Source organism: Microseira sp. BLCC-F43 (assembly GCF_041929235.1).
GTDB lineage: Bacteria > Cyanobacteriota > Cyanobacteriia > Cyanobacteriales > Aerosakkonemataceae > Microseira.
This window is the reverse complement of the sequence record NZ_JBHFNP010000225.1, coordinates 1-57671: the sequence shown is the minus strand read 5'-3', so window position 1 is coordinate 57671 and position 57671 is coordinate 1. Positions and strand designations below refer to the sequence as shown.

Sequence of the window (57671 nt, the reverse complement as noted above, 5' to 3'; positions counted from 1 at the left end):
AATCGTAGTGGGAAGCCACGTTTCAAGAATGCGGCACGTTACCGCACCATGAGGATTGAAGGTCAAGCCATTACCGTTGAGCGTATTGAAAAAGATTGGTTATTCTTGTCAATTTCAAAGCTAAAAGGTTGGATAAAAGTACGTTGACATCGACCTTTACCTAATGGTTTTGTACTAAAAAATGCTTTGTTAACCTTGAAAGCTGATGGCTGGTACATCACAATTTGTCTCGAAGATCCAAACGTACCAGTTTTCACGCCAGATGAGATAACGCCCACTTGGGATAACACTCTGGGATTGGATGCGGTGTTACATGAAGACGATTATTTGGCAACTTCAGAAAATACCAAACTACCAGCGCTAAAGTCTTTCAGAAAGTCTGAAAAGCGGCGAGCCTTAGTTTCTAATCGTAAATCAGCCAAGAAAAAAGGCAGTAAGGCAAGACGTAAGCTAGCCTTGAGGGAAGCGCGAGAACATCAACGTATTGCCAGAGCGAGGAAAGACCTAGTTCGGACAAATAAAAAAGTTTTTGTACGTGAAGATTTAAACTTAAAAGCTCTGTCAAAGAGAAACAAAGCTGGGCGGGACGAAAACGGGACTTATCTTCCAAACGGGCAAAGTGCCAAATCAGGCTTGAACAAGTCTTGGAATGATGCCGCCTTTGGACAGTTTTTCACAATCCTAGAATACATAGCTTCAAAAGCTGGAGCTAGGGCAATAGCAGCCAAACCTGCATACACATCTCAATTACTCGCGTATCGTGATGAATTTATGTTCACTGATTGCGATATCCGCGAGTATTGGCATGAAAAAGAGCGTCTTTGGGTGAATCGCGACATTAATGCCGCTATCAACTTAAAGCGTGTGGGGCTGGGACATCCCCCCAACCCCCCTGATTAAGGGGGGCAGGGGGGATGCCTTTGAGGGAATCCTGTATTAACTGACTCTACTACCAATAGTACCAAGGGAGGAAGTTCTAGTAGTTCTCAGGAATGCTAGAAGCCTACACTCACAGCTTGCTGGAGCGTAGGTAGTTCACGGTCGCACCATTACTTTAATCGCTTCTCGGCTATCCATCGCGGCATACCCCCCTGGCACACCATCGAGTTCGACGGTCATATCGAGAACGGGTGAGGGGTCAATTTTACCAGCCACTACATCAGCCAGCAGTTCGGGAATATACGCACGGGCAGGTGCAACGCCTCCCCGTAAGGCAATATTAGACATAAACAAACGGGGGAGATTAATCGTTTCGCTACCGTGAGGTACTGCTATCTAAAACCCGGACAATGCCCGACATTAGTTGACACTTCAACAGGGAGCGACGGCGCAATTAACCCTCTGTGTCCAGGCTCGGCTTAGCCCTCCGAGCATATTGTTCTAAATTCACAGCAGCATTGAAATCTCTCTCGGCTACAAATCCACAAGCCGAACACTCATAAATCCTATCGCTAAGAGACATCGGCTGCTGTCCTTTGCAGTTAGAACATAACTGAGTTGATGGATACCACCGATCTACTAAAACGACACAGGAACCGTAGCGCTGTGCTTTGTACTCAATTTGTCGCCTGAATTCGTAAAAATTGGCATCCGCAACAGCACCCGCTAGTTTATGGTTAGCCATCATTCCCGATACATTTAAGTCCTCAATTGCTACAACAACGGCGTGGTTTTTGCATATATAAGTCGTAGCTTTATGAGTAGCATCGAGTCTGATGTTTTTTACTCGTTGATGAGCTGCTGCTAACCTTAACTTTTGTCGGTGATATCTTTTGCTACCTTTTTGTTTGCGCTGCAACTGGCGCTGCAATCTCGCTAAAAGCGACCGTGCTTTCTTCAAAGCCTGGGGGTTGGCAATTACCATGCCGCTCGACAGGGTAGCTAGCTGTTTTACTCCCAAATCTACACCTATAAAGTCACGGGATTTAGACGTAAATTCAGGCTCTATTTCATAGGTAAAACTGATATACCAGTTGCCAGATGCTTGTGAAATGGTAAATTTTTTGGTGGTGACGTGGGGCAAACCTTCATAAGTTGATACCCAGCCAATTGTGGGTAACTTCAATCTCGTACCGCCCACGGCGAGCGGTCTGCCACTAGCATCGATGGTAAAACTATCGTGCTGACCCTTTTTCTTGAACTTTGGATAACTTGCTTTCCCCGAAAAAAAGTTACCGAATGCCCTACCCAGATGCTCGAAGGCATATTGGGTCACTTTTTGACAAATGCCTGGTTCTTTCATCCAAGGATAGACAGGCTTCACGTGATTGTTAAAAAACTTTTTCAACACCAAAGTATTGGGCTTCAACCCCTCAGAATAGAGCGCGATCCATGTTAAGAGTCCCCAGTTAAAAGTAAACCGAGCAATCCCCGCGTGTTTTGCCATTAACACCGCTTGGGCAGGGGTGAGTTTTAACTTGGTCTTGAGGGCAGTGTACACGACAGTCGCGGGTAATTCGAGTGATGCCGATGATAACATATGTCGCGATCGATGTACTACTTATTCGGGGAATGTCCTTGTTTTTGTGGTTCTAGTAATTACTCCCTATATTAAGCCGTGAGTGGACATAGATTGTATTTCTGAAACCTTTATGCTCACAGCGCTTCACCTGGTTACTCTCGGATGGTCGATGCAGCGTTCATTGGCTGGGAGAAGTTGTGGAATACGCTGGGCAAGACGCACTACGTTGAAAGCGGCTCTTTAGATCTGTGCTACACTCGAAGAGATTTGGTAGATATATCCCGTGCTGCACTTGACCAAGTTATAGCAATGAGCGCTGGTGTGTTTACACATTAGAAATAGAAGCTTTATCAGCAGGCTACTAGAACATTCGTACGTAAATACGCGAGAGCGCACTGCTATAGCATTCCCTACCAACTGCTCTCGCCGCAGGAGATGGCGCGGTTACCAGATGACACGCTACAGATAGAGACTTGGCGTAAGTAATGTTTAATTTAGAGAGGAAGATATAAAATGGTTCAAAACTCTGCTATGTCTGGATTTGGTCGTAGTTTTTTGGTTCAAAAAATCCTAGATACCTAAACTGAGCGTTGGACCCAAGCGGTCAAAACCCTTAACCAGCAGGCTCAACTTGACTCTAACTGGGTACCGATAATTCAAAATGTGGAAGCTACAGCAGGTCAATACCGTGTTCAGTTCATTAACAAGAACAATCTAGATGAGACTCGCTGGATTGAAACCAATGATCCAACTTTTGAGAATTTCCGCACCTTTTTCAACGAACAAGCCCAAAATCTGGGAGAAATGTTTCAAGTTGATTCCCTCACAGGTCAGGTAACCTCTAAAACTGCCAGTAGTAGTGTATCTGCTGGGGTTGGGGTCGGCGCTAATAAAGCGGACTTAGTTAAAACCGTTATCAATTGGGTTGCAGAGGGAGAGTTGTATGAGAAATCTGATAACCCAGATTTAGATCTAGCAGTGGGAGTACAAAGCTATTGGAACTTAACCCAATACGGCCATGGTGTGGTCACAGAAGTATCTCAAGTAATCACTGAGATCATACCGGCTTTAAGAAATAGCGGCGCTGTAGCCAAGGAAGTTTCCGAAAGCTTAGTCACCACTGTGGTGAAAACCTCTCTCACAGAAGGCTTGGGCGTTCTTTTGAGTATAGGAAATGTCATCTTAGATGGCATTGTCCTTTCTAAGACTTCATCCACTCCTGAACGAGCTTCGATTACTACAACTTTGGTCTTTGATGTTACAGCAACTGCCACTTCTTTGCTTTCCCTGGGGTTAGGAATTATCGGCGCTTCTACCGCAGCTTCCATCTTGGGAGCGATCGCAGTCCCCCTTGCTGGGTTAGCGGCAGGAATTCCCACCTTAGTAGCACTATATGCCCAAAGAACTGAGAATGCAGAAAAGGTAGCTGAACCCTTTGGTACAATTGCTCAGGGCTACGCTGCTAACTCTGATGGTAGCAGGGGTATGACTTACCAAGCAGCCGATCAATATCAGGGCATTCAATCAGCCTTGAAACCTAAAGGAGGGGCAGTTATCACCGAAATTGACCTCCTAGGACGACGGCTGACCTTTGGTAGTCAATATCTCTATCAAGTTAATCCAGATCACCCCGGAGCGGCTCACACTAAAGTCAACAATACTGATAGTTTCTCGGCCGGTCCCGATGTGGGTTGGGTAGGTAATAGTAGAGCGAAAACTCTACCACTTCTTAGTGTTCGGGAAGGACTTGGTTGCCCTCAAACGGTACAATTACAGAATACCAATGTAGATGTGATTGTCTTGCCCAGAGATATCGAGATGGTTTTCGATTATAAGCACGGCACAGTATCACCACTTTGGCAAGAGAATTTTAGCAGCCCTGGTATAAATGCACTCCGCACAATTGAATCTCATTTTTATGAGAAGTTTTACTATGATTACTGGGCAACCTCAGACTTTGCCATCGATCAATTCCGATGTCAATATAGACCTACTACTGTCACGGTAAAGTTAGACAAAGCCAGACGAACTGTTGTAATTCCTCAGCTTGCAGATATTGAAAAGTCCAATTTAACTTACAGATTGGAAGGTAATGGTGGAACTTACGCTGTAGTCTTAAGCGAGCAGGATATCAATATTAAAATCAAAGCTTCCAACGATCCTGATGAAAGGTGGATTTTTAACATCGACAGAATAGGAATTGGGGAGCGTTCTACTGAGTTGCGTCCTTCAGGGTGTTGGCATATAGTTTTCAATGATGATGGTTTCACAATTGGACAAACCAGAGCCGCGAGAGCCTTTTTTCCTGCTGCTGAACCGCAACGGGTACGATTTGAAGGAGCGATGCCTAATCGCATAGTCTTATGTGACAATATAGGCCATATCTTTATGGTTAATCTTCAGGATAAAAATATGTCCCTGCTGCTAGATATTACCAGAAAAGAATTAAGCAGCCTAGAGGAGGAACGACATGACCTAATACAAGCTGAGCTACCCATGGATATGCGTTACCCAAGTCTTTTGTATCGCGCCTATGTTAGTTATAAATATCTGAAAAATTCGACAGATGGAGGCCAAGGAATAGGAATTTTAGAATCAGTTCCTTTGACCAATGAAGATAATATTGGCATTCTCTATAAAGAATCCGAGTATCAGTATACGGGAACTTGGGACCCCCGTCATTTTGCTCTTTGAGTATTTCTATACTGATTCCAACGGACATCAGGAAGAAAATCCACGCTTTCTAAAGAAAGCTGAACAGTCTATTAAACATGCTCAGCGTCGCATCTACAAGAAAGAAAAGGGTAAAAATGGGCGATCTCATGCAAGAAAGCGATTTGCTAAGAAACACTTAAGAGTAAGTAGGCAGCGTAATGAACACGCCAAAAGATTGGCGCGTTGCGTAGTCAAGTCTAACGACTTAGTAGCTTATGAAGATTTAAGTGTTCGCAATATGGTCAAAAACCATCCCCCCTTCGCCCCCCTTAATAAGGGGGGTTGGGGGGATAGCGATGCTGGATGGACGCAATTTAGACAATGGGTTGAGTATAATGCTTGCAAGTTTAACCGAGAAGCTGTTGCGGTTAACCCACGATATACCAGTCAAAACTGTAGTAATTGTGGGGCAATTGTGAAAAAGTCTCTATCAACTCGTACCCACATCTGTAAGTGTGGATGCAGGTTAAATAGAGATGAAAACGCGGCAATAAACATTTTAAATCTTGCATTGCAAGCTAGGGGAGGGCATCCCCAAAGTAACGCGCTCCGGAGTTGGAGTCACTACGCTAGTTGGAGCAACCCTGAAGCGAGCAAACTCTGACGTTGAGTACAGAATCCCCCGTCTTTTAAGCGGGGGAGTGTCAATACTCTTTCAACAGATACATAAATAGATATTTTTGTCAACTTCATTTAGAAGTGTTTACCCTAAATGAAACACTTAACCGAAGAAAAACTCTTCAAATTGGAGAGGACATCAATAGACAACTAGAAGGATGCTCAATAGAACTAAAAATGTTTTTCCCCTTGAACTTGTATGACTTGTATTCAATGGCAAACTCTTCAGTAAACCCAAGGTTGCGAAATATGTGCTGAGAAGCAACTCCGGTAGCCTCAGCAATAGCAATTTCAAAGTTATGGTGTTTAGCTAAGTTCAAGTTTTCTTTCACTAAGGTTGTGGCAATATGTCTCTTAGTGTATTTCTCTTGGACTCCCAGCATAAAAATATGCAGTACCTGTCCAGCTTTAATCGGATTACGGCTTCGGTATTTTTCTTCCAGTTCTGACAGCCAAGAAAAAAGTGCTTCAAACTTATTATCAATACCCAGATGGTCTGGATGAATTGTCATAAAATTTTCGGAAATAATGAAACCCACTACCTCTTTTGTGTTTCGAGCTTTAGCAATTATCGAAATTGCTTCATCTGCCGTTTTCTCACAAACAGGTAAAGCCAAGCGATACATCTCATTCAAGGAAATTTTTAGGGCTTTGGCGAGGGGTTCAAAACTTGAAAAAACCTGGGAAATACAAATAGCAGTCTCTTCAATATCGCTATGGTTCATCGTTTGGAATATAATTTCGTTGTTTTTATCGAGAAATTGCATAGATTTGGTTATGAGGTGTTCTGGTCTGCTTGCCAGTTGGATGAAGCGAACTTGGTGCGATCGCAAAACCGTCCGCAACTTGCGGATCGCATCTTGTGCCACCCGACGATTCAAGCAAGATTTGTCAGTATTTTTTTACCACCTCCCGGTTTAGTGCGATCGCTCATCGGACGGGGAGAGTCTTCGTGCCCTTAAAAAGGATAGCGTGCAGTTTCAGAGCACCAATTTAAATGACCCCGTATCCAGGAACGCAGTCCGTCAATGTAGCGTTTCAGACTTATATCTTCCGTCTCACCAAACGAGGGCAGACGCGATTCTAAGTTAAGAAATGCTTTGACCTCAGCATTGCACATTTCCACCGCTCGTTTGACAGCATCTTGCAGCGAGAGGTTATATTCTTGCTGTAGTACAAGGACTATGTTATGAGGATTTTCCTCCCGCAACTCTCTATTGATTCCCAATACGTCATTTGTCCAACCGATATGATTGCATACCATCACGGTCATCTGTTGGACATAAATGTGTCTCAAGAATTTAGCATTCGCTGGAATATCCTGGGAAACCCAAGTTAAATCCAAGTTGGGAAATATGGTTAGCGAGTAGGGACGTAATTTTACATAGCTAGACAAATCTGGCGTAATCCCCGCTAAACGATTGGTAGATTCCCATACAAATCCTTGGAGTTGCTGTTCTACATCCCTGGCAAAACGCTCAACCCATTCACAACTTGTTCTTTGGATTAACCGTTGGCAAATGTCTTGTAATGCTTGAGTCAAGTTATCATCTTGACCGCTGACATCAGCACCGTTTAATACATCCACCAAGCGTTGATGCAAAATAGATAATTTATCCGGATGTTTCCCTAAATTTGCAGCGTCAGACAGATCGTCATAAATGCATATCCAAGTCATGAAGTCACTTATCAAATAAAGGTCATCTGCCGCAGCATCGGGATTAGTGTAACCGACCAACCAAGCTGCTTTCTCTGCTTGCAAAGCTCGATACTCGACCCCTCCCTCTGGAACAAGGCCAAATTTACGCACCCATTCCCAGCTGTTTTTCTCAGCCTTATCAGTATGCTCGTTCAATCTTACTTCTATCGGGCAATAAAATTCGGGAATGTCTGAGCGTCGAATTCGAGCCATTGAAAATCCCTCCCCTAGTTAACTTAATTGACGAAACCCAACCTACAAGTTTTGGATGTTACTTAATCCATGCTCCTAAGTAGCTATTGACACAGCCTCTCTCATTACCTTTGTTGTTACTAAGTCAAGCGTCTGCCAAATACTGTCTATCCAATCCAGATGTTCGGGTTTCATCAGACAAGACCGCAGACAGGTAATAGAGTCAATATCCCAATTAATTCCTGCCCCAGTCTCTAAAAATAGTTCTTTTGATACATTCGCCGTAGCTAGATGGAGATTTTCCTGTCCTGCCACTTGAAAAATATCCTTTGCCAGTCGTGAAGATTCGCTTGCACTCTGAGATTTTACAGCCCAAACAACAATGTCCAATTGCGGCGTAAAAGGCACTATAAATCGCGAATCATTTTGCAGTTTCTCAAAAAAAGTAAGTGCTGCTGTTCGCGACTTACTCAAATAAGCAGCAAACTCACCGCCTGGAATTGTAGGTAGTAAACGTTGAGTTGCCCAGAGTGCTACCGCAGATGAACCCGGTCTGGAACATTCGAGGCTAATTTCACCTAAATGCAATTCCTCAGAGCTAAAGTAAGTGTAGGGCGAATTATGTTGATAAAGCTTCCCAAGAGAGGGATCTTTGAAAAGAATGCAGCCACAGCCATAAGGTTGGAGTCCATGTTTGTGCGGATCGACAACAATGGAATCAACTTGTTTGAGACAATCAAAAGCGGCTCTTGTTTCGGCATCAAGATTATCTGCCAAAGTAAAGTAACCGCCGTAGGCGGTATCGGCATGGATGCGGAACTCATATTCAGCCTGAAGTGCGAGAATTTCTGGTAGGGGATCGACAGCACCCATTCCCGTCGTCCCCATCGTCACAACAACCGTGCCAATATCACCTTCTTGTAGCAGTTTTTTCAGCGCTGATACATCCATCCGGGCGCGACTGTCGCAAGGAACGGATTGGAAAGGAAGGCGAAGCACGCCGCAAATTCTTTCATGGGTGTAGTGTGCTTGATTAGAGGCGACTATTTTTTTGTTTGGTTGTAAATTTCCTGCCACCCATAATCCCTCTAAATTCGCCATTGTGCCGCCACTGGTCAGATGTCCTAAATGAGTTTCCCAACCGAACATTTTGGCAATTTCTGCAACTGCTTCTTTCTCCATTGCCGAACTTGCCCGTCCACCATCTTGGGCGTGATTGTTGGGATTGATCCAAAGGGATAAAGTATAAGCAAGACGGGCAATTTCTGTGGGAGGTTTGAGCATTTGCCCAGCGTAGAGGGGATGGTGGTAGGGATAATTATCCTGCATCCGTTCTGCGACTTCCAACAGCACGGTTCTCATAGCATCTAGGTTAGGAGAGCGCGAGCATTTTGGTAGGTTGTGAAAACCTTCTTCTAGTCGTGCTAGTGCTTCTTGAAGTAATCCCAAGCTTTCTTTTTCTAATGTCATTGGTTTGCCGTGGTGAATTTATACACAGATTATCAGCCTTTGAGTCCCAGAGTCATTTTATACTTGTAAACTCTAAAGAAGATTCAGGATTCGGGATGGTGATGGTGTTGAGTTTTTTTTCTTTTCTTCCAAGATTGAATCATTTCCAGAGAAGCCTTTGCTCTTAGAGTCATATTTACCGGACAGCCACCCTTTATTCGACCCGTAGGGTCGAGTAGTTTGACTCTGCTATTTTCAAATTTTTCCAAAGTTTTGATAGCTGCACTACTTTCGGAAGCGGCTATCAAAGACCCTATTTCACCCCCTCCAAATTCCGCACAAATACTCTTGTGTCCATCAGATATGCCGCATTGATAAGATCGGACAAATTTTTCGTGTTCGGCTGCGAGGATGCTGGGTAAAGTTTTCATGATTCGCAGTAGCTTCTGCTTGCAAATGACATTGATGAGATAATCGTGATCCCACATCATTAACCCACTTAAATTCTCTGACTCTACCAACGACTGGGGATTACCTGCAATCATAGTAGGGCGAATTTCACTTTCATATTTCTCTCTAGTGAAGTTCCCAGTTAATTTCATTGCTGCTCCCGATGCGTACATCAGTTCAGCAGCAGTTTCTAACTCAAGTTTTGCTTGGTCGAGTTGGTCGTTACCAATGGCATCAACCAAGCGATTTAAACTCAAAATTAACCCTTGGCTAAATACTAAAAATACCCAATGTCCTTTCTTCCATATCTGAAGCGGAGAAAGAGTGAGGTTTGGTTTGCTATTATAATTATGGCTATCGTTGATATTATCATCGCAATTATATTCCTGTAGTCCGAACGCTCTTCTTAAGAGAACAGCATAAGTTGTAAATCCAGATTTTACCAAGGCTTTGTTAGGATTAAAACTCAGACTTGTACTGAGTTCTAAAAAACCTAAATAAGCTCTCAACAGGCTCGCAACTATTAACTTAGCAGGTTCTTTAGTTTTAACATGTTGGAGTTCCATATAGCGGTCAAACTCGTGAACTTGCTGGCACTTGAGGTTAGTGCCAGTGGAGAATTCTTCCGCCAGGGGAATGACTTCCACTGGGGTGAGTTGCTGCAAGGCGGCATTGATAGTATTCCCATGCAAAGATTCCTCGCCAGATAAAGCCTGTTGAAATTGCGTTAGTGCCTGATTTACCCCAATGGCGACGGGCTGACTCAATTGGTAACTGCTAAGTAAATCCTGGGGTGGTAGCAAACAAAGATTTGCTAAATTAAGCGCCATAGAAGTAACTTATGGATAAGTTGCTAGTTATGACGATAGCCTTGGCTGATAACCAAATCCTCAGAACTACTGCTGAATGTTTGATTGGCTTAACAAAATTCGTTCCGTAAAAACACCGAAGACGAAGCCTTTTATAACTTCTAAATTTATAACTAGCAACTGGGGTGACTACTTGAAAAAATCAGATTTTTAGTAGTGACCTGCTGGCAGACATGGTTTATTAGGTGGTGATGCGTACGCATCTTGTGGTTGCGTAAGTCCTGTCAAAGAAACCGGGATTCTAGAATCTATAGTTATTCATTTCTAGTTATAATTTCTAATTCTTGATAGCCAGTTTGCTCGTCTAACTCTCTCAAAAAAGTTAGAGTTTCGTTTTCTCCGATTACAATCTCAGCTGTTGTATAAATAAGACAACCATCATCTAAATGCCCTCCCCTGGTTATCCCCTCAGAATCCGAGATGGAAATATGTAAGTGAATTCCGTTTATTGAAACAGTGCCAACGAGAGAAACTATCTCGAATTTACCTGACAATACTTGACTTTCATTCTGGTTAGCAAATCTAATTGTTGCTTGTGCGAGGCTGCCGACAGCGGTTAAGATAAATCCTGCCTGAATCTTGTTAGTAGCAACAAAGTTTTTCAGGTTCTTTTTCAAATCTTGTTCGGGCTTGAGTCTGAGAGCAAAAATTTTCATAATCATCAATCAATTAGATCGTGTCCTAAACATAACACCCAGATACCCGACTTCTCTAATAAGTCGGGTATCTAACTACGCCTGAGGTCTTAGGGGCGGGTTTTACTAAGGTTAAATATGAGAAACAATCTCTTTATATTCAGCGGTTAACTCGTGGTTGGGATGCTGCAAGGAAAACAATCCCTGACTGCCTAAGCGGATCATTTCAGTGGAAAGCGGCATGATTCCTGCAACGGGTTTGTTGTAGGTTTCTTCTACTTTCTGCCGCAGCGCTTTGAGGTCAAAGTCTGGCAATACTTTATTCACCACTAACAACATTTGGGGAACTTCTAGATTTTCTGCAACTTCAATTACTACTGCCGTTCCTAAATAGTCTTGTTGGTCGGGACGGAGGATAATAATTAAGGTATCGGAAATGCCGACTGAGAGTAGGGTTTCTTCGTTAATTCCGGGGTGCGTATCGATGAAGAGATAGTCTAAATTTAGCAGGTCATTGAGTTGGTATAACCCTTCTTGGAGTAACTCTACATCGTAGCCTTCACTCAGAACTTTGGCAATGTCGTCGCTTTTCATGCTGGAGGGAATCAGATGAATGCTACCGCCTTCTTTTCCCGCTGCACCTTGAAGCACGTGGCTGACATCATAGGCGGCGTCTTTGATTTCGCAGCGTCCCCACAAATAATCGTTGAGGGTACGCTTAATTTGGTCGTCTTTTAAGCCAAAAAGGACGTTGATACCCGGAGATTGAATGTCGGTATCGACTAAGGCGACTCGCTTGCCTAATAAGGCAGCAGTGGCGGCTAAATTAGCAGTGGTGTTAGATTTGCCCGTACCACCTCGATAGGAGTGAATTGAAATAATTTTGGTCATGGTTTTTCCTTCTAAATTAAGCGTTTTACATTTGTAGGGTATAGTGGGATTGACCAATTGGATGACTCAGCCGACGGCAAACTCTGTGTGCTTCCGGGCATAGGGAGCATGATACCCCAGCATGATATCTTGTTTTGGAACTCCCAGCTCAACTAACTGATTCGCCACACCCGTTTCTGTCCCATCATGTTGCATCTTTGATTTTGTCGCCTTTAATGTCTACAGGACTTACGCAAGGGCGTTCCTATCACCAAAGTTTCGACCTAGATCTCTAGTTTCCTTTCCCGACGATTTTTCAGAGAAACTTTGGTGTTTGCGTCAGTCCTGGTCTATATGAATCAAGCAGCCATAAACCCGACGGCGATTTGACCAGCCAACGCTGACCACCTGATAATAACTCAAGTTGCTAGTTATCTCTCTGGGAGCGGCTAATGGCGTGACCAGGCGACCGCCTGGGTCACGAGGCTAATGGCGAGATTGCTAAAAATCCAAGATTAGCAATTAGCAATTAGCAACGCCAAAGTTTATAACTAGCAACTTGAGTTAATAGTCTCGTTGTGTGTCGAACAGGGGAAAGGTTTGAATCTCACCGCAGGATGACTAACCCAAGCAATCTGGTTAGTTCAGATTTTTCCGGTTGAGCAGTTTTTAGGTTCTGATGGACAACCGATAATCAAAATTAAGCGTCAAGGGACAAAAAGCGGTAAACCAACCCTAGCTCATATCTCGTGTCGTAAGTTTCATTCTGCAATGGGGATGGCTCCAAATCAAAGGAGTGAGGGAGAGAAAAAGGGAGAATTTATTAGCGGTTCGGGTGCTTGCAGGATAGCGCTTTGGCGACTCGTCCACATGAAAGTAGAAACCAACTCGCCCCAGAGTTTGAGAAATAAATTCGGCAAGATATTGCGGCAGTTTCTGGAGCTTGACAAGAATCACCGGGATGAGTTGATGCACGGGTTGCTAACGATTCTGGCAGATAAAACTACAGGTGCGGAAACTTTGGCGGCGGTGAAACGCGCGTTGATTGCATCGGGTAACTCAATGGGTATCACGATAGCTTCTGGTCTCGAGCAAAAAACTCAAGCTGCTAGGTCTGGTTCCATCCGCCAGCAGGTTAAATTCGCGCTGATTCGCTTGGCGCGATCGCGATGCGCTGCTGGCGCTGGTGAAACTGCTGTTTAAACAGTTGGTGCTGGAATTCTGCCAAGGCGGCGCACCCTCTGCCCAGGAACAAGCGCTTGACTCTAACGACGTACCTTTGTGGCTTACAGGCAGAGGGCACAGCATCCAGGGTGGGAAAATCAACCGTTTGGTTGAGCGGACTTAAGAAGAAATTGGGTGATGCTTTCCCCGATGCGTACGCGCAACTTGACCCGGATGGCTACCGCTGGAAATGGCACGAGCGGAAGTTCTCCGCCTGCTTAAGCACCGGGTAAAGATAATGACTAGGCTCAAAAGCTCTCGCTGTCTACGATTGAGGCGATTAGGGCCTAAGAAGCTGCCTCAAAACCTGGCAGTAAATCATTAGACTGAAATAGGAATTGAATTATCTACCGGGTAAAGCCAGAAAAAAAGCAGCTCGAAGCAATCTATGGAAGAAAATGTTTGGTTTAAACCGCTAGTTTGGATGGATTATAGGCTGGCGTTGTTGTTCACAGTTTTTATCCCCCTAACTCTGCTAATCTGGGCACTGTATAAAAGATCGGAAGCGGTGCAACGCCTGTTAACGATCTACTGGCGAGTGGCGAGCCTGCTTTTGATTACGGTATACCTGTTGATCGCGTCATTGCAGATTGGCTTTATCACGGCGGCGATCGCGCGACTCCTGATTCCCGCCTCCCTGTGGTTTTGGGCGGATATCAACGAAGAAATCAACGATCTGCCCCAGCGATCGCTTAAACTGGCTCTCACATCCTGGCGTTGGGCGGTTACAGTTTACAATCTGATTGGCTTTGTGGCTCAAATCTTCTTCCTCGGTTGTGCCTTCGGTGGAGGCGCGATCGAACAACCATCTTGTCGCGTTTGGCTAGAACCACCTTGGCGCTACAAGGAAATTTTCCATGCCGGTTACAGCACCGGGTTTTTAGGCTTTCTCGGCATCGTTGGCTTAATAATTTACGTCCTTTACCTGAGCTACTTTATTTTTGTGCGGCTGGGTAAACAGGGACGCTCGGCAATGGAACAGTAAAATTGGTCAGTAACAACTCTTGGCGGGTTTAAATAAACTGTAGATGATGGCATCGATGGCTGGTGCAACCCGCCCCGACACAACTGACAAATCACAATTGACTAATGACTTATTCAATAGCCCAGCGTTTAGAACGATACACCGCCAAGCGTCCTCACGAAGTTCTAATTGTGACGGTTGAAATCCTTGGCGAAGCCGACCAAATTGCTATTTTTAAAGGCTTTTCCAGTTCTTTAATGCGTCCGACGGCGAAAGATCCGGATGTGCCAGTTTTGCCAGATGATGCCACAATTATCTCTATCGACCGGGTAGCAAGTCCCTATAACCCCGCCGCACCCCGTTACATCGAGCAAGGACTAACCTGGGAGACGATCCAACCTTTGTTGTCAGAGGTGGGCGTTTAGAGGCAAACGGAAAACTGTCAATTCACCCAATCTTTAAAAAAATTCCGCCCAACTTTTCCGTATCTTTACGGAAGACAAGTGGTTATTGGTCTAACGTAGTGTAATCTAGGGAGCTGAGACAAACTCTCGATCTAAAACTAGGGCGGAATAGTTAAAGAAAGTGCTATTGTCCACAAGAAAGCGTGTGTGGAGTGTTGATTAATTATGGTTACATCACAGATCCAGTCTCAACTGTCTGGCATTTCTGAAGCGTCGTTGTCTTTGACGCCTGCGGCACATCCGATCAAACAGACTTCTTTCAGTACGGTTTGGCACTCAGTCGATTTGCCAGCAACGCCTTTATTTGGCACCGATGGCATTCGCGGACGGGTGGGAGATTTGCTTTCCGCGCCCCTGGCAATGCAAATTGGTTTCTGGGCAGGTCAAGTGCTGCGATCTGGTAACGGCAGCGCTACCGGCGCGGTTATTGTAGGCCAAGACCCTAGAAACTCTAGCGATATGCTGGCAATGGCGCTGTCAGCGGGGTTGACCGCAGCGGGACTGGAAGTTTGGCATTTGGGAATCTGCCCCACGCCCTGCGTCGCCTATCTGACGAGCGTTTCCCCGGCAATTGGGGGCGTGATGATTTCTGCTTCTCACAATCCCCCAGAGGATAACGGCATTAAGTTTTTTGGCGCGGATGGAACCAAGCTACCCCAGGCAATTCAGGAAAAAATTGAAGCTGGAATTAGAGGCAACGCCGATTTTCCCATGTTGAACGGCTGTTGGGGACGCCAATACCAAAGAGCCGAATTAACTGGCGAATACCTGGAATCGCTGCACAAACCGCTGCTGGGAGAAATAGACCTGCGGGGAATGCGAATTGTCTTAGATCTGGCTTGGGGTGCCGCCGTACATCTGGCACCAGCTGCATTTAAGGCAATGGGGGCAGAAGTTATCTGCTTGCACGATCGCCCCGATGGATCTCGCATCAATGTCAATTGCGGATCGACCCATCTCCATTCCCTCAAAGAAGCTGTCAAGCACCACAAGGCAGATCTGGGGTTAGCCTTTGATGGCGATGCCGACCGGGTGATGGCGGTAGATAGCTGCGGGCGCGTCGTGGATGGAGATTACATCCTCTATTTCTGGGGTCAAAATTTGGCCTTCGCGCAACAGTTGCCGGGAAATCTAATTATTTCCACCGTAATGGCGAACCTCGGTTTTGAACGTGCGTGGCAGAAACTGGGTGGTCAGATGGTGCGAACTGCCGTCGGGGATCAATACGTTCACGCCGCCATGCTGCAACACGGCGCCATGTTGGGCGGCGAACAATCCGGACATATCCTCTGCCCCCATTACGGCGTCAGCGGCGATGGATTGCTGACGGCAATGCATTTAGCAGCACTGGTGAAACGCAGCGGCGTGTCTTTAGCGGAACTGGTGGATGGCAGTTTCCAGACTTACCCCCAGCTGTTAAAGAACGTGCGGGTGGAAGACCGGGAAGTCCGCTTGGGTTGGAAAAACTGCGAACCGCTACACAAAGCGATCGCAGACGCAGAAACCGCAATGGGCGACGAGGGTCGCGTTCTGGTCAGGGCTTCCGGCACCGAACCCCTGATTCGGGTTATGGTTGAAGCCGTCAGCTTAGAACTTGCCGATCGCTGCGCTGACAATTTAGTACTTGCCGTCCAAAAATACTTGCTCTAGCTAATCGGTAATAAGTCATAAGTCAAGGCGACGGGCGGGACGCCCATCCCACAAGCAAAATTAATCTCTTGTGGGGTGGGCGTCCCGCCCGCCCTTCTATTACTGCCAGCTCTAAATTATATATACTTTTGCAAAATTGTCGCAGTTAGTATGAAATACTACTAAAACAGCGGCGCGTTTGACCCATATTTGAAAAGAATCTAAATTTAACGTTTTGTTAGCTGTCTAAGTATTGACTCAAGAAAATACTTTTAGGCTTCTTGATTGAATTTTTTAGAGGAAGCTTGACAAAACGTCAAAGCCAGTTGTTTTCTGGCGCTTGCGAAATGGGGGGCATTACGCGCTTGCATCTACCATTGACTCAAACTAGAACCTGTAGACTGTCACGTTTGGAGCTATCACCCGTGCTTGCTCTAGCTGCAAATTTCGACCCCAATCAAATCAGTACCAAAAGAGAGATTAGTGCCGCAGCAATCAATGTCAGCGGTCGTCAGCGGATGCTTTCGCAAAGAACGGCTTTGTTGTGTCTGAGACTGGTCTGTACTCAAGATAAAGCCGAGCAGGAAAAGTTGCGCCACCAGTTGTTAGCCGATATCGATTTGATGGAAACATCGCACAACGGACTGCTCAACGGCGACGAGAAGCTGAAACTATCGGGTCATCTCTCAGCGACGCTCTTGGCGATGTACTTTGAACTCCCCTTCAACTTAGACCACCAGATCCGCAGTTATATCGCTCAAGTCAAAGCTTTGGCGGATGCAAATACAAGAGAGCTAACTCAGGATAATCCCCATCTGCGCTACATTCAGGATGCTGCTTCCACACAATTGCTGATAGCTTTAGATGCGGTTGTCAATCAGTATCAAAAAGAAAATGAGGCGCAACAGCTAGCCCTCGATATCCAGAGAGCTGAACTCTATTGTCAGAGTTGTGCAGCCACTGCTGCTGCCAAAATCCAAGCGGAGAAACTGCAAAAAGCGCTGCAAGAGTTAAAACAAACTCAGGCTCAACTGATTCATAGCGAAAGAATTTCCAGTCTTGGACAACTTGTCGCCAGTCTCGCCCACGAAATCAACAACCCAGTCAGTTTTGTTCACGGTAATTTGAGTTTTGCCACTAATTACGTTCAACACTTGCTCGAACTGGTGCGCGTTTATCAGGAGCAATATCCCCAATTCAATCAGGCAATTCAAGACAAGATAGAAGCGATTGACCTGGAATTTTTGAGTCAAGACTTGCCTCAAGTGCTGTCTTCGATGACCGTTGGAATAGACCGCATTTGTCAGATAGTGCGTAGCTTGCGGAGTTTTTCCCGCATGGACGAAAATGAGATGAAATTAGTGAATTTGCATGAGGGGATTGATAGCACTCTGCTGATTTTGCACACCAGACTCAAAGCCAAAGATAAACGTCCTGCAATTGAGGTTATCAAAGAGTACGGCAACTTGCCCTTGGTGGAATGCTACGCCGGACAAATCAATCAAGTGTTGATGAATGCTATTGCCAATGCCATCGATGCAATTGAAGATCGCATGGCCCATGGCAGTTGCCCTAACCCCAAGATTCGCATAATTACCGCAGTTGTAGGAGAAAGCGCGTTAATTCGGATCGCAGATAATGGCATTGGCATGACCGAAGAAGTGCGCCAGCGACTATTTGATTCGTTTTTTACCACCAAACCGCTAGGCAAGGGAACCGGCTTAGGTTTGTCGATTTCCTATCAAATTGTGGTGGAGAAACATGGCGGCGCGCTTTGGTGCGAATCTACTCCAGGACAGGGGACAGAATTCTGGATTAAAATACCCCTGTGCCAGGGTGTGAAGGCAGAAGCAATATCGGTCAGTGCAGCGTCACCTTTAATCTGTGCGGCAAGTTCTGAAACTCTCAATAGATGGGACAAGGAGGACAAGGGAGAGAAATTGCTTCTCTAGCTAAATTTGGCGTACCAGGCTTGTAAGATGCCGTTCAATTCTCAGATGATTATGTAAGTTTACAAAGTTCCTGGCAAATTAAATAATCCTTCATCGTCAATGTGTAGCTATGTTAAGCTATGACTCTGTTATACGCAAGCTATATTCTATTTTCAACGACAGCAGACAGCTGGAAGTTTCCCAATTGCAAGAACCGCTGAATCGGGGCGTACTGCTACGAAAAGTTGTTGATAAAATTTGGAACTCCAAAGATCGCATAGAATTTGGCAGCAGCGAGATTTTACAAACGGTGGTGGATCAAATTGCGACCCTATTGCATCTAGATTATTGTTGTTTTTTGTGGTATTTTCATAGTACTAAACAGGTGCAATTAGTCTGCGATCGCGTCACGGGTAATCAACAGCCTTTACAAAAAGGATATTATCCGGTAGAAATGTTTGGAGGGGATGGAGTAGCGATCGCTCAGGGTAAATTGATAATTAACAGCGGGACTGGTGTCAGTTCGCTGTTGGGTAAGGCGGCGAAATGGCTGTCTCGGTTGCCAATTGCCCAATGCAAAACCGAGGTTGGAGGGGTGCAAGGTAAATTAAAAGCAATGGAAGCCAATGCTAAAGTATTGGTTCCCTTGCGGATAGAGAACCTTGGGGAAGCATCCCAAGCGGATGGGGGTATAGGAATTATTGCTTGCTGGTGCGAGCAAAATCGGAGTTGGGGTAGGGCTGAAATTGAATTCTTGCAGTTAATCGCTCAACAGATGGAAATCGCTATTCGTCAAACAAAAGTAGAAGCACAAACCCAAAAAATTATCGCCAGAGAGAAACTGGTGAACCAAATCACCAGCCAAACGCGGCAGAGTTTCGATCTGCAAACGATATTAACCTTCGCGATCGCGCAACTGTTAGAAGCGTTGGGAGTAGACCGCTGTCTGGTGCATATGGTGGAAGACCCTGGGGATTCAAAGGCGTATCGGCAACAATCGGTTACTTGCTGCGAAACAATGCATCGCCTTGCGTACCACCACCAGCACCTATACGAAGTTTGTCGAGAACCCTTTCCGCCTTCGATCGAAGATTTTCATCCCTACGGACCGATTACCAAGTGGGTAATCCAACATCGTCAAATGGTGGCGATTCCAGATATAGCGGCTGACTCTCGGATTGGTCCGGATAACGAAGAATACCAAAAAGCGCAGATCAAATCTTCGCTGGTCGTGCCAGTGCAAACGAAAGATAAACTGCACGCAATTTTATATTTAAACCAGTGTTCCCACATTCGCGACTGGTCAAAAAGCGACCGAGAATTAGCCCAAGCAGTGGCAAATCAACTGGCGATTTCGATCCAACAAGCTTGTCTGTTTGCCAAAACTCGCGCTTCAATGGAACGAGAATCGCTGCTGCGGCTGATTGGGGATCAAATTCGCAGCACCCTGGAGTTAAAAACAATTTTACAAACAGCCGTGGGGGAGGTGAGAAAATTTCTCGATACGGATCGGGCGGTAATATACCAGTTCGATCCAGACTGGGGAGGAAAAGTCGTTGTCGAAGAAGTAATGGGAAATTGGCGGTCAATTGTAGATCGGGCAAGTAACCCCAGCTGCGACGCGATCGCCCAAAATGGTCAATCGCCGCGATCGCTGGTCACAGATAATTGTATTCTCAAGGAATATATCGCTCTGTACCAAAAGGGCAGGGTACGGATCGTTAACGATGTGGCAACGGAGAATTTCACCAATTGCTATGCTGCGTTATTGCGGCGGATGCAGGTGCAAGCCACCATCGTCGTACCGATTTTAATCGGGGAGAAACTTTGGGGATTGCTAATCGTTCACGAGTGTCGGGGGACGAGAGTTTGGCAGCAGCCAGAGGTAGAATTGCTGCAACAGGTGGCAATGCAGTTAGCGATCGCGATTCAACAAGCCGAACTTTACCAGCAAGCCCGCACTGCTGCCTCTGTAGCGCAAAATAAAGCAGAAGCCTTAGAACAAGCCACCGCTGCACTCAAACAGACCAATCAAATTTTAGAAAGCGAGATAAGCGATCGCAAACAAGCACAAGCTGAACTGCGGCAGAAAAACAAAATCGTCAAATTACTCCAAGCAGTCACTGCTGCTGCTAACGAAGCCACTAATAGCGAAGCCGCGTTACAAATCTGTCTAGAACGCATCTGCCATCATACTGGATGGCCCGTCGGACATGTTTATATCCCCACAGAAACGGGTGAATTAATCCCGACAAAACTTTGGAACATCAAAGATCCAGAACGCTTCCAGACATTCCGCAAAATCACCGAAGCCACCCCCCTCGCCCCAGGAATCGGGTTGCCTGGTCGGGTTTTCAGCAGCAAACAACCACAATGGATCGTCGATGTCAACGCGGTGGAACAATACACCGATTTTCCCAGAGTGAAACTCTCAGGAGAACTGGGAGTAAAAGCTGGTTTTGCTTTCCCAGTGTTAGTAGGGACAGAAGTGGTAGCGGTTCTGGAATTTTTCTCATCCGATGCGATAGAACCTGACGAACAATTGTTAGAAATTGTCGCCAATATTGGCACTCAACTTGGGAGAGTTATTGAACGGGAACGAGCAGAAAAAGCACTGCGCCAATCGGAAGCAAGAGCCATAGAACAAGCCCAAAAACTAGAGCAAGCTTTGCATAAACTCAAGCAAACCCAAACCCAACTAATTCAAACGGAAAAAATGTCTTCTTTGGGTCAATTGGTTGCTGGTGTTGCCCACGAAATTAACAACCCCGTCAACTTTATCCACGGTAACCTAGCCTTTGCCGAACGATATACGCAAGACTTGTTAGAATTGGTGGAACTTTATCAAAAGTACTATCCCAAACCGGCGGGTGAAATTCAACAGCGGATCGGGGCAATTGACCTGGAATTTCTCATGGAGGATTTGTCGAAAATATTATCCTCAATGCAAGTTGGAACCGAACGCATCCGCCAGATTGTATTGAGTTTGCGGAATTTCTCTCGCCTGGACCAAGCGCAAACCAAATCGGTTGATATTCATGAAGGAATTGATAACACGCTGTTAATCTTGCAACATCGCCTGCGTCCCCAAGGGAAAGTCAAGGGAGGAACTGAAGATCCTGGTATTGCAATAAGTAAAGACTATGGGGATTTGCCGCGAGTAGAGTGCTACCCAGGTCAGCTCAATCAAGTATTTATGAATATTCTGTGCAATGGAATCGATGCACTTGAGGAGGTCATGGGTAATGGCAGTTGTCCTAACCCAAGTATTCGGATAACGACCGAACTCCAAGGAGAAAGCGTCTTGATTCGGATTGGGGATAATGGGTCTGGAATCCCAGAGGAAGTGAAATCGCGACTGTTTGACCCGTTTTTCACCACCAAACCTGTGGGTAAAGGGACGGGACTGGGTTTGTCAATTTCCTATCAAATTGTAGTCGAGAAACACGGCGGGGCGCTTTGGTGCGAATCGACTCTAGGACAGGGAACGGAGTTTTGCATTAAAATCCCAGTGCAGCAAAACCGAGAAAAAGCGGATCTAGCGATTCAGTAAAAACTATTAGCTAAAATTTCAGTGATTATTCGGTTGCTAAAATCAACCGAATTGATTAAATTGTCAAAAAAACTCGACGTTTGATAACTTGATTAAATCTTTAATTAATTCGCCAAAATCTGGGTAAAATATTTATAAATTTTAAACTTTTATACGATAAAAAAAGAGTAGTTAAAATAATAAGGAGAAGGTGAAATAGCTTTTTGAATCGCGAGAAAGAACCGCAAGTATTCAATAGCAAAATAGGAAAATGATAGAGGAATTTTGGGTAAGAGAGGCAGTTATACAATCGGGTTTGTGGTTAAATTTAGCAAGCGGCCTGATCGGAGTATTGATTGGCCTGTGTATCTTAGCACCAACCTCGAAGCTGCTCAAAACAAGGGTGCAATCAAAACCAGTTGGCGATCGATGGGACAAGTCCCGACCAAGTACTAATGAGAACCAAACACCCCCAGGGTTAGAAATTAAATACGAAGAGTGTACTGCCAAGTTAAAGATAGCTAACGAGCAATTGCAGCAGGAAATAGTGAAGCGGCAAAAAGCGGAAGCAGAATTAGAGCGATCGCTTGCGTTGTTGCTGGGAACCCTGGAATCAACGGGGGATGGCATAATAGCCACTAAAAACGGCGAAACCATAGTGACTTTTAATCGTCGGTTCGTCGAAATGTTCGACATTCCCGAAGAAGTTATAGAGTCGCGATCGCTAACAGCAATACTACCGTTGATGTTAGAAAAATTCAAATATCCCGAACAATATCTTGGTCAAGCTAAAGACTTGCTCGCCGAACCAGATGCAGAAGCATACGGAGTATTCGCTCTCAAAGATGGCAGAATTTTCGAGAGCTATTACCTAAACCAGCGGTTAGGAGAAAAGATCGTTGGCAGAGTTTGTAGCTTTCGGGATATTAGCCATATTTGGCTAATTGAGCATCAATTACTGGAAGCGAGTGCTGAAATAAAAGCCATATTTGGTGCATTTCCCGACTTATATTTTCGCCTCGATGCCAACGGCAGGATTATTGATTATCAGGCAGGGCGAGAATCACAAGCTTTTCTGCCAGCGGGACAATTACTGGATTGCCTTTTGCAAGATGTTTTTCCACCCAGCGTAGCGGAGCGCTTTCGGGATGCGATCGCCAAGGTTATGAAGACAAAGTCGTTAGTGGCGATTGAATATTCCCTGCCGATTCAAAACGTCGAAAAAACCTTTGAAGGGCGGTTTGTACCGTTCCAGAAAACCCAAGTCATCCTGATCGTGCGCGATATTACCAAACGCAAACGAGCCGAAAAAACATTACGCAACAGCGAAAAACGCCTTCGCAAACAAAACCGAGCATTGGCATATTTAGCAAAAAGTAAAACATTGAATCACGGCAGTCTCAGCGCTGCTGTGGAAGAAATTACAGGAGTTGCTGCTAGTATCCTAGAGGTTGAGCGTGCGGCGGTGTGGTTATATAACGAAAATTGCTCCCAGTTGCGCCGCCTTAATTTGTACGATCGAAATAATGGTCATAATGCAGAAACAATTGAGATAGCAGCAAGCGACTATCCCGCCTATTTTGCAGCATTGACACAAGAGCGAACAATAGCTGCGTATGATGTTAGTACCGATCTGAGAACGCAAGAATATTACCGTTCCAATCTTGGCGTACTGGGGATGACTTCCCTATTAACTGCACCGATTTGGTTGCAAGGCAAAATGGTGGGGATTGTCTGTCACGAACACCTGGGAACTAAGCGCAAGTGGGGGATGGAAGAACAAAATTTTGCCGCTGCGATCGCCGATCTAGTATCCTTGGCGCTAGAAGCTTCTGAACGGCAGCGCTCGGCAGAAATGATTCGCTATCAGGCAAACTACGACCTGTTAACGGGATTGCCTAATAAAATGCTATTCAACGAGCGACTGTCTCAAGCACTAACAGATGCAGCTAGCAGTCAAAGCATTTTGGGCGTAATGTTTTTAGACTTGGATCGTTTCAAACAGATCAACGATACCTTGGGTCATTTGATAGGCGATCGCTTGTTGCAAGGGGTTGCTAAACGGTTAGTTAAATGCTTGCGGGAGGAAGACACAATTGCTCGTTGGGGAGGCGATGAATTCACCGTCTTACTGACCCATATTAAGTCTAAAGAAGATGCCGCCAAAATTGCCGAAAGAATTCTCGAAGCACTCAAACCAGATCTGGAGATAGAGGGACATCACCTTCATATCAGTAGCAGCATCGGTATCGCCATCTATCCTTCTGACGGCACAGATAGCGAAACGCTGTTAAAGAATGCAGATGCTGCTCTTTACCGCGCTAAAGAACAGAACCGGAATAACTATCAGTTTTATAACTCGGTTATGAATTCTAATGCTTCTGAATTATTGATTGTAGAACATAAGCTACACGCAGCTTTAGAACAACAACAATTTGTTGTTCACTACCAACCTCAAATTAATACATCCGCTGGTAAAATTACCCAGATGGAAGCTTTGGTGCGTTGGCAACATCCGCAACAGGGGTTTATGTCCCCCGAAACATTTATCCCGTTGGCTGAAGAAAACGGACTGATTATACCCATCGGCGAATGGGTGCTAAAAACTGCCTGCGCTCAAAATAAAGCTTGGCAAAATGCCGGGTTGCCGCCGATATCCGTAGCAGTTAACCTTTCAGCTCGACAATTTCAGGAAGCTAATTTGGTAGATATGGTCGGACGAGTTTTGTCAGAAACAAGTTTAGAACCAAAGTTTTTAGAATTAGAAATTACTGAATCTGTTGCGATGAAAAATGTGGAGTACACCAGGGAAACTCTTTTGGAATTGCATCACATGGGAGTCCGCATTTCACTCGATGATTTTGGCACAGGATATTCTTCGCTCTCCTATCTGAAAAAGTTGCCGCTGCACAAGCTAAAAATAGACAAATCCTTTGTGATCGACCTGACAAAAGATCCTAATGATGCGGCTATTATTGCGGCGATAGTGGCTTTAGGCAAGGTACTAAATATCAAGGTGGTTGCAGAAGGAGTGGAAACAGTAGAACACAAGGAGTTATTGCGGAGTCTCCGCTGCAAATACATGCAGGGGTACTTCTTTAGTCGTCCTCTTTCCGCCGAGGATGCTACTCACCTTTTGCAAAACTCTGAGTGGATCAAGGTGAAAACTTCGGGTTGGATTGGAGTTTCCAAACTTTGTTTTAGTTCCCATTGATCTGTAATATCATGTACGCTTGAATACCCATAGTTAGGACTGACGCGGGGACGCGGGGATGCGGGGACGCGGAGAGTTTTAATTAAGGGCAATTTGCCGGACATCATATAAATGGCTAATGGCTAATTGCTAATTGGTAATTGGTAATGGCCTTTTTGCGATTAGCGATTAGCGATTAGCCAATATTACAATGTGAAGTTTGTAGCTTCTATATTGGCTTCTGCTTGGTGGGCGATCGCTCGCAATTTATCCACGGTTTCTGGGTCAACTTTTTGCCACAAACCCCGCTGGTTTGCTTCTAACAAACGTTCTGCCATATCTCGCAATGCCCAAGGGTTTTTCTGTTGAATAAATGCCTGTACATCTGGAGCGAATAAATATGCTTCTGCAACTCCTTCATACATAAAATCTTCTACGCAGTTAGCCGTTGCATCGTAGGCAAATAAATAATCTACCGTTGCTGCGATTTCAAACGCGCCTTTGTAACCGTGGCGCATCGCCCCAGCAATCCATTTAGGATTAACGACGCGCGAACGATACACGCGGGCAATTTCTGATTTTAACTGCCTAACTTTGGGATTACTCGGAATAGAATTATCGCCGAAATAGGTTTGAGGATTTTTGCCCGTTAATGCACGCACCGATGCCGTTAAACCGCCTTGAAACTGATAGTAATCATCTGAATCTAGTAAGTCGTGTTCCCGGTTATCTTGATTGTGCAATACTATTTGCATTTGCCGCAGTCGCTGTTCAAAGGCTTCTGGATCTGCGTTGGGTAATGGGTAATTGGTAATCGGTAATTGGTTTTTACCCTCGTTCCCTGACTCCGCCTGGGAATGGAATGACCTATTACCAAATCCTGATGTATAAGCGTAACAACTCCAGTTAATATAGGCACGGGCAAGGTCTTGTTCATCTGTCCAGTTTTGGGATTCAATTAAACCTTGCAATCCCGCACCGTAAGCACCAGGTTTTGAGCCAAAAATACGATAGCGCGATCGCACTAATGCCTGTTCTTCTCCCACCCCAGCACCTATCCACATCTGGGTTTCCTGGCGCACAGCAGCTGCCAAAGGATTGCCATCCGGCGTCTCATCCAGCGCCGCCACGGCTGCGACGGCTTGGTCGAATAAATCGATTAAATTCGGGAAAGCATCCCGGAAAAAGCCGGAAATTCTCAACGTCACATCTACGCGGGGACGCCCCAAAATCGATATTGGTAAAATTTCAAAATCTACCACCCGCCGCGACGGGCCATCCCACACCGGCTGGACGCCGATTAACGCCAATGCTTCGGCGATGTCGTCGCCGCCAGTCCGCATCGTGGATGTCCCCCATACGGATAAACACAGTGCTTTCGGATACTCTCCGTTTTCTTGGGCGTAGCGTTCGATTAAAGCTTCTGCCGCCTTGCGTCCGACATCCCAAGCTGTTTCGGTGGGAATTCCCCTGATATCAACTGAGTAAAAATTGCGACCAGTGGGTAAAACCTCCGGGCGTCCCCGCGTGGGTGCGCCAGAGGGGGCGGGGGGGACGAAGCGCCCGTCGAGTCCGCGCAACAGGTTGGTAATTTCTTGGTGAGTTTGTTGCAATGCGGGGAGGAGGTGCGCGCGTATCCAGTCTAGTTCGCGTTGGGTGGCTTTTAAAGATGCTCTTGTGCAGGTGTGCTGTTCGCACTCAGATATTAGTTGTTCGACTAATTTAGCTGCATGTTCTTCCAGAAGTTCAACCATATCGCCGACGGTGCGACATTCTTTACCAATGATTGATGACTGATGGCTAATACCTGCTGACATATCAGCGGTAAGCGGGTCAAAATCTAGGCCGAAATCTTGAGCTAAGGCGCGAGTTAAACCGAGACGACCGACCCCTGGATGACGAGCGATCGCAACTATCAAATCTCGCAGTTGTCGTCCTGGGGGACATTGGCCAAAAATATGCAACCCATCGCGTATTTGGGCTTCTTTTAGTTCGCAAAGATAGCCGTCTAGTTGGGTAATTGGTAATGGGTAATTGGTAATGGGTAATTGGTTTTCTTGCCTATTAGCGATTTGCAAGTCTTGATGCAAGTTTTCTTTTTCTACTAGCTGGGCGATGCGCGATCGGATTGCTGGGAGTCGGGAGGGGTCTAAATTCTGTGCTTCGTAATACTCGTCTATTAAACTTTCCAATTGTTGCAGCGGACCGTATAATTCTGCCCTGGTCATCGGTGGCGTGAGGTGAGCGATAATAACCGCTTGGGCGCGACGTTTTGCAGATGAACCTTCACCGGGGTCGTTGACAATAAATGGGTAGAGGTGGGGCAAAGCGCCGAGGGCGATTTCGGGATAACATTGATTCGATAGGGCGACGCTTTTACCCGGTAACCATTCTAAATTACCGTGCTTGCCGATATGAGCGATCGCGTGACAGCCAAAATGTTTTCGCACCCAATAATAAAACGCCAGATAATTATGGGGCGGTTCTAAATCCGGGGCGTGGTAGTTTAAACTGGGGTCGAGATCGTAGCCCCGACTCGGTTGAATTCCGACAAAAATATTGCCTAGTTGAATGCCGGGAATTGCTAATTGGTAATTGCTAATTGCTAATTGGTTTTCTTTGCTATTACCCTCGTTCCCTGGTTCCGCCTGGGAATGGAATGACCCATTACCAATTCCCCAGCGATCGCATATTTCTTTCTGCACCTCAACTGGCAAGGTAGCAAAATACGCTTGATATTCCTCCAAAGATAACTGCTGCATTGCGGGGCGCAATTGTTGCCCTTCGGGGTCATTGGTCACCCCAGCGGTTAAACGTTGCATCAGTTCATCCCCCGTTGCGGGTATATTTTCTACCCAGTATCCAGCTTGTTGCAGCGCCTTGAGAATTTCTACACAACTTGCAGGGGTATCGAGTCCCACACCATTGGCGAGTCTGCCATCGCGACACGGATAATTTGCCAAAATTAGAGCAATTCGTCGCTTTTCTGGGGGAGTTTGCCGCAGTCGCACCCAGTTAGCGGCTAATTCGGCCACAAATTCTATCCGTTCTAAATGGGGTTGATAAATTACTACATCCGTCTCTAACTGGGAATTTTGGGTTTGTATTGCTTTAAAAGAAACCGCACGGGTAATGATTCGCCCATCCACCTCTGGTAGCGCGACATTCATCGCCATATCGCGGGGGGAAAGTCCCTGAAATTGGGCTGACCACTGTTCTACAGTGCCGCCGCTGAGGATAACTTGCAAAACGGGGACATCTAGATTGTGGATTGAATCTGAATTAGACTTCTCCCATAAATCTTGTGGAATAGGCGTCTCGCCTGTCTTGGGGCTGAATTTTGGCTCAAGTCTAATCGAAAAGCTAAAATCTGCAACTGCAAAACTGGTGGTGTTGAGTATCAGTTGCACGGGTGCTGTTTCTGGCGGCTGGAAATATTGGGATAATTCGGCTTGGACATCGCGATCGCGCAACGAAGAAACAAATACCGGCACTGGTTCTAACTGTCGTGCCGCTAAAGCTTGACAAAGCGCATCAATTGGGAGTGTATTTCCCGCCAAATAATGCGCGCGATAAAACAACAGTCCCACTTTAGGAAGTAGGGAACAAGATGGGTCGATGTCATTCCCCGCGTCTCCGGGTCCCCGCGTCCAAGAGTCCTCTTGCCGATAAAGCCCCACCCGCGGCACTTCTTGGGGTGGCGGTGGGTTGTGGGATTGTCCCAGGCAGATATCGGCGACAAATTTGAGGGCGTTAACGCAATTTTCGCTGCCGCCTTCGGTGAAGTAGCGCCATACTTGGTTAACCTTTGATAGAGAAACCGTGGAAAGAGCGAGCAAATCGGGGTCGGGGCGGTCATCTCCGGGGAGTACAATCAGTGCGGCGCCGGTTTGCCGTACTGTCTCCTGTAGGACTTCCAATCCATAAGACCAGTAAGCGCGTCCCCCCAATAACCGCAGGATAATTACCCGTGCTGATGTCAGAACAAGTTCTGCATAGGTATCGATGGTTAGCTGTTGCTGCAACTGCAATAGATTGACCACCCGTAGTGCTGGAAAGTCATCGGGTAGTTGCTTGACAGCGGCAACCAGGGTTTGAATATCGGTGTCGGCAGCAGTCAGAATGACTATAGGAGCAGGGGTTTGCTCGACAAAGATTACACCTTCAGTGTCAGGATTCCAACCCCCAGGGGTGGCGGCGATACGATGCATAGTATTTTGTAGATATTACCTATACAAACCATTAAGTCTTGTCCCAGTTCTGGAATCGGGATTGATAATTAATTAAATATGTTCCCTGAATGATGGCGCCAAAGGTTAGAAGCTTTGATGTGCCCAAGCATTCAGCTTTTGATAATAAACCCTTCAAATGCTAAGTTACCAAAGTTCAATTTTACGTCGCACTTTGCCCCTTGCCAATTTTAATCGGCTGCGGCTGGCATTGGGGCAGATGGCTCAAAGAGTTGGGGAAGGTGCGCTACTGTTGACCGAAGATGTGGTGCAGGGGATGTCCGTTCCTACCACAATGTTGCCAGAACGCTTTACCTTCTTGGTGTCGCAGCGGTTTAGTGCCTTGCTGTTGGGGACGGCTTGCGAGTCACAACCGTTGGATTGCCCAAATCCTCAGCAGAAATGCTATCACGTGGGGTTGAGTTTTGCTCCGGAAGCGATCGCTGCCTTTGTTTCCCAACTCACCAGTCTACTCAACAATAGTCCCATTGCCGCAGAAACTTTAAAACAAGCCAATCGTATCCTCCAACCCAACGACGCCAGCCTTCAGAGCGAGTTTACCCTCTCGTTGCTAGAAATTCTGGCGAGCGATACCAGCTTTGAGCCTACCCTAGAAACAGATTACCCCTATGTTTCTGTTTGTCAACCCGTCCAAGATGCTTTGCGCCAACAAGTCGAACAAGAGGGCGTCCTGAATCAGGTAACAACCCAAATCCGCCAGACTCTGGAGTTACCGGCAATCCTGGAAACAGCACTTGAACAGGTTCGCTCTTTTTTGCAGGCAGATCGATTAGTAATTTATCAATTTCAGCCAGAAGTCAAAATTCAGAATAATGATGAATCAATGATTCCTTGCGAAGGTTGGGGGCGCGTTACCTACGAAGCCAGAGTCTCCGATGCTATAGTTTCTGTGCTGTATTCTGGTGAGGATAAGCGCTGCTTTGTTGATGTGCCAAACCGTCGGGAGAAATATCGCCAAGGCTTCACCCTGGCGGTGGAAGATGTCGAAAGTACTTACGTCTTCTCCGAGTGCATGTTGGAGTTCATGGGAAGAATTCAGGTACGAGCCAAGTTGGTTGTGCCGATTGTGGTTCAAGATCAATTGTGGGGGTTGCTGATTGCCCATCAATGTTTTGAGCCGCGTCAATGGCAGGAAAGCGAAAAAACCTTTCTGCGGCATATTGCAGAACACTTAGCGATTGCAATTCACCAAGCCGAACTTTATGCTCAGGTGCAACAACAAAAACAAACCCTAGAACAAAGGGTGATCGAACGCACTTCTGAACTGCAAGACGCCCTGCTAGCCGCCCAATCTGCCAATCGCGCCAAGAGCGAATTTCTGGCAACGATGAGTCACGAATTGCGGACGCCCCTCACCTGCATTATCGGGCTATCTTCCACTCTGTTGCGTTGGTCTTTTGGTCAACTCACCCAGCGACAGCGGGATTACCTACAAACTATCCACGATAACGGCGAACACCTGCTAGGACTGATCAACGATATCCTCGATTTGTCTCAGGTGGAAGCGGGTAAAACTGTGTTAAATATCACCGATTTTTCCCTTTCTGAACTGGCAATTCAAACGGTGCAAACCCTGCGGGGAAAAGCCATCGAACACGGCGTCTATTTGGCGATAAATTTACGGATTCCTTCCAACAAAGACAGCTTTAGAGCTGACCCCAAGCGCCTTAAACAAATTCTGTTGAATTTGTTGAGCAATGGCATTAAATTCACACCCGATGGCAAAGTCATCCTGCGGGTTTGGTTAGAAGGAAATACCGCTGTCTTTCAGGTAGAAGACACCGGCATCGGCATTCCCGAACATCAGCGACATTTACTGTTTCAGAAGTTTCAACAGTTAGATACTTCATACAATCGCGAATACGAAGGCGTTGGTTTGGGTTTGGCTTTAACAAAACAACTGATAGAACTTCATAGAGGCCGAATTGAAGTTGAATCTACTGTCGGAGTCGGCTCGATTTTTACAGTTTGGCTACCCTGTCAACCGATAACATCTATTGGGGGAGATGCCGCAGCACGCGCAGCAGATATTCTTCCAGGTCGCGTTGCTTTAATTGGCGATCGGGAAGAAAGTGCTACCCTGATCTGCGATATTCTCACCGCAGCAGACTATCAGATGGTATGGTTAATTGAAGGGTCTGCTGCTGTTAAGCAAATTGAGATTTTACAACCACAGATCGTCATAGTGGACGTGCAACTATCTGGAATGAGTGGTTATGAAGTCATGCGGTTATTGCGTAGCTCGAAGGCAACACGGGGCATCAAAATTTTGGCGCTAATTCCTCAAGAAACGCCAGAAAATCTGTCAAATATACTCGCTGAGGGAGCCGATGATTATTTGACTAAACCCGTTATTCCCGAACAGTTATTAGATGCCGTCTCTGCCTTGATGGTTGCTGATGTTCCAGCTGCTTGCGCGATTAAATGATGGGTGGATTGGTAATTGCTAATTGCTAATTGCTAATTGCTAATTCTCCTCATACCCAAAAAGGGGCGGGTTTATTTTAACGATCTGTTGCAGTTTAATGGTTATTGGTAAAACCCGCCCCTACAAAAATCAGCTTATGTTACCAGAAATGATATCGCTCCGTGGAGGTCTAATTGTTTCCTGTCAGGCGCCTGCTGACTCGCCGCTACACGATCCCGCGATCATTGCTGCAATCGCGCAAGCGGCGGTGAACCAAGGCGCAGTAGGGTTGCGAATTGATACTCCCTATCATGTCAGCGCGGTGCGGCAAAAAGTTAAATTGCCGATTATCGGACTGTGGAAACAGCAAATACCAGGTTATGAAGTTTACATTACACCACGGTATGAAGACGCAGAAGCGATCGCCTCTGCGGGTGCGGATATCATCGCCATCGACGCGACGCTGCGACAACGCCCGAATGGGGAAACAGTCGCGGGGTTAATTAAGCGAATTCACGATGAATTGGGCAAATTGGTGATGGCGGATGTGGATACAATTGAGAATGCGAAGTCAGCTGCCCAAGCGGGTGCTGATATTGTAGGAACAACTCTCTACGGTTACACAAACGAAACCAAACATTTGTCTCCCCCCGGTTTTGAATTGCTGACTCAAATGGTAGAAAAATTAGACATTCCCGTAATTTGCGAAGGCGGTATTTCTTCTCCAAAAATGGCACGAGAAGCGCTTAATTTAGGTGCTTATGCAGTTGTAGTTGGTACGGCTATTACCGGGATTGATTATTTGGTAAAAGCGTATGTAGAGGGGATTGGTAATTGCTAATTGCTAATTGCTAATTGGTAATGGGGATTGCTAATTGCTAATTGCTAATTGCTAATTGCTAATTGGTAATGGGGATTGTAGGGGCGGGTTTTACCAAACATTCTGTTCGTTAAATCCGCCCCAACCGATAGTTGATATAATATCATGTCCGGTCGATTACCCATAATTAGGATTAGGGAACAAGATAGATATCTCGGACAAACAAATAACCAGGACTTAGGCAAATCACCAAAGTTTCTCTGAAAAATCGTCGGTTTGATAACTAGAGATATGCACACCCCTAGCACTCGCGTTCGCAGCAAGAAACCCGGTTTTTTGAAAAAACCGGGTTTCTGATTGGTGTATGCCCTACAGCTGACGCTTCAAAACGATGATATTAGACCCAACGATGGGAGAGCGAGCTATCAGTCTGCCTTCAGTGTCGGAAATTTCGACTTTGCTAAAGTCTAATTCCCGCGCCCGACTCCACATATCGGCGGCTAATTTATCCTGTTTAGCCACATCGAAGTTATACCAATCGTCGCTAATTTTAACCGTTAGCTGTCCGGCTTGAAAATTAGCTTGAACAGATTGAATTAACCCAAGAGCGGATTCTTTGGTAATTTCAGCGATTTTATTTTGAATTTCGGCAAGCAATTTTTGCTCTGGGGTTAAAACTGCGGCAGGCGGCAAAACAGTTTCTACAGGTTTGGATGGTTTGGGTGCGGTTAATTCGGGTGGGGTTTCAACCGCAGGTGGAATTGTTATTTCCGCCGGTGCTTTTGCTTCCTCGGTTGCTTTTACTTCCGGTGCTGGGATAACTTCCGCAGATACTTTGGTTTCCCCTGCTGAGGTAGCTTCCGGAGATGCTTTGATTTCTGGTAGTGGGGTAACTTCCGGAGATACTTTAATTTCTGGTGCTGGGTTGGAAATTGCGGGGGGAACTTTAGCGACTGCTGGGGGTGAGGAGGAGGAATTTAACCAGAAAAAGAGGAGCAAAATTGTACCGATCCCAGCCGACAAAATATCATTATTGGGTAGCTTTTGCTTCACCGACTCCGGCAACAGGGTACGAAGTTTGGCAATAACGGCTTTCCACCACTGCCACAGGGTGATAATAACAGTGCCTGCGATCGCCAACGCATTCGACAGTGGAGAAACTGGTTTTGTCGGTGGGGCAGGTTTAGTTGTTGCTGGCGGTACTGCTGTTACTCCATCCCCTGGAATAGATGCAGGCATTTCTGGGGTAAGCTTCGCCGCCGTTGGGAGGGTATCCGCCGGAGGCTGAATTTGCGCTTGAGGTTGTCCTTCCAGTTGATTCACCGCGCCTTGTAACACCCAAATTGTGCCGCGCAAAGTTTTAACCGTGCCTTCTTTTAGCACAGGTTGGACGGTTTTCCAGGTTTCTCCCAGGGTTTGAACCACTGTTTGAACCGCTTTCCCCGACTGGGACACGGGTGCTTTGGGTGTCGGTGTGGTGGGTGGTATCTGTTGTTCTGTTTCTGGCTGTTGAGGTTGATCTTGTGTCATAAAATCTCCCTTAAGGGCTTTCACTGGTACAAATGCGATCGCCTTGACAAAGCCCTAATTTATCATTCTGGTATTCTGGCTTTTGAACAACTTACAAAGCTTTACGTGAGGATACATATGCGCCTCAATCGTCGTCAATTCTTAATTTTAAGTAGCATTGGGGTTACAAGTTTAGCTTTTTTAGCCAAGTTACTTGGGAATCAAAGCGCCCAAAGTACCTATGTTCAGCCAAGTAAGGATATTCAGCCAAGTTTAACCCCTACCCCTGCCCCAAATCCGCTGCTGTTGCGTTTTATCTCCGTCGCAGATACCGGCACCGGCACCCAAGGACAGTATGCCGTCGCCCAAGCCATGACGCAATATCACAGCCAAAACCCGTTTAATTTGGCAATTTTAGCCGGAGATAACATTTACACCAACGGCGAATTTGAGAAAATTGGTGCAGTTTTTGAGCGTCCTTATCAAAAATTATTACAGCAAGGGGTAAAATTTCACGCTTGTTTGGGCAACCACGATATTCGCACCGACAACGGCGACAAGCAAGTCAGCTATCCCGGTTTTAATATGCAGGGGCGTTACTATACATTTCGCCGCGACTCGGTGCAATTTTTTGCTTTAGATACCAATTTCAACGCCGATTGGAAAAATCAGTTAGTTTGGTTAGAACAACAACTCAGTCGTAGCGATGCCCCTTGGAAAATTGTCTTTGGTCATCATCAGATTTATTCATCCGGCGCTTATGGCGTGAATCAACCATTTATCGAAACCTTAGTACCGCTGTTTAAAAAATCCGGCGTCCAACTTTATATTAACGGACACGACCACAATTACGAACGCACTCGTTCTATTAACGGCACGACTTATTTAATTTGCGGCGGCGGTGCGGGAATTCGACCTGTGGGGCGTTCCGAATGGACCGAACATTCTGCTAGCAAGTTGAGTTTTGCCGCCTTTGAAGTGTATGCAGATCGTATAGTTGTGAGTGGAATTGGAACGGATAACCGCGTGTTCGACCGGGGAATTATTCATGTTTAAGAAACCCGGTTTCTTTGCGTAATTCCTGACCTACTTACTGGCTCAACATTGCTATTAACCAGCGACCAATCGATCCATCATCTTCAGTTTGCGATCTTTTCAGTGCTTCTTCAACCAAAGCCATTTCTAATCCCGGCAAAACTTGAGATACTCGAATTGGCACGCATTCTGTAGCAGACAACAACCAGGCAATAACTGTACCCGCGTTAACATTCACAACCCAATATTCTTTCACTCCCATCCTTTGGTATAGTTTTTGTTTGCGCGTCGTATCATCTTCTAAAGACGAAGCAGCCACCTCAACAACTAGGGTGGGGGGTTCTAATTCATCAATATTGACTGGTGCATTATTCCGAGGCGGGAATCTTAAATTTTCTCCAATATAAAAGGCAATATCTGGCTGTGCTTCCCTCATTCTTGCTTTCCTAAAACTGGTATTTGTCAGTTCTTTGATCGGAATATTATTCAGAGCAGCAAATAAGATGATAACTGTCGAAACAATAGAATTATCTTGACCGTGTGCAGAACCAAGTGGAGACATTTCAACCCTCATGTAACCTTCATCGTAGTAAAACCTCGCGCTTGCTAAGGTTGGATCGTCTGCAAATGTGAGAAAATCTTCCCAGGATACCTCAAGCCAGGTATCGGTTGGAACTGTTTCTAATACTGGCGGGGGATTAACCATGCCTTTGTACCAAAGAGTATCTTTGTTATTTAGCATAGCTTATGGTTTTTTCTGCTGCTATTGTGTCATAATTTGATTAATTATTCTTTGATATAAATATGACTCAAGGTGGTAGAGCAAATAAAGCTGGCAATGTCTTAGAAAAAACTGTAGAAGGAGCTTTGCAGGGACATGGCTATGTCCAAGTAGGTGATAACTTCCCGAAAAAGCAGCGACTAGCATACCTGCTAAACTCTACTAACTTACCAAGAAGGTATGCAAGACAGGTGCATATTGGCCCAGGAATTTATGGTACAGATATCTATGTAGACTTTTATATTATTGGTTCTCCGGCAATTCCTGCCGGTATAATAATTGAGTGTAAATGGCAACAAGTCGGTGGTTCGGTTGACGAAAAACTTCCTTACATCAACTTGAATATCCAAAATTGCTATCCTGCACCCGCTATTGTTTTGCTCGACGGTGGCGGGATGAAACCAGGAGCAATTACTTGGTTAAAGCAACAAGTCGGAGTTAATCAAAATCTGTTAGCAGTCCATACATTGTCTAGTTTTATTATTTGGGCTAACAACAATCTTTAATACGCAAAGAAACCTGGTTTCTCCCAAAAATCCTTGGTTTGGGAATTAGAGATCGAGGGAGAAACCGGGTTTCTCCCCTCGAATTGCGTAAGTTATGTTATGATTTGGGCTAACAACAATCTTTAATATGACGTGACGAGTAACTCGGCAATTTTACCTCGCTTCTTTGCATTAGAGTTAATCGCCCTTGCTGCTGATATATTGTGAATTTTAAACTCGCTGTACAAGTCGCGAATCAAGTCACAATCCGAATTAGATAACATTACTTTTAACCCACGACTGGCAAGTTCAGCAAATACATCTCTTAGCCTAATTTGGTCATCTTTACTAAAAGAATAGCGACTATATGCGGTAAAATTACTCGTGGTACTTATAGGATAGTAAGGCGGATCGAAGTAGACCAGATCGTTGCTTTTAGCATACTTCAGTACCTCGGCAAAACCCCTGACCTCAATTTGGGCTGACTGAAGTGCTGAGCTTGCCGAATAAAGTAAATCGGGATGGCAAATTTTAGGATTTTTGTATTCACCTATGGGAACGTTAAATTTACCTTTGGAGTTTTCCCGATATAGACCATTAAAGCAAGTCTTATTCAGATAAATTAGACGCGCGGCTCTTTCTATATCTGTATTATAAGAACGTTGGCGAACCTGATAATAGTAATCTTTATTATGTTTATGCTGATGTTCTGCCAAAAGTGCAATCAGAGGCTCAACTTTATCCCTGACGCAGCGATAAACGTTAATCAATTCTGGGTTAATATCCGTCAAAACAGCAGATTTTGGCAGGAGATGAAAAAATACAGCCCCACCTCCCAAAAAAGGTTCGTAGTAATTATTAAAATTCTGGGGAAAATAAGGAATGTATTGCTGAATCAGCTTAGTTTTACCACCAGCCCATTTCAGAAAGGGACGGGGAGAAATATCTGGTTGAATATCGATTGACATAGCTGTAAAAATAAAAGCGCTTTCTCATAAATTATGCCTCAAATTCAAGTTAGCGGTTAATTAGATTTTGAGCTAAAATAGCAATAAAGGGAATTATGTAAGGCCGTGAAAAAACGAGTAACGCTAACCTTTCCCAAACGCGCCGTCCAAATGCCAGTGACTTACCGACTGGCAAAGGATTTTAACGTGGCGGCTAATATTATCCGCGCTCAGGTGGCGCCAAATCAAATCGGCAAGCTGGTGGTAGAGTTATCCGGGGATATCGATGCGCTGGATGCGGCGATTGAGTGGATGCGATCGCAAGACATCAATGTCTCCTTCGCTAGTCGCGAAATCCTGATCGACGAAAATATCTGCGTCGATTGCGGACTCTGCACTGGCGTCTGTCCCACGGAAGCCCTTACCCTAGATAAGGAGACGTTTAAGCTGACATTTACGCGCTCGCGCTGTATCGTCTGCGAACAGTGTATCCCGACTTGTCCCGTCCAAGCGATTTCGACTAATTTTTAGGTTTGGTAACAGTTGACAGTTGACAGTTGACAGTTGACAGTTAAAGTTTCTATATGTAGGGTGCGTTAGCGGTAGCGTAACGCACCATTTACCATATTTATGGTCGCTCCATAAGTCTTGAATCTGCAATCTCAAATCTCAAATCTCAAATCTCAAAATAGACTATTGGCGCACAAAATACCGGAAGCGGCGACGGCGGGGACGCCAATTCCAGGCATCGTGCTATCGCCCGTGCGGTACAATCCGGGGATGGGAGTATAGATGCTGGGGAATGTACCTTTACCCGCAGCAATAGCTGGACCATATGTTCCTTTGTATCTGCGGAGATAATAGGCGTGGGTAAGGGGTGTACCGATGAGTTCCAGGACGATGCGATCGCGCAGATCGGGGATAATTTTTTCTAAGGCGCGGAAAAGGGGATGCGATCGCTCTTTTTTCCTATCTTCATAACTATCATCCCGTCGCCATCCATCGAAAGGTTCCAAAGTATAAGCATGGACTACATGATGTCCTTTGGGTGCTAGATTGCTATCCCACACCGAAGGAATCGAAATCATGCAAGTATTCCCAGGTTCGGTAATATCCCGATTAGAATCGCGAAGGACAACGTGATGTCCTGTCAAATGTTCTAACCCTTGACTGCGGATACCTAAATGCAAGTGCATGAAGCTATCCACGGCGGGAGTTAAGAGCGATTGCTGACGATAAGAAGAAGGTAAATCTTCCGGACGCAACAACTTATTATAAGTATCCCAGAGCGTCGCATTGGAAATAACGATGGGTGCTTTTATAACTTCCCCATTCTGCAATCGCACTCCCGCTACTTTCCCCGATTCTACTAATATTTGCTCGACGTGGGCATTCAATCGCAATTTTCCGCCCCAGCGTTGCAAACCTCGCACCAAAGCATCTACAATTGCCCCACTTCCACCGATGGGATAATCGACGCCGATATTAGTACGTTCGCCTAGCATAAAAGCGACTTCAGCGGCGATAGTTCCTTGTGCTTTTAAACCGGATAGCAGAAAACATTCTAAATCGATTAACCGCCGCACCCAAGGATCTTTTACCTCTTTATCCATCACCTCGCCAACGGAACCTTGAATTACTCCCACGTGGGGCAATAATTTTAATAAAGATGGCAAGTATCTTCCCAATAAAATAGGTATGATTTGCCAATCTGCGCGTAAAGCAATAGTAGGAATACCTTTCATCCCATCGTACAAAGGCAACAGGCGATTTTCAAATTTTTCTAATTCTATAGCGCCTTGGGGGGTAATCTTTGCCACAGCATCTCGATATCGCCGCCCATTGCTATAAACCGGAAACGTACCTTCAGGAAAATGATAGTGTCCCAACGGGTCATAAGTAACCGTCTGCAAAGATTCTCCCAGAACATCGAGAACCTGTCGCACCGGATTCAGGCTGCGCGGGTCGCTGAGGCCGCAGTAGAACGAGGGGCCAGAATCAAAGGTAAAGCCGCGCCGCGCGAAGCTGTGAGCCGCGCCGCCCGCAATGGCGTGACTTTCGCATACCAATACCTGCTTGCCGTAACGGGCGAGGAGCGCGGCGGCGGTTAAACCGCCAATGCCGCTACCGATGACAATCGCATCTAAGTTCATATTTAGTTTGCTTGCTATTTACTAATTCTTTATTTTTTATAATCCAAGTTCAAGAAACCCGGTTTTTCTAAAAAACCGGGTTTCTGGGGGGGGGCGAACGCGCGTCCCAAACAGGTTTCCTGCAAGCAGTTTCCGTAAAAATATTTATTTGATTTTTGAAGATGCCGTGAAGAGCCTGTGAAGTTCTGGTAAAAGTAAAATCAAGTTTGCACCAAAATGGTAAGTTTACTGAAACACCTTGATAAATTAGCTGGAATTGAAGGTTATGTTTCGATGAAAATAGTTAAATCTAGTGACTATATTGATCGATCCCAGTGCATGAAGCTGAAAGAATAGTTCTAAAAAGCCCTCTTTCAGCATTTAGAAAACAGTCATGACAAAGTGATGCCTGTTTTCGATTCACCTCACATAGAAACCGGGTTTCAAGCTGCGAACGCGAGTGCTAGGGGTGTGCATATCTCTAGTTCCAAACCAACGATTTTTCGGAGAAACCCGGTTGATTTGCGATTCTCCCGAATTTGTGAAAAATCAAGCAAAAGATGTGAGTTTTCGGCAACAGAAATAGCACAGACTCGCTGAGGCGAATCCGATGAGTACCTGTGCGCACGAGAGCGAGTCTTTTCACTGTGCGCTTTGTTTTTTTTGTAGCAATCAATTTGGTAAGGAGAAATTATGAAAATACTCAATGCTTGCAAAGTCGGTATGGCACTAACTGCCGCTGCGTTCTTGGGACTAGCTACCTCCCAACCTGCGGATGCTATTACTTTTTCTCTCACCGACATCGGTACGCTGGGGGGTGACTATAACCAGAGCTATGCCACAGACATCAACGAGTATGGTCAGGTGGTTGGTAGCTCAAACACCGCTGATGGGCAAGGTCGCGCCTTCTTGTGGGAAAAGAGCAGCGGCATGAGTGACCTGGGTACTCTGGGGGGTAACAATAGCGGTGCCTCTGCCATCAACGACTATGGTCAGGTGATTGGTAATTCAAGCACCGCTGATGGGCAAAGTCGTGCCTTCTTCTGGGACAAGAGCAGCGGCATGAGTGACCTGGGTACTCTGGGGGGTGACTATAGTTCTGCCAATGCCATCAACAACTTAGGTCAGGTAGTTGGTCAATCAAACACCGCTGATGGGCAAGGTCGCCCCTTCTTGTGGGAAAAGAGCAGCGGCATGGTTAACCTGGGTACTCTGGGGGGTAAATCTAGCTATGCCAGAGCCATTAACAACTATGGTCAGGTGGTTGGTAGCTTATACGACGCAAATGGGCCATATCGCGCCTTCTTGTGGGAAAAGAGCAGCGGTATGAGTGACCTGGGTACTCTGGGGGGTGACTTTAGTTTTGCCAGAGCCATCAACGACTATGGTCAGGTGATTGGTTGGTTATTCACCGCTGCTAGTCCATATCGCAGCTTCTTCTGGGAAAAGAGCAGCGGTATGAGTGACCTGGGTACTCTGGGGGGTGACTTTAGCTTTGCCATAGCCATCAACAACTATGGTCAGGTGCTTGGTTACTCAGCCACCGCTGATGGGCGAATGCGCCCCTTCTTGTGGGAAAAGAGCAGCGGCATCAGTGACCTCAACGACTTGGTTTGGGCTCCTGACTGGATACTAGACAATGTAGTAGGAATCAACAATGCGGGGCAGATTGCGGGCTATGGCCTTTACAATGGTCAATACCGTGCCTTCCTCTTAACGCCCAATACTTCCAAATCTGTTCCCGAACCCTCTTCTGCGCTGGCATTCTTGGCATTGGGTGCTGTGGGTGCTGGTGCGGCGAAGCGCCAGCGGCTGCAACACGAGGCTTCTAGTCGCAATTGACCGATAGTTTTCGGATAAACCCGGTTTGTTGGCGATTGTCGCGAATTTGTGAAAAATCAAGCAAAAGATGTGAGTTTTCGGCAACAGAAATAGCACAGACTCGCTCTCGGCGAATCCGATGCTCACCTGTGGGCACGAGAGTGAGTCTTTTCACTGTGCGCATTGTTCTTTTTGTAGCGATCGATTTGGTAAGGAGAAATTATGAAAATACTCAATGCTTGCAAAGTCGGTATGGCGCTAACAGGCACGTAGTTGCGCTTGGGCGCTCCAGGCAGGCAGTTTCCGTAAAAATACTTGTTTTATTTTTGAAGCTCCCGTGAAAACACGGTGAAGATATGGTGAAAGTCAAATCTAGTTGGCACCAAAATGGTAGATTTACTGAAACACATTGATAAATTAGCTGGAATTGAAGGTTCTGTTTCCATGAAAATACTTAACTCAAGTGACTATATTGAGCGCTCCCAGTGCATGAAGCTGAAAGAATAGTTCTAAAAAGCCCTCTTTCAGCATTTAGAAAACAGTCATGACAAAGTGATGCCTGTTTTCGATTCACATCACCTATAAACCGGGTTTATGGCTGCGAACGCGACTGCGGAAGGGAGGCATATCTCTAGTTGCAAACCAACGATTTTTCGGAGAAACTTTGGTGTTTGCGATTGTCCCGAGTTTGTGAAAAATCAAGCAAAAGATGTGAGTTTTCGGCAACAGAAATAGCACCTACTCGCTCTCGGCGAATCCGATGAGTACCTGTGGGCACGAGAGCGAGTCTTTTCACTGTGCGCTTTGTTCTTTTTGTAGCAATCAATTTGGAAAGGAGAAATTATGAAAATACTCAATGCTTGCAAAGTCGGTATGGCGCTAACTGCCGCTGCGTTCTTGGGAATGACCACCGCCCAATCTGCCGATGCTATCAGTTTTTCTCTCACCGACCTGGGTACGCTGGGGGGTGACTATAACCAGAGCTATGCCAATGCCATCAACGACTATGGTCAGGTGGTTGGTTACTCACGCAACGCTAATTGGCAATCTCGCGCCTTCTTCTGGGACAACAACAGCGGCATGGTTAACCTGGGTACGCTGGGGGGTAACTCTAGCGGTGCCAGAGCCATCAACAACTATGGTCAGGTGGTTGGTCAATCAAGCACCGCTAATCGGCAAGGTCGCGCCTTCTTGTGGGAAAAGAGCAGCGGCATGAGTGACCTGGGTACGCTGGGGGGTGACTATAGTTCTGCCAATGCCATCAACGACTATGGTCAGGTGATTGGTCAATCAACCAACGCTAATGGGAAAATTCGCGCCTTCTTCTGGGAAAAGAGCAGCGGCATGAGTGACCTGGGTACTCTGGGGAGTGACTATAGCTTTGCCAGAGCCATCAACGACTATGGTCAGGTGGTTGGTTCCTCAACCACCGCTGATGAGCAAAGTCGCGCCTTCTTGTGGGAAAAGAGCAGCGGCATGAGTGACCTGGGTACTCTGGGGGGTGACTCTAGCTATGCCGCTGCCATCAACAACTTAGGTCAGGTGATTGGTTCTTCAAAAACCGCTGATGGGCTTCCTCGCGCCTTCTTGTGGGAAAAGAGCAGCGGCATGAGTGACCTGGGTACTCTGGGGGGTAACGATAGCGATGCCACTGCCATCAACAACTTAGGTCAGGTGATTGGTTACTACACCGCTGATTGGCAATCTCGCCCCTTCTTCTGGGACAAGACCAGCGGCATGAGTGACCTCAACGACTTGATTTCCGATCTTGGCTGGACAGTAAACGGTGTAGTAGGCATCAACAATGCGGGGCAGATTGTGGGTTATGGCTCTTACAATGGTCAAGGGCGAGCCTTCCTCTTAACGCCCAATATTTCCAAATCTGTTCCCGAACCCTCTTCTGCACTGGCATTCTTGGCGTTGGGTGGTGTTGGTGCTGGTTCTTTGGCGAAACGCCAGCGGCTACAACAGGATGCTTCTAGCTGCAATTGACCGATAGTTTTCGGATAAACCCGGTTTGTTGGCGATTGTCGCGAATTTGTGAAAAATCAAGCAAAAGATGTGAGTTTTCGGCAACAGAAATAGCACCTACTCGCTGAGGCGAATCCGATGAGTACCTGTGCGCACGAGAGCGAGTCTTTTCACTGTGCGCTTTGTTCTTTTTGTAGCAATCAATTTGGAAAGGAGAAATTATGAAAATACTCAATGCTTGCAAAGTCGGCATGGCACTAACTGCCGCTGCGTTCTTGGGAATGATAACCGCCCAAAGAGCGGATGCTATCAGTTTTTCTCTCACTGACCTGGGTACGCTGGGGGGTTACTCTACCTATGCCGCAGACATCAACGAGTATGGTCAGGTGGTTGGTTCCTCAAACACCGCTGAAGGGGGAAATCGCGCCTTCTTGTGGGAAAAGAGCAGTGGCATGATTAACCTGGGTACGCTGGGGGGTAACTCTAGCGGTGCCAATGCCATCAACAACTATGGTCAGGTGATTGGTGGCTCAAGCACCGCTGATGGGCAAAGTCGCGCCTTCTTGTGGGAAAAGAGCAGTGGCATGATTAACCTGGGTACTCTGGGGGGTGGCTATAGCTTTCCCATAGCCATCAACAACTATGGTCAGGTGATTGGTGGCTCAAGCACCGCTGATGGGCAGGGTCGCGGCTTCTTCTGGGAGGGGAGCAGCGGCATGAGTGACCTGGGTACTCTGGGGGGTAGCTTTAGCCGTGCCATAGCCATCAACGACTATGGTCAGGTGATTGGTAGCTCAAGCACCGCTGATGGGCAGGGTCGCGGCTTCTTCTGGGAGGGGAGCAGCGGCATGAGTGACCTGGGTACTCTGGGGGGTAACAATAGCTATGCCAATGCCATCAACAACTATGGTCAGGTGATTGGTGGCTCAGCCACCGCTGATGAGCAAAGTCGCGCCTTCTTGTGGGAAAAGAGCAGCGGCATGGTTAACCTGGGTACGCTGGGGGGTAACTCTAGCGGTGCCATTGCCATCAACAACTATGGTCAGGTGATTGGTACTTCAACCACCGCTGATGGGCAAAGTCGCCCCTTCTTGTGGGAAAAGAGCAGCGGCATGATTGACCTGGGTACACTGGGGGGTAACTCTAGCTATGTCAGAGCCATCAACGACTATGGTCAGGTGATTGGTGATTCAAACACCGCTGATGGGCAAGGTCGCGCCTTCTTCTGGGACAAGACCAGCGGCATCAGTGACCTCAACAATTTAGTTTCCGCTCCTGACTGGATACTATACGAGGCATCAGACATCAACAATGCGGGGCAGATTGTGGGCCGTGGCGTTTACAATGGTCAAACCCGTGCCTTCCTCTTAACGCCCAATACTTCCAAATCTGTTCCCGAACCCTCTTCTGCACTGGCATTCTTGGCGTTGGGTGCTGTGGGTGCTGGTGCGGCGAAGCGCCAGCGGCAGCAACAGGAGGCTTCTAGCCGCAATTGACCGATAGTGTAAGTTTTTGACAATTCCAACCTTTCAAAGCCTTGTCGTTACGCACATCTGGTCAACTGTCCGTAAGCCACACAACCCGCCAGGGAATATATGATGCTGTTGGCAAACTGGGATTGGTGGTGCTGTCCACACCCGCCTGGGGTTTAAACCCCAGGCTAATAGCGTAAGTCCGTTAAAACGGACTAATCTTCTCTATCAGTCCACGCTGGCGTGGACTTCTGCTACTTGCCTGGGAACTTGAGTTGCGGGCGGGTGTCGGCGACACCAGGGATCGATTTACCAACAGCATCATTTATGATGTCATGTCAGGCTTTTCACCCTGAATTAAAACTCACCGCGTCACCGCTCTCCCTTGTCACCGCGTCAGTTCTAACTATGGGTATTCAACCGGACACGATATCATCAGTAACCGTTGGCAAAGATTCTCCCAGAACATCGAGAACCTGTCGCACCGGATATGGGCTGCGCGGGTCGCTGAGGCCGCAGTAGAACGAGGGGTCAGAATCAAAGGTAAAGCCGCGCCGCGCGAAGCTGTGAGCCGCAACGCCCGCAATGGCGTGACTTTCGCATACCAATACCTGCTTACCGTAACGGGCGATTCGAGCCGCGGCGGTTAGACCGCCGATGCCGCTACCGATGACAATAACTTGGCAATTGTGCATGGGGGAAAAAGCGATCGCCAGAGTATCAGGACTGACGCAAGGGCGTTACCAGAAACCGGGTTTCTTTGCTGAGATCTTGCACATTGAGGCAGAGCCTCTGTATTCTCGTTCCCAGGTTGAACCTGGGAACGAGATCCGGTGGGCTGCTGCCTCCCGTGGTGCAAGATTTGAGTTTGCCTAAGTCCTGAGTATTTTAAGCGCAAATGGGATAGGAGTGTAGGCGATCTAAAGCTAAAGCGTTACTATTAATTTCCACCAAAATAGGTAAGGAGAGTTCCAGAAATGGGACGGGATAAAATGGTTGCGATCGCAGAACAAACTCTTTTAATTCGGCAAAAACTACCAGATACCTTTGAGCCTGACACAGTGCGACCCAGCTACGATGGATTGGGATTGGCAAATGTCCCTGCCTTAGCGACTCACTGGCTATGTCCGGAAGCGCCTTGTTTGATAGCACAACCTGCTTTACTGCCATTAAATCCAGATTTATTGGCAGATAAAGTCATCGCAGATGCTTGGGAAAATTGGCAAAAGCAAGCACCGATTAACCATGTAGTCTTGTTGTTAATCGATGCCTTTGGTTACGACCAATTGCGAATCTTAATGAAAGAAGGAGATGCACCGGGATTGACAGATGCCTGTGCCAGTCCGCAGGCTTTTTTTATGCCGATTACGTCGGTTTTTCCCAGCACGACAGTAACGGCTCTCGCCTCGGCAGCCACGGCCTACGCACCCGCTCAGCACGGCATTTTGGCAACTAATATGTATCTGCGGGAAGTCGGCAGCATGGTGAATTTTATCGGCTTTAGACCCAGTCTTTCTCCCACTGCCACGCCTTATTTAGACACTCAACTAAATCCGGATACTTTGCTGCCAGTTCCTAATATATATCAACGTTTGGAACAGGCAGGAGTCACGGTAGAAATTGTGAATTTTCATCAGTTTAAAAATTCGGGAATTAGTCGTTTTACGGGTGCGGGGAGTCAGGCAGCACAAAGCGGTTATGTCAGTTATCTGACGCCAGCGGATGGCTTTGCTCAGTTGCGCGATCGCTTAATCAACCGCAATAACAGTAAGAGTTTCACCTATCTCTACATCCCTAATTTAGACAATTCTGCCCATCGCTACGGTCCTTTAAGTTCCTCCTATCGCGCCGAAGCAGCAGCGCTCGATTTTTCCCTCAAACGCGAACTTTTCGCGCCGTTGGCGGGTCGTTCTGATATTGTTTTGCTGTTAGTTGCTGACCACGGTCAGCGTTGCACCCACCCAGATAAAATTCTTTGGATCGACCAACATCCCGAATTAACAAAACTGTTGTTTGTTCCAGGGACAGGCGAGTCGCAAGCTCGATTTTTGCATCTGAAACCGGGTGCCGAAGCAGCTGCCAAAAATTATATTCGTCAACATTTGGATGAGCAATTTTTGGCGATTTCCAAAGCGGAGGCGATTGAACTCGGTTTGTTTGGAATTCCGGATAACCCGCCTAGTTGGGAGTATGGCGATCGCATCGGCGATTTAATCTTAATCCCCCGCAACGGTTGGTCTTGCTTGCAGCAGTTAGGACAGCCAACTCCTGTAGAAAACCGCTCTGTCAAGATTGGAGTTCATGGAGGTTTAAGCCGCGCTGAGATGTTGATTCCATTTCTAGCTTATCGGTTTTAAAAATAGCTGTTGCGAGTTACGCAAAACTTCTATATGTAGGGTGCGTTATGCTATCGCTAACGCACCATTCCACCATATTTAGTATCAATGTCTAAGTCCTGTAATATCATTTTCCCGTCTTGATGTTACAGATCCGATCCCCCCTAACCCCCCTTGCCAAGGGGGGAACCGGAGAAGTTAAAGTCCCCCTTTTTAAGGGGGATTTAGGGGGATCTGTTACAGATTGAGGGGAAAACGGTATAACGCAGATTCACCAGCTAAGATTGCTGGGATTCTGAAGGTAACTGAGATTGAACTGGATTAATCAAACCTTGAGCTGTACTAAATAGATTGATCGGATTTCTGCCATCAGTAATCAAAACGCTTTGTATACCCAATGCTTGCAAAAGTCTCGCCTGCATTTCTGGGCCAGCTTGCGCGATCGCTTTCAGGGTTTCTGGGCCAATTGCTGCTACTTTTTGGCTAAATTCTTCGCTGGTGATTTCTGCCATTCGCTGGGCTTTTTCAATCTCCAGATTAATCAGCGCTTGTTGGTGAGCTAATTCGGCTTCCTGACGCGCTCTTAATTGAGCCAATTCTGCTTCGGCGCGAATTCTTGCCGCTTCCGCTTCTTGCTGGGCTAAATTAACCGCTAATTCCCCTTGAATCCGAGATGCTTCTGCCTTCGCTCTGGCTTCTGCCGTGGCTTTTCCTGTTGCTTCAATTGCCGCATTTTCTGCCTGTAATTCCAGCAGTTTTTTGCGTTCGCCTTCCGCTGCACCTCGGTCAATAATCACTTGCCGTTCCAGTCTGGCTTTAGCAGCTTGTTCGATGCGTTCTGCATCTTGTTTGGCGGCTGCTTCTTGGGCATCGGTGGTAATTTGAATCGCGATTTGTACCGATTTTTGCAAGCTTTCTAACGTTCTTTCATCCACAGGTTCGACTGATTGGATGTCAATGTTGGTGATGACCAAATTATTAGTTCTAAACCGGAATTCGTCTCGAATCCGACCTTCTTCATCGGTTCCAAACACAGCCGTGCGAATAATTCTAGCTGAATTGCGATGAAATTCGTCGAATTTTTCTCCCGCTACCGCACCTCGCACGCGAGATGCGATCGCTTTACAAGCATCTCCTACAAAATCCGGCACTTGAAACAATTTTGCTGCGGCTTGTTCGTCGTGTCTGTCAACATCAAAATACCAGTTATAAGATAATTGAAGTTGTAGCCTAGCATGATCGGATGTTTCGACAGTAAATACATCCGTCATAAAATCCGGCCCTAATAATAAAGCCAGAGACTTAATCAAATTCGGTCGCTTAGGTTTCCCACCAGATAAACTCAGCACCGTAAAAGATTCATCCGGTCCCAACATCACTAAATCCGGCCCAAAAACAGTGCGCGCGCTTCTTTCTTTATAATCGTGAATTTGTACCGCTGCATTTTGCGGCACGTGAAAAACAACCGCTCTCGTTTTATCTCTCTGAACGCTTTCAACACCTTCTCTACGATGCTGACCTCGCTCGGAAATTGGATCGCCTTTTTGGCTGAGCAATTCTTCAATAACAGGCGTTAAAACTTTTTCCCAAAGTTCTTCGTAAGGGCTTAACATATACGCTTGCGGGCCGCTAACCAGCCTTAATTCTCCGGTTTGAATATCCCGCACGTAAATCCCTTCATTCTTATCTAAAGGAATCGTTTTCCGTTTTTCCACCACTTCCAATTCCACGCGGGGAATGTAATCCCTCGGCCCGGAAATCATCCACAAATCTCCCGGCTGATGCTGAATTAAGTTATCAGCTTCTCCTTCAGTAAAGGCTTCTTTAGCTCTGAGTAAAAGTGCTTCTTGTTCCCCTAAAACGTAAACTTTTTGAATCCCATTTTCTAACGACTCACCTGGATGCAAGAAAAAAGAAGTTCTTCCTTGACGAACTTCTCGCATTCCCAGTTGCGGTTTGCCCAAATTATCAATCGGGTTAACAACAATGCACCATTCTCTATCGCCCAAAGTGGTAATTTCCACTTCTCTCACGACTTCTTCATAGACATCGGGAATGTGAATTTCTGCATCTTCAAACGTTACCAACCATTCATCTCCCGCTTTGCGCTGGCGATTAAAAATATCGGTAAACGTGCGTTTTGCCATCAAATGTAATGCTTTCCGTTCTGTTAAAACGTAAGCCTTGATCGTACCAACTACGGATTCATCAACTCCAGGCAAATAAGCGCCTTCTTCTCTTACCAGCCATTCTTCACCCGCGCGACGGCGATTTCCTTGTCTATCGGTGCAACTTTGACGTGCTATAAGTCGCAAAGCTTGGTTAGGTTTAATCACCTGCGCCGTGACAGTTTCTACCACTTCAACTTCCACGCGGGGAATATAAGTTCTTGGCCCTTCAAATAACCATTCATCTCCTGCCAAACGATTAATTGTTTGAGTTTCAATTTCTCCATCAACTGTTGCGGTGATGGTTTCAGTAAAATCGCGAATTGCTCTTAAACGCAAAGCTTGATTAGTTTCTACAACCTCCAGCCGCGTTACTTCTCCTAATAATTCCTCACCGGGATAGAGTGGAAAAGGGTCTTGGGCAAAGCGAATTTCTTCATCCCCATAGCGCAATCTCACCTGACCGTGGGCATCAGAAATGGGTTGATTTTCTTCATCTCTTAGGACTGGATTTGCCACCAAACAATAATGCCGAGGCGGCACAATAATCATCGGTTCGGGTCTTAAAATCAGTCGTTCGTGGTCGCGCAAGGTAATGGTTTGCGGGCCAACTTCTAGCCGGGTGACACCCGTGTTGTTATCTAAAACGTGAATAAATTGCTGTGGTTTGAGACGAATAACGCCACTCGTCGTCCCCGGTAATTCAGATTTACGTTCGGCTGTATTCATTTCCATGCTCTTAAAGAAGGTGATAAAAGTTTTGGTAACTTGATGCTTTTGTCCTTTGATGGGATTTCTACAGGGGTTTTGGTTGATCGCTTGGCTACCCCAGGCATAGGAGTTGAGTTGGCGGAAAATCTCCTAATCTGTTTTAGCCGACGATTCTTTTAATTCAGTGAAAGATGAAGAAATGTTTCGAGTTGATTGCCTGGTTGCGCCAAGTTGGATGTGCGTGTGTGAGAGCGATATGCCTCCCTTCCGCACTCGCGTTCGCGCCTGAGTTGGTGAAAAAGCGATCGCCTTCTCTCAAAATCAGAATTCAAGCTGCCAAGATCGCTCGATTCAGCCATCGAGAACCTGTCACACCGGATATGGGCTACGCGGGTCGCTGAGGCCGCAGTAGAACGAGGGGTCAGAATCAAAGGTAAAGCCGCGCCGCGCGAAGCTGTGAGCCGCGCCGCCCGCAATGGCGTGACTTTCTGCGACCAATACCTGCTTACCGTCACGGGCGACCCAGGCGGCGGCGGTTAGACCGCCGATGCCGCTACCGATGACAATCGCATCCAAGTTCATATTTAGTTTGCTTGTTTTGGAGGAATTCTTGATTTTTTACAATCCAAGTTCAAGAAACCCGGTTTTTTAGAAAAACCGGGTTTCTGGGGTTCAAGAAACCCGGTTTTTTAGATAATACCTGAGCCAATGTTCTGAAACGCCAAGATCCCCCAGGTTAAAACCAGGGGCTACACAAACAAAGCCTGCCAGAGCAGGCTGAAACAAACTTTGGCTGCCAAAGCAGCCAAAGTTTGTCACGCCGCACCCTTAAGGGTGTCGGCTTTGGCGAAGGTATGGTTAGAAAAACCGGGTTTCTGGGGGGGGCGATATGCCTGCCTTCCGCACTCGCGTTCGCACATCCCAAACACCTCGCCTGCAATTCACGTAAAAATACTTATTTGATTTTTGAAGATGCCGTGAAAACACGGTGAAGATATGGTGAAAGTCAAATCTAGTTGGCACCAAAATGGTAGATTTACTGAAACACCTTGATAAATTAGCTGGAATTGAAGGTTATGTTTCCATGAAAATATTTAAATCAAGTGAATTAATTGATCGCTCCCAGTGCATGAGGCTGAAAGAATAGTTCTAAAAAGCCCTGTTTCAGCATTTAGAAAACAGTCATGGCAAACTGATGCCTGTTTTCGATTCACCTCACCTATCACCAAAGTTTCTGGCTGCGCTCTCTAGTTTTTCGGAGAAACCGGCGTTCCTATCACCAAAGTTTCTGCGTAGATCTCTAGTTCCAAACCAACGATTTTTCGGAGAAACCCGGTTGATTTGCGATTCTCCCGAATTTGTGAAAAATCAAGAAAAAGATGTGAGTTTTCAGCAACAGAAATAGCACCTACTCGCTGAGGCGAATCCCATTCGCACCTGTGGGCACGAGAGCGAGTCTTTTCACTGTGCGCTTTGTTCTTTTTGTAGCAATCAATTTGGAAAGGAGAAATTATGAAAATACTCAATGCTTGCAAAGTTGGTATGGCACTAACTGCCGCTGCATTCTTGGGAATCACCAGCGCCCAAAGAGCCGATGCTATCAGTTTTTCTATCACAGACCTGGGTACGCTGGGGGGTGACTCTAGTTCTGCCTATGCCATAAACGAGTATGGTCAGGTGGTTGGTAGCTCAAACACCGCTGGTGGGGGAAATCGCGCCTTCTTGTGGGACAAAAGCAGCGGCATGATTAACCTGGATCCACCGAGAAGTATCTATGGCTATGGCAACTGGTCTGGCTATACTTATGCCACAGCGATCAACGACTTAGGTCAAGTCGTTGGTAATAGAGCGAACAACTATGGGGAAAATCCCTTCTTCTGGGACAAGAGCAGCGGCATGATTGAGCTGGGTCCACCGAGAAGTATCTATGGCTATGCCTTTGCCACAGCCATCAACAATTTAGGTCAGATGCTTGGTAACACATACACCTACTTTTCTGGTTATGGGCAAAATCGCGCCTTCGTGTGGGAAAAGGGCAGCGACATGATTAACCTAGGTACACTGGGGAGTTATTATGGCTATAGCTATACTTATGGCACAGCCATCAACGACTATGGTCAGGTGGTTGGTTACTCATCCACCACTGATGGCGATCGCGCCTTCTTGTGGGAAAAGAGCGGCGGCATGACTAACCTGGGTACTCTGGGGGGTAACTTTAGCGCTGCTTATGCCATTAACAACTTAGGTCAAGTGGTTGGTCAATCCAACATCGCTAATGGGCAAAATCACGCCTTCTTGTGGGAAAAGAGCAGCGGCATGACTGACTTGGGTACTCTAGGGGATAACGGAATCAATCCCATTGACATCAATAACTTAGGCCAGGTAATTGGTTACTCATACATCACTTCTGGGCAAAATCGTCCCTTCTTCTGGGAAAAGAGCAGTGGCATCAGCGACCTCAACGACTTGGTTTCCGCTCCTGGCTGGACACTAAACAGTGTAGTAGACATCAACAATGCGGGACAGATTGTGGGTCGCGGCTTTTACAATGGTCAACAGCGAGCCTTCCTCTTAACACCCAATACTTCCAAATCTGTTCCCGAACCCTCTTCTGCACTGGCATTCTTGGCGTTGGGTGCTGTGGGTGCTGGTTCTTTTGCGAAACGCCAGCGGCAGCAACATGAAGCTTCTAACCGCAATTGACCGATAGTGGATTTCAATGCAATCCCAATCCTTCAAAGGTTGGGATTGCATTGAACAAACTCTAAACCCGACAACCCTTTTAAGATCGAAGTAAAGAAATATTTCAGGGGTTGGGTTATGAAACGCATTGTTCTGATCGCTGGGTTTGAATCCTTCAACGCTGACTTGTACCGGAAAGCCGCACAGTTGGCGACTTCCCGCTGTCCGGAGTTGGATGTGCGGGTGTTTAGCGATCGCGCCCTCAACACCTCACCAGAAGTCGTCGCCGACGCACTCGTTGGCGCAGATGTCTTCTTCGCCAGTTTAATCTTTGACTACGACCAAGTAATGTGGTTGCGCGAAAGAGTGCAGCAGATTCCCATCCGCCTCGTCTTCGAGTCCGCCTTAGAATTGATGAGTTTAACCCAAATTGGTGCGTTCAAAATAGGCGATAAACCCAAAGGAATGCCCAAACCCGTTAAATTCATTTTAGATAAATTCAGCAACGGCAAAGAAGAAGACAAACTCGCCGGTTATATCAGCTTCCTGAAAGTAGGGCCGAAACTATTAAAATACGTCCCAGTACAAAAAGTCCAAGACTTGCGAAACTGGCTGATTATTTACGGTTATTGGAATGCTGGCGGCACAGATAACGTCGCCTCCATGTTCTGGACAATAGCCGAAAAATATCTGGAATTAAAAGTAGGAGAAATCCCGCCCCCAGTCGAAACCCCCAACATGGGTTTGTTACACCCAGACTATCAAGGATATTTTGAATCGCCGCGGCAATATTTAGAATGGTATCGCCAAGCGAAACCGGAAACCCGCCATCTGCCAGTAGTTGGAATTTTGCTTTATCGCAAACACGTTGTAACCAAACAGCCTTATATTCTTAAATTAATTAACTACTTTGAAGAAGCTGGACTCATTCCCTTACCTATTTTTATTAATGGAGTTGAAGGGCATGTCGCCGTGCGCGATTGGATGACAACTCAATATGAAACCAATCAACGTCAACTTGGTAATATTGAAACACCTTCTCTATCTAACGAAGCAGTCCAAGTAGATGCTATAGTTTCTACCATCGGATTTCCCCTCGTAGGTGGCCCTGCTGGTTCGATGGAGGCAGGACGCCAGATAGAAGTATCAAAAAGGATTTTAACTGCCAAGAATATACCTTATATCGTTGCCGCACCTTTGCTAATTCAAGATATCCATTCCTGGACGCGCCAAGGTATTGGAGGATTGCAAAGTGTCGTATTATATGCATTGCCAGAATTAGATGGAGCAATTGATACAGTGCCATTAGGCGGGTTAGTTGGAGAAGATATTTATCTGATTCCCGAACGAGTCAAGCGTTTAACTGGCAGATTGAAAAATTGGATTAAATTAAGACAAAAACCTGCTTCAAAACGAAAAGTTGCCATTCTTCTCTACGGTTTCCCGCCTGGATATGGGGCAGTTGGAACGGCTGCATTATTAAATGTACCTCGCAGTCTGCTTAAATTACTCCAAGCACTTAAAGAACAAGGTTACACAGTCGGCGAATTACCAGAAGATGGAGAAGAATTAATCCGCCGCGTTAAACAAGCAGATGAACCTACAATTCGTAGCAAAAAAGAGGAACCAGTTATTGACTCGATACTTGATGGAAATCAGTACAACACTGTCAATGCCAAAACTCTGGATAAATGGCTGGGTTACCTACTCACAACCCGCATCGAAAAGCAGTGGAAATCTCTCACCAGCAGCGGTATCAAAACATACGGAGATGAATATTACATCGGCGGTATCGAGTTAGGAAATATTTGGATTGGCGTGCAACCACCTTTGGGAATTGCAGGCGACCCGATGCGACTAATGTTTGAACGGGATATGACGCCCCATCCCCAATATGCAGCTTTTTATAAATGGTTGCAAAATGAGTTTCAAGCCGATGCTGTAGTTCACTTTGGAATGCACGGTACGGTTGAATGGTTGCCCGGATCTCCGTTAGGAAATACAGGTTATTCTTGGCCTGATATCTTATTGGGAGATGTTCCCAATTTGTATATCTATGCCGCGAATAATCCATCTGAATCTATCCTGGCGAAGCGTCGCGGATATGGGGTGCTGATTTCTCACAATGTGCCGCCTTACGGGAGGGCGGGGTTGTATAAGGAATTAGTGGCGCTGCGAGATTTAATCTCGGAATATCGGGAAGATCCGCAAAAGAATTATGCGCTTAAGGAGGCGATTTGTAAGAAGATTGTGGATACGGGATTGGAGGCTGATTGTCCGTTTGAGGATGCTAAAAAGTTGGGCATTTCTTTTACGCCGGAGAATGTCCGGATGTTTAGTGCCCATGCATTTAATGAGTATTTAGTCAAGTTGTACGAGTATTTGCAAGTGTTGGAAACTCGTCTGTTTTCTTCGGGGTTGCATACTTTGGGTGAACCACCAAATGATGAGGAGTTGGCATCGTATTTTGATGCTTATTTTGGAGAGGAAGAGAATGAACCGCAGAGACGCAGAGGACGCGGAGAAGAGGAAGAGGAGAGGAGAAAGATTGGAGAGTTGTTGGGGCGCAATACGGAGGAGTTGAGGAATTTGTTGCGGGGGTTGAATGGGGAGTATATTCCGCCTGCACCGGGGGGTGATTTGTTAAGAGATGGTGCGGGTGTTTTGCCTACGGGGCGGAATATTCATGCTTTAGATCCTTATAGGATGCCTTCTGCTGGTGCTTATGAACGGGGGAGGGAAATTGGGCGGAAGATTATCGATCAACATTTGGAGGAACATGGGGAGTATCCGGAGACGGTTGCTGTTATGTTGTGGGGGTTGGATGCGATTAAAACTAAGGGTGAATCTTTGGGGATTTTGTTGGAGTTGGTGGGGGCGGAACCCGTCAAGGAAGGTACGGGGCGGATTGTGCGTTATGAGTTGAAATCTTTGGAGGATGTTGGGCATCCTCGGATTGATGTTTTGGCTAATCTTTCGGGGATTTTTCGCGATAGTTTTGTCAATATTATTGAGTTGTTGGACGATCTGTTTCAACGGGCGGCGGATGCGGATGAACCGGAGGAGATGAATTTTATCAGAAAACATGTTTTGGGGATGCGATCGCAAAATATCCCCAATCCCACTGCGCGTCTATTCTCGAACCCCGCTGGCGATTTTGGTTCGCTAGTAAATGAGCGAGTTACTGATGGAAATTGGGACTCTGGAGAAGAGTTGGCGGGTACTTGGGAAAGTCGCAATGCCTTCAGTTACGGCAGAAATGATAAAGGTCAATCTCGCAAGGAAGTTTTAAACCAACTATTGCAAAGTACTCGTCGCGTGGTGCAAGAAATTGATTCGGTTGAATATGGTTTAACCGATATTCAAGAATATTATGCCAATACGGGTGGTTTGAAAAAGGCGGCGGAGAAACAACAAGGTAAGAAGGTTAATGCTAGTTTTGTGGAAAGTTTCTCGAAAGATACAACGCCGCGCAATTTAGAAGATTTGCTGAGGATGGAATATCGCACTAAGTTATTAAATCCCAAATGGGCAGATGCAATGGCGAATCAAGGTAGCGGCGGCGCGTATGAAATTTCCCAACGGATGACGGCGTTAATTGGGTGGGGTGGTACGGCTGATTTTACCGATAATTGGGTTTACGATCAGGCGGCGGATACTTATGCTTTAGATGCAGAAATGGCGAAGAAATTGCGCGAAGCAAATCCAGAAGCTTTTCGCAATATTGTGGGCAGAATGTTAGAAGCGCACGGGCGAGGTTTTTGGGAAGCCGATCCTGAAAAGTTGCAGAAGTTACGCGAATTGTATGAGTTGACAGATGAAGAATTGGAAGGCGTAACAATTTAATCAGTAGGGTGCGTTAGCGATAGCGTAACGCACCATTTCATCTAACCAATATTGTTCTGCTGAGATCTTGCATCAACGGCATCACCCGCCAGGGATTAAAATCCCTGGCTAATAGCTTAAGTCCTCTCAAGAGGACTGATGAGCAATTTCAGTCCACTTAAGTGGACTTTAGCTATTAGCTGGGAAATTTATTTCCCAGCGGGTAAATATTTCTCAGCTAAGAATGCTGGGTCAGCCACATCCGAATTTCATCGCTAGTCTTGCCCTTGAAATACGGGGGGTTTTGAATTCCCAAACTCTTAGCTTTATTAAGTCACCAGACTATTTTCAACACTTGAATTCATCATATTTTTAGTTCTGTTGAGTCGTTCAATCGTAGTGTCAGGACGGTTTTTAAGCACATTTCTGATCCATTCTGAGTGGATTTCTTCCGTCCAACGCGCCTCAATCAGCTTTGTCAGCGCCAGCTCAACTAAAAAATCCCGCAAAGATGCTGAATATAAAACATTAGCATCGTAGACGACTGTGAAATTTGCCATGACTTAATCGTACAAACCGAGTGCTTGAGATTCAGCAACCAGCTCATCCATAATTTGATCGCGTCTCGCGTCATCCTGCTTTTTATACTCAATTACATCTTGGTAATTTATCCGATGGACATTTCTGACTATCTTATAGGGAATTTTGCCAGAGTTCATTAATTCCCATACCTGGTGACGGGTGATACCCAAAATGTCGGCGGCTTGATAGTCTGCGAGTTCTTTTGTATACGGTTTAATTTTGACCGGGTGTTCCATCCCCGTATGTACTAAAATCTCCACCAAGAGTTGCATGACATGAGCCGGAATTTCTATTGTTTTTCCGTTAGTTTCATCTTCCATCAGTTTGATGGTGCAACTGCCTTCTCGATTTTCTAAGTAAGATGCCAAAATGTGGCTACTCGCTAGTGCCATAGCCGCTTCTGATTCGGTTGGTAAAATTGGGTCGCCAATTCGATAATTTGGGAGTTTCATATTAGTTTGATGCTGGATTCTCGATGATAATTACAATCATCTTAGCAACCGAGCGTGGAACACATACGCCTTCGCTACCCCAGAACGCAACTGGGCGATCGCATCCTTCCATCAGCACGCGATCGCCCCCAATCGTACTTAATGATTCACTAGAACTTGATTCGCCGAGTCAAAATACTCATCACCTCACCAGAAGCGGGTGCAGGTAACAAGGGACTCCACTCGTCAATTTGAGCAAACCGAACGACATAAAGCGTGCGAATTGTAGAATTGACTCCTCTGTGAGAACCAATTACTAGAACCCGCACCAGTTCCCAATCATCTGTCCCAGCTAGCAAACTGTCCCCAGCTTCTAGTGGCACAAAGGGGAAATTTCCTGATTTGACATCA

The 57671-nt window shown here is 46.2% G+C and carries 41 protein-coding genes and 5 pseudogenes (1 of these 46 running past the window's edge); 26 read left to right on the top strand and 20 right to left on the bottom strand.

The window, feature by feature from the left end:
- Positions 1-147, top strand: the end of a protein-coding gene (locus tag ACE1CM_RS29950) for a helix-turn-helix domain-containing protein (protein ID WP_374882500.1). Its footprint begins 366 nt before the window's first position; only the last 147 of its 513 coding nucleotides appear in the window; its start codon lies beyond the left edge, outside the window; the stop codon is at positions 145-147.
- 39 nt (positions 148-186) lie between these two features.
- Entirely contained in the window at positions 187-900 is a 714-nt protein-coding gene (locus ACE1CM_RS29945) for an RNA-guided endonuclease InsQ/TnpB family protein (protein WP_374882499.1), read from the top strand.
- 135 nt (positions 901-1035) lie between these two features.
- On the opposite strand, the gene ACE1CM_RS29940 is transcribed toward ACE1CM_RS29945, so the two are convergent.
- Positions 1036-1227 (bottom strand): hypothetical protein, encoded by a 192-nt coding sequence (locus ACE1CM_RS29940; protein ID WP_374882498.1) that lies wholly within the window; start codon positions 1225-1227, stop codon positions 1036-1038.
- Between the two features lie 106 nt (positions 1228-1333).
- Positions 1334-2479, bottom strand: coding sequence for an RNA-guided endonuclease InsQ/TnpB family protein (locus ACE1CM_RS29935; RefSeq protein ID WP_374882497.1), 1146 nt, complete (start codon positions 2477-2479; stop codon positions 1334-1336).
- 579 nt (positions 2480-3058) lie between these two features.
- On the opposite strand from ACE1CM_RS29935, the pseudogene ACE1CM_RS29930 reads away from it, so the two are divergent.
- Positions 3059-5155, top strand: a pseudogene (locus ACE1CM_RS29930) (TcdA/TcdB pore-forming domain-containing protein); the annotation flags it as partial.
- A complete protein-coding gene (locus ACE1CM_RS29925; RefSeq protein ID WP_374882496.1) occupies positions 5073-5780 on the top strand; it encodes an RNA-guided endonuclease InsQ/TnpB family protein in 708 nt (235 codons plus the stop codon). The pseudogene ACE1CM_RS29930 and the gene ACE1CM_RS29925, both read left to right, overlap by 83 nt.
- Positions 5781-5916: 136 nt before the next feature.
- On the opposite strand, the gene ACE1CM_RS29920 is transcribed toward ACE1CM_RS29925, so the two are convergent.
- Positions 5917-6519 (bottom strand): GNAT family N-acetyltransferase, encoded by a 603-nt coding sequence (locus ACE1CM_RS29920; protein WP_374882495.1) that lies wholly within the window; start codon positions 6517-6519, stop codon positions 5917-5919.
- Here ACE1CM_RS29920 and ACE1CM_RS29915 point away from each other — a divergent pair.
- A complete protein-coding gene (locus tag ACE1CM_RS29915) occupies positions 6511-6756 on the top strand; it encodes a hypothetical protein (RefSeq protein WP_374882493.1) in 246 nt (81 codons plus the stop codon). The genes ACE1CM_RS29920 and ACE1CM_RS29915 overlap by 9 nt on opposite strands.
- On the opposite strand, the gene ACE1CM_RS29910 is transcribed toward ACE1CM_RS29915, so the two are convergent.
- From ACE1CM_RS29910 to ACE1CM_RS29885, 6 genes and pseudogenes are all read right to left on the bottom strand, one after another.
- Positions 6753-7706, bottom strand: a complete 954-nt coding sequence (locus ACE1CM_RS29910) for a hypothetical protein (RefSeq protein ID WP_374882492.1) — start codon at positions 7704-7706, stop codon at positions 6753-6755. The genes ACE1CM_RS29915 and ACE1CM_RS29910 overlap by 4 nt on opposite strands.
- Positions 7707-7781: 75 nt before the next feature.
- Positions 7782-9155 carry a pyridoxal phosphate-dependent decarboxylase family protein gene (locus ACE1CM_RS29905; protein ID WP_374882491.1) on the bottom strand — a complete coding sequence of 458 codons (1374 nt, stop codon included), beginning with the start codon at positions 9153-9155 and terminating at the stop codon, positions 7782-7784.
- Positions 9156-9238: 83 nt separating this feature from the next.
- Positions 9239-10414 carry a hypothetical protein gene (locus ACE1CM_RS29900; protein WP_374882490.1) on the bottom strand — a complete coding sequence of 392 codons (1176 nt, stop codon included), beginning with the start codon at positions 10412-10414 and terminating at the stop codon, positions 9239-9241.
- Positions 10415-10707: 293 nt separating this feature from the next.
- Positions 10708-11115: a PPC domain-containing DNA-binding protein gene (locus tag ACE1CM_RS29895; protein WP_374882489.1), complete on the bottom strand. Its 408-nt coding sequence runs from the start codon at positions 11113-11115 to the stop codon at positions 10708-10710.
- Between the two features lie 105 nt (positions 11116-11220).
- Positions 11221-11979 carry a MinD/ParA family protein gene (locus ACE1CM_RS29890; RefSeq protein WP_374882488.1) on the bottom strand — a complete coding sequence of 253 codons (759 nt, stop codon included), beginning with the start codon at positions 11977-11979 and terminating at the stop codon, positions 11221-11223.
- A 66-nt stretch (positions 11980-12045) separates the two neighbouring features.
- Positions 12046-12366: pseudogene (locus ACE1CM_RS29885) on the bottom strand (element excision factor XisI family protein).
- Between the two features lie 369 nt (positions 12367-12735).
- Here ACE1CM_RS29885 and ACE1CM_RS29880 point away from each other — a divergent pair.
- From ACE1CM_RS29880 to ACE1CM_RS29845, 8 genes are all read left to right on the top strand, one after another.
- Complete coding sequence (locus ACE1CM_RS29880) at positions 12736-13161, top strand: hypothetical protein (protein ID WP_374882487.1); 426 nt, start codon at positions 12736-12738, stop codon at positions 13159-13161.
- Positions 13145-13306 carry a hypothetical protein gene (locus ACE1CM_RS29875; RefSeq protein ID WP_374882486.1) on the top strand — a complete coding sequence of 54 codons (162 nt, stop codon included), beginning with the start codon at positions 13145-13147 and terminating at the stop codon, positions 13304-13306. Before ACE1CM_RS29880 ends, ACE1CM_RS29875 begins: the two co-directional genes overlap by 17 nt.
- 264 nt (positions 13307-13570) lie before the next feature.
- The gene (locus ACE1CM_RS29870) at positions 13571-14167 is read left to right on the top strand and encodes a DUF3177 family protein (protein WP_374882485.1); all 597 of its coding nucleotides are present in this window, start codon (positions 13571-13573) and stop codon (positions 14165-14167) included.
- Positions 14168-14271: 104 nt separating this feature from the next.
- Positions 14272-14571 carry a hypothetical protein gene (locus tag ACE1CM_RS29865; RefSeq protein ID WP_374882484.1) on the top strand — a complete coding sequence of 100 codons (300 nt, stop codon included), beginning with the start codon at positions 14272-14274 and terminating at the stop codon, positions 14569-14571.
- 204 nt (positions 14572-14775) lie between these two features.
- On the top strand, positions 14776-16260 hold the full coding sequence (gene glmM, locus ACE1CM_RS29860; RefSeq protein ID WP_374882483.1) for a phosphoglucosamine mutase: 1485 nt from the start codon (positions 14776-14778) through the stop codon (positions 16258-16260).
- A gap of 404 nt (positions 16261-16664) precedes the next feature.
- On the top strand, positions 16665-18191 hold the full coding sequence (locus ACE1CM_RS29855) for an ATP-binding protein (RefSeq protein WP_374882482.1): 1527 nt from the start codon (positions 16665-16667) through the stop codon (positions 18189-18191).
- 109 nt (positions 18192-18300) lie between these two features.
- The gene (locus ACE1CM_RS29850) at positions 18301-21723 is read left to right on the top strand and encodes a GAF domain-containing protein (RefSeq protein WP_374882481.1); all 3423 of its coding nucleotides are present in this window, start codon (positions 18301-18303) and stop codon (positions 21721-21723) included.
- A gap of 250 nt (positions 21724-21973) precedes the next feature.
- Positions 21974-24916 (top strand): EAL domain-containing protein, encoded by a 2943-nt coding sequence (locus ACE1CM_RS29845; RefSeq protein ID WP_374882480.1) that lies wholly within the window; start codon positions 21974-21976, stop codon positions 24914-24916.
- 185 nt (positions 24917-25101) lie between these two features.
- Here the strand turns inward: ACE1CM_RS29845 and cobN are convergent, their stop codons facing one another.
- On the bottom strand, positions 25102-29106 hold the full coding sequence (cobN, locus tag ACE1CM_RS29840) for a cobaltochelatase subunit CobN (RefSeq protein ID WP_374882479.1): 4005 nt from the start codon (positions 29104-29106) through the stop codon (positions 25102-25104).
- A gap of 157 nt (positions 29107-29263) precedes the next feature.
- Here cobN and ACE1CM_RS29835 point away from each other — a divergent pair, with 157 nt between their 5' ends.
- Both ACE1CM_RS29835 and ACE1CM_RS29830 read left to right on the top strand, forming a co-directional pair.
- Positions 29264-31573 (top strand): ATP-binding protein, encoded by a 2310-nt coding sequence (locus tag ACE1CM_RS29835; RefSeq protein WP_374882477.1) that lies wholly within the window; start codon positions 29264-29266, stop codon positions 31571-31573.
- A gap of 148 nt (positions 31574-31721) precedes the next feature.
- Positions 31722-32393, top strand: a complete 672-nt coding sequence (locus ACE1CM_RS29830) for an N-acetylmannosamine-6-phosphate 2-epimerase (RefSeq protein ID WP_374882476.1) — start codon at positions 31722-31724, stop codon at positions 32391-32393.
- A 348-nt stretch (positions 32394-32741) separates the two neighbouring features.
- Here ACE1CM_RS29830 and ACE1CM_RS29825 read toward each other — a convergent pair whose 3' ends face one another.
- Positions 32742-33902: a hypothetical protein gene (locus tag ACE1CM_RS29825; RefSeq protein WP_374882475.1), complete on the bottom strand. Its 1161-nt coding sequence runs from the start codon at positions 33900-33902 to the stop codon at positions 32742-32744.
- Here ACE1CM_RS29825 and ACE1CM_RS29820 point away from each other — a divergent pair.
- Positions 33894-34937 (top strand): metallophosphoesterase, encoded by a 1044-nt coding sequence (locus ACE1CM_RS29820; protein ID WP_374882473.1) that lies wholly within the window; start codon positions 33894-33896, stop codon positions 34935-34937. The genes ACE1CM_RS29825 and ACE1CM_RS29820 overlap by 9 nt on opposite strands.
- 34 nt (positions 34938-34971) lie before the next feature.
- Here the strand turns inward: ACE1CM_RS29820 and ACE1CM_RS29815 are convergent, their stop codons facing one another.
- A complete protein-coding gene (locus tag ACE1CM_RS29815) occupies positions 34972-35658 on the bottom strand; it encodes a Uma2 family endonuclease (protein WP_374882472.1) in 687 nt (228 codons plus the stop codon).
- A 62-nt stretch (positions 35659-35720) separates the two neighbouring features.
- Between ACE1CM_RS29815 and ACE1CM_RS29810 the strand changes: the two genes are divergently transcribed.
- Positions 35721-36203, top strand: a complete 483-nt coding sequence (locus ACE1CM_RS29810) for a PD-(D/E)XK nuclease superfamily protein (RefSeq protein WP_374882471.1) — start codon at positions 35721-35723, stop codon at positions 36201-36203.
- A 122-nt stretch (positions 36204-36325) separates the two neighbouring features.
- Here the strand turns inward: ACE1CM_RS29810 and ACE1CM_RS29805 are convergent, their stop codons facing one another.
- Positions 36326-37150, bottom strand: a complete 825-nt coding sequence (locus tag ACE1CM_RS29805) for a DNA adenine methylase (protein WP_374882470.1) — start codon at positions 37148-37150, stop codon at positions 36326-36328.
- Positions 37151-37255: 105 nt separating this feature from the next.
- Here ACE1CM_RS29805 and ACE1CM_RS29800 point away from each other — a divergent pair, with 105 nt between their 5' ends.
- Positions 37256-37660, top strand: coding sequence for an NIL domain-containing protein (locus ACE1CM_RS29800; RefSeq protein ID WP_374882469.1), 405 nt, complete (start codon positions 37256-37258; stop codon positions 37658-37660).
- Positions 37661-37812: 152 nt separating this feature from the next.
- Here ACE1CM_RS29800 and ACE1CM_RS29795 read toward each other — a convergent pair whose 3' ends face one another.
- Positions 37813-39282 carry a phytoene desaturase family protein gene (locus tag ACE1CM_RS29795; protein WP_374882468.1) on the bottom strand — a complete coding sequence of 490 codons (1470 nt, stop codon included), beginning with the start codon at positions 39280-39282 and terminating at the stop codon, positions 37813-37815.
- 672 nt (positions 39283-39954) lie between these two features.
- Here ACE1CM_RS29795 and ACE1CM_RS29790 point away from each other — a divergent pair.
- The 3 genes from ACE1CM_RS29790 to ACE1CM_RS29780 all read left to right on the top strand — a co-directional run bounded on the left by ACE1CM_RS29790 (position 39955) and on the right by ACE1CM_RS29780 (position 44549).
- On the top strand, positions 39955-41103 hold the full coding sequence (locus ACE1CM_RS29790; RefSeq protein WP_374882467.1) for a PEP-CTERM sorting domain-containing protein: 1149 nt from the start codon (positions 39955-39957) through the stop codon (positions 41101-41103).
- An 822-nt stretch (positions 41104-41925) separates the two neighbouring features.
- Positions 41926-43074 (top strand): DUF3466 family protein, encoded by a 1149-nt coding sequence (locus tag ACE1CM_RS29785; protein WP_374882466.1) that lies wholly within the window; start codon positions 41926-41928, stop codon positions 43072-43074.
- A 200-nt stretch (positions 43075-43274) separates the two neighbouring features.
- Positions 43275-44549: a PEP-CTERM sorting domain-containing protein gene (locus ACE1CM_RS29780; protein WP_374882465.1), complete on the top strand. Its 1275-nt coding sequence runs from the start codon at positions 43275-43277 to the stop codon at positions 44547-44549.
- A 407-nt stretch (positions 44550-44956) separates the two neighbouring features.
- Here the strand turns inward: ACE1CM_RS29780 and ACE1CM_RS29775 are convergent.
- Positions 44957-45220 (bottom strand): annotated as a pseudogene (locus tag ACE1CM_RS29775) (FAD-dependent oxidoreductase); the annotation flags it as partial.
- Between ACE1CM_RS29775 and ACE1CM_RS29770 the strand changes: the two are divergent.
- A complete protein-coding gene (locus ACE1CM_RS29770; RefSeq protein WP_374882464.1) occupies positions 45195-45401 on the top strand; it encodes a hypothetical protein in 207 nt (68 codons plus the stop codon). The pseudogene ACE1CM_RS29775 and the gene ACE1CM_RS29770 sit on opposite strands and share 26 nt — an antisense overlap.
- Positions 45402-45502: 101 nt before the next feature.
- Complete coding sequence (locus ACE1CM_RS29765) at positions 45503-46882, top strand: alkaline phosphatase family protein (protein WP_374882463.1); 1380 nt, start codon at positions 45503-45505, stop codon at positions 46880-46882.
- 257 nt (positions 46883-47139) lie between these two features.
- Here the strand turns inward: ACE1CM_RS29765 and ACE1CM_RS29760 are convergent, their stop codons facing one another.
- Positions 47140-49764 carry a colicin uptake protein gene (locus tag ACE1CM_RS29760; protein WP_374882462.1) on the bottom strand — a complete coding sequence of 875 codons (2625 nt, stop codon included), beginning with the start codon at positions 49762-49764 and terminating at the stop codon, positions 47140-47142.
- Positions 49765-49931: 167 nt separating this feature from the next.
- On the opposite strand from ACE1CM_RS29760, the gene ACE1CM_RS29755 reads away from it, so the two are divergent.
- Entirely contained in the window at positions 49932-50141 is a 210-nt protein-coding gene (locus ACE1CM_RS29755; protein WP_374882501.1) for a hypothetical protein, read from the top strand.
- Here the strand turns inward: ACE1CM_RS29755 and ACE1CM_RS29750 are convergent.
- Positions 50113-50322: pseudogene (locus ACE1CM_RS29750) on the bottom strand (NAD(P)-binding protein); the annotation flags it as partial. The gene ACE1CM_RS29755 and the pseudogene ACE1CM_RS29750 sit on opposite strands and share 29 nt — an antisense overlap.
- A 930-nt stretch (positions 50323-51252) precedes the next feature.
- Here ACE1CM_RS29750 and ACE1CM_RS29745 point away from each other — a divergent pair.
- Positions 51253-52443 carry a PEP-CTERM sorting domain-containing protein gene (locus tag ACE1CM_RS29745; protein WP_374882461.1) on the top strand — a complete coding sequence of 397 codons (1191 nt, stop codon included), beginning with the start codon at positions 51253-51255 and terminating at the stop codon, positions 52441-52443.
- 117 nt (positions 52444-52560) lie between these two features.
- Positions 52561-56268, top strand: a complete 3708-nt coding sequence (gene bchH / locus ACE1CM_RS29740) for a magnesium chelatase subunit H (RefSeq protein ID WP_374882460.1) — start codon at positions 52561-52563, stop codon at positions 56266-56268.
- A gap of 308 nt (positions 56269-56576) precedes the next feature.
- Here the strand turns inward: bchH and ACE1CM_RS29735 are convergent, their stop codons facing one another.
- From ACE1CM_RS29735 to ACE1CM_RS29725, 3 genes and pseudogenes are all read right to left on the bottom strand, one after another.
- Positions 56577-56807: a hypothetical protein gene (locus ACE1CM_RS29735; protein ID WP_374882459.1), complete on the bottom strand. Its 231-nt coding sequence runs from the start codon at positions 56805-56807 to the stop codon at positions 56577-56579.
- A gap of 3 nt (positions 56808-56810) precedes the next feature.
- Positions 56811-57281, bottom strand: coding sequence for a helix-turn-helix domain-containing protein (locus ACE1CM_RS29730; RefSeq protein WP_374882458.1), 471 nt, complete (start codon positions 57279-57281; stop codon positions 56811-56813).
- 149 nt (positions 57282-57430) lie between these two features.
- Positions 57431-57671, bottom strand: a pseudogene (locus tag ACE1CM_RS29725) (hypothetical protein); the annotation flags it as partial.

Excerpts from the sequence above, each read along its gene's own strand:
- ACE1CM_RS29730 (WP_374882458.1), bottom strand. The coding sequence starts at position 57,281 with ATGAAACTCCCAAATTATCGAATTGGCGACCCAATTTTACCAACCGAA.
- ACE1CM_RS29780 (WP_374882465.1), top strand. The coding sequence starts at position 43,275 with ATGAAAATACTCAATGCTTGCAAAGTCGGCATGGCACTAACTGCCGCT.
- ACE1CM_RS29765 (WP_374882463.1), top strand. The coding sequence starts at position 45,503 with ATGGGACGGGATAAAATGGTTGCGATCGCAGAACAAACTCTTTTAATT.
- ACE1CM_RS29850 (WP_374882481.1), top strand. The coding sequence starts at position 18,301 with ATGTTAAGCTATGACTCTGTTATACGCAAGCTATATTCTATTTTCAAC.
- ACE1CM_RS29910 (WP_374882492.1), bottom strand. The coding sequence starts at position 7,706 with ATGGCTCGAATTCGACGCTCAGACATTCCCGAATTTTATTGCCCGATA.
- bchH (WP_374882460.1), top strand. The coding sequence starts at position 52,561 with ATGAAACGCATTGTTCTGATCGCTGGGTTTGAATCCTTCAACGCTGAC.
- ACE1CM_RS29805 (WP_374882470.1), bottom strand. The coding sequence starts at position 37,150 with ATGTCAATCGATATTCAACCAGATATTTCTCCCCGTCCCTTTCTGAAA.
- ACE1CM_RS29795 (WP_374882468.1), bottom strand. The coding sequence starts at position 39,282 with ATGAACTTAGATGCGATTGTCATCGGTAGCGGCATTGGCGGTTTAACC.
- ACE1CM_RS29870 (WP_374882485.1), top strand. The coding sequence starts at position 13,571 with ATGGAAGAAAATGTTTGGTTTAAACCGCTAGTTTGGATGGATTATAGG.
- ACE1CM_RS29810 (WP_374882471.1), top strand. The coding sequence starts at position 35,721 with ATGACTCAAGGTGGTAGAGCAAATAAAGCTGGCAATGTCTTAGAAAAA.
- ACE1CM_RS29925 (WP_374882496.1), top strand. The coding sequence starts at position 5,073 with ATGAAGATAATATTGGCATTCTCTATAAAGAATCCGAGTATCAGTATA.
- ACE1CM_RS29920 (WP_374882495.1), bottom strand. The coding sequence starts at position 6,519 with ATGAACCATAGCGATATTGAAGAGACTGCTATTTGTATTTCCCAGGTT.
- ACE1CM_RS29745 (WP_374882461.1), top strand. The coding sequence starts at position 51,253 with ATGAAAATACTCAATGCTTGCAAAGTTGGTATGGCACTAACTGCCGCT.
- ACE1CM_RS29915 (WP_374882493.1), top strand. The coding sequence starts at position 6,511 with ATGGTTCATCGTTTGGAATATAATTTCGTTGTTTTTATCGAGAAATTG.
- ACE1CM_RS29755 (WP_374882501.1), top strand. The coding sequence starts at position 49,932 with ATGAAGAAATGTTTCGAGTTGATTGCCTGGTTGCGCCAAGTTGGATGT.
- ACE1CM_RS29830 (WP_374882476.1), top strand. The coding sequence starts at position 31,722 with ATGATATCGCTCCGTGGAGGTCTAATTGTTTCCTGTCAGGCGCCTGCT.
- ACE1CM_RS29735 (WP_374882459.1), bottom strand. The coding sequence starts at position 56,807 with ATGGCAAATTTCACAGTCGTCTACGATGCTAATGTTTTATATTCAGCA.
- ACE1CM_RS29895 (WP_374882489.1), bottom strand. The coding sequence starts at position 11,115 with ATGATTATGAAAATTTTTGCTCTCAGACTCAAGCCCGAACAAGATTTG.
- ACE1CM_RS29790 (WP_374882467.1), top strand. The coding sequence starts at position 39,955 with ATGAAAATACTCAATGCTTGCAAAGTCGGTATGGCACTAACTGCCGCT.
- ACE1CM_RS29785 (WP_374882466.1), top strand. The coding sequence starts at position 41,926 with ATGAAAATACTCAATGCTTGCAAAGTCGGTATGGCGCTAACTGCCGCT.
- ACE1CM_RS29900 (WP_374882490.1), bottom strand. The coding sequence starts at position 10,414 with ATGGCGCTTAATTTAGCAAATCTTTGTTTGCTACCACCCCAGGATTTA.
- ACE1CM_RS29865 (WP_374882484.1), top strand. The coding sequence starts at position 14,272 with ATGACTTATTCAATAGCCCAGCGTTTAGAACGATACACCGCCAAGCGT.
- ACE1CM_RS29940 (WP_374882498.1), bottom strand. The coding sequence starts at position 1,227 with ATGTCTAATATTGCCTTACGGGGAGGCGTTGCACCTGCCCGTGCGTAT.
- cobN (WP_374882479.1), bottom strand. The coding sequence starts at position 29,106 with ATGCATCGTATCGCCGCCACCCCTGGGGGTTGGAATCCTGACACTGAA.
- ACE1CM_RS29880 (WP_374882487.1), top strand. The coding sequence starts at position 12,736 with ATGGCTCCAAATCAAAGGAGTGAGGGAGAGAAAAAGGGAGAATTTATT.
- ACE1CM_RS29815 (WP_374882472.1), bottom strand. The coding sequence starts at position 35,658 with ATGCTAAATAACAAAGATACTCTTTGGTACAAAGGCATGGTTAATCCC.
- glmM (WP_374882483.1), top strand. The coding sequence starts at position 14,776 with ATGGTTACATCACAGATCCAGTCTCAACTGTCTGGCATTTCTGAAGCG.
- ACE1CM_RS29905 (WP_374882491.1), bottom strand. The coding sequence starts at position 9,155 with ATGACATTAGAAAAAGAAAGCTTGGGATTACTTCAAGAAGCACTAGCA.
- ACE1CM_RS29935 (WP_374882497.1), bottom strand. The coding sequence starts at position 2,479 with ATGTTATCATCGGCATCACTCGAATTACCCGCGACTGTCGTGTACACT.
- ACE1CM_RS29890 (WP_374882488.1), bottom strand. The coding sequence starts at position 11,979 with ATGACCAAAATTATTTCAATTCACTCCTATCGAGGTGGTACGGGCAAA.
- ACE1CM_RS29845 (WP_374882480.1), top strand. The coding sequence starts at position 21,974 with ATGATAGAGGAATTTTGGGTAAGAGAGGCAGTTATACAATCGGGTTTG.
- ACE1CM_RS29825 (WP_374882475.1), bottom strand. The coding sequence starts at position 33,902 with ATGACACAAGATCAACCTCAACAGCCAGAAACAGAACAACAGATACCA.
- ACE1CM_RS29760 (WP_374882462.1), bottom strand. The coding sequence starts at position 49,764 with ATGGAAATGAATACAGCCGAACGTAAATCTGAATTACCGGGGACGACG.
- ACE1CM_RS29770 (WP_374882464.1), top strand. The coding sequence starts at position 45,195 with ATGACAATAACTTGGCAATTGTGCATGGGGGAAAAAGCGATCGCCAGA.
- ACE1CM_RS29835 (WP_374882477.1), top strand. The coding sequence starts at position 29,264 with ATGCTAAGTTACCAAAGTTCAATTTTACGTCGCACTTTGCCCCTTGCC.